General features: G+C 59.3%; 62 protein-coding genes (2 of these 62 running past the window's edge). 39 read left to right on the plus strand and 23 right to left on the minus strand.

Going from position 1 to position 55,193, the window contains the following annotated elements:
• The 3 genes from I5192_RS12235 to I5192_RS12245 form a co-directional block, all read right to left on the minus strand.
• A protein-coding gene (locus I5192_RS12235) for a chromosome segregation SMC family protein (protein ID WP_170402353.1) crosses the window boundary here: on the minus strand, positions 1-2,262 show its 5' portion. Its footprint begins 1,194 nt before the window's first position; only the first 2,262 of its 3,456 coding nucleotides appear in the window; its start codon is at positions 2,260-2,262; the stop codon falls past the left edge of the window.
• Positions 2,263-2,403: 141 nt separating this feature from the next.
• Positions 2,404-2,799, minus strand: a complete 396-nt coding sequence (locus I5192_RS12240; RefSeq protein WP_170392642.1) for a hypothetical protein — start codon at positions 2,797-2,799, stop codon at positions 2,404-2,406.
• 45 nt (positions 2,800-2,844) lie between these two features.
• Entirely contained in the window at positions 2,845-4,038 is a 1,194-nt protein-coding gene (locus tag I5192_RS12245) for a PLP-dependent aminotransferase family protein (protein WP_223116943.1), read from the minus strand.
• A 151-nt stretch (positions 4,039-4,189) separates the two neighbouring features.
• Here I5192_RS12245 and I5192_RS12250 point away from each other — a divergent pair, with 151 nt between their 5' ends.
• Positions 4,190-4,960 carry a FadR/GntR family transcriptional regulator gene (locus I5192_RS12250; protein WP_170392644.1) on the plus strand — a complete coding sequence of 257 codons (771 nt, stop codon included), beginning with the start codon at positions 4,190-4,192 and terminating at the stop codon, positions 4,958-4,960.
• Positions 4,961-5,041: 81 nt separating this feature from the next.
• Here the strand turns inward: I5192_RS12250 and I5192_RS12255 are convergent, their stop codons facing one another.
• From I5192_RS12255 to I5192_RS12275, 5 genes are all read right to left on the minus strand, one after another.
• Positions 5,042-5,602: a F0F1 ATP synthase subunit B gene (locus I5192_RS12255; protein WP_170597442.1), complete on the minus strand. Its 561-nt coding sequence runs from the start codon at positions 5,600-5,602 to the stop codon at positions 5,042-5,044.
• 5 nt (positions 5,603-5,607) lie between these two features.
• Positions 5,608-6,159, minus strand: coding sequence for a F0F1 ATP synthase subunit B' (locus I5192_RS12260; protein ID WP_170513389.1), 552 nt, complete (start codon positions 6,157-6,159; stop codon positions 5,608-5,610).
• Between the two features lie 86 nt (positions 6,160-6,245).
• A complete protein-coding gene (locus I5192_RS12265; protein WP_005981269.1) occupies positions 6,246-6,470 on the minus strand; it encodes a F0F1 ATP synthase subunit C in 225 nt (74 codons plus the stop codon).
• Positions 6,471-6,518: 48 nt separating this feature from the next.
• Positions 6,519-7,277: a F0F1 ATP synthase subunit A gene (locus I5192_RS12270; RefSeq protein WP_170392647.1), complete on the minus strand. Its 759-nt coding sequence runs from the start codon at positions 7,275-7,277 to the stop codon at positions 6,519-6,521.
• A 2-nt stretch (positions 7,278-7,279) separates the two neighbouring features.
• Positions 7,280-7,612, minus strand: a complete 333-nt coding sequence (locus I5192_RS12275) for an AtpZ/AtpI family protein (protein WP_170392648.1) — start codon at positions 7,610-7,612, stop codon at positions 7,280-7,282.
• 231 nt (positions 7,613-7,843) lie between these two features.
• Here I5192_RS12275 and I5192_RS12280 point away from each other — a divergent pair, with 231 nt between their 5' ends.
• Entirely contained in the window at positions 7,844-8,176 is a 333-nt protein-coding gene (locus I5192_RS12280) for a helix-turn-helix transcriptional regulator (RefSeq protein ID WP_170392649.1), read from the plus strand.
• Here the strand turns inward: I5192_RS12280 and I5192_RS12285 are convergent.
• The 4 genes from I5192_RS12285 to I5192_RS12300 all read right to left on the minus strand — a co-directional run bounded on the left by I5192_RS12285 (position 8,173) and on the right by I5192_RS12300 (position 10,790).
• Positions 8,173-8,586 (minus strand): universal stress protein, encoded by a 414-nt coding sequence (locus I5192_RS12285; RefSeq protein WP_223116944.1) that lies wholly within the window; start codon positions 8,584-8,586, stop codon positions 8,173-8,175. The genes I5192_RS12280 and I5192_RS12285 overlap by 4 nt on opposite strands.
• A gap of 81 nt (positions 8,587-8,667) precedes the next feature.
• Positions 8,668-8,946 carry a hypothetical protein gene (locus I5192_RS12290; protein WP_170425150.1) on the minus strand — a complete coding sequence of 93 codons (279 nt, stop codon included), beginning with the start codon at positions 8,944-8,946 and terminating at the stop codon, positions 8,668-8,670.
• 57 nt (positions 8,947-9,003) lie between these two features.
• Positions 9,004-9,915: a DMT family transporter gene (locus I5192_RS12295; RefSeq protein WP_170392652.1), complete on the minus strand. Its 912-nt coding sequence runs from the start codon at positions 9,913-9,915 to the stop codon at positions 9,004-9,006.
• Positions 9,912-10,790, minus strand: a complete 879-nt coding sequence (locus I5192_RS12300) for a LysR family transcriptional regulator (protein ID WP_170609772.1) — start codon at positions 10,788-10,790, stop codon at positions 9,912-9,914. The genes I5192_RS12295 and I5192_RS12300 overlap by 4 nt, the downstream gene beginning before the upstream one ends.
• 120 nt (positions 10,791-10,910) lie before the next feature.
• On the opposite strand from I5192_RS12300, the gene I5192_RS12305 reads away from it, so the two are divergent.
• A complete protein-coding gene (locus tag I5192_RS12305) occupies positions 10,911-11,492 on the plus strand; it encodes an FMN-dependent NADH-azoreductase (protein WP_170392654.1) in 582 nt (193 codons plus the stop codon).
• Positions 11,493-11,556: 64 nt separating this feature from the next.
• On the plus strand, positions 11,557-12,297 hold the full coding sequence (locus I5192_RS12310) for an aspartate/glutamate racemase family protein (protein ID WP_223116945.1): 741 nt from the start codon (positions 11,557-11,559) through the stop codon (positions 12,295-12,297).
• Here I5192_RS12310 and I5192_RS12315 read toward each other — a convergent pair whose 3' ends face one another.
• Positions 12,298-12,828 (minus strand): prolyl-tRNA synthetase associated domain-containing protein, encoded by a 531-nt coding sequence (locus tag I5192_RS12315; RefSeq protein ID WP_223116946.1) that lies wholly within the window; start codon positions 12,826-12,828, stop codon positions 12,298-12,300.
• 89 nt (positions 12,829-12,917) lie between these two features.
• On the opposite strand from I5192_RS12315, the gene I5192_RS12320 reads away from it, so the two are divergent.
• The 12 genes from I5192_RS12320 to trmD all read left to right on the plus strand — a co-directional run bounded on the left by I5192_RS12320 (position 12,918) and on the right by trmD (position 20,380).
• Positions 12,918-13,436 (plus strand): hypothetical protein, encoded by a 519-nt coding sequence (locus I5192_RS12320; protein ID WP_170818880.1) that lies wholly within the window; start codon positions 12,918-12,920, stop codon positions 13,434-13,436.
• 160 nt (positions 13,437-13,596) lie between these two features.
• Positions 13,597-15,105: a signal recognition particle protein gene (gene ffh / locus I5192_RS12325; RefSeq protein ID WP_170402391.1), complete on the plus strand. Its 1,509-nt coding sequence runs from the start codon at positions 13,597-13,599 to the stop codon at positions 15,103-15,105.
• 41 nt (positions 15,106-15,146) lie between these two features.
• Positions 15,147-15,662 carry a GNAT family N-acetyltransferase gene (locus tag I5192_RS12330; protein WP_170625088.1) on the plus strand — a complete coding sequence of 172 codons (516 nt, stop codon included), beginning with the start codon at positions 15,147-15,149 and terminating at the stop codon, positions 15,660-15,662.
• Positions 15,659-16,210: a GNAT family N-acetyltransferase gene (locus I5192_RS12335; protein ID WP_170392660.1), complete on the plus strand. Its 552-nt coding sequence runs from the start codon at positions 15,659-15,661 to the stop codon at positions 16,208-16,210. The genes I5192_RS12330 and I5192_RS12335 overlap by 4 nt, the downstream gene beginning before the upstream one ends.
• Positions 16,207-16,746 carry a GNAT family N-acetyltransferase gene (locus I5192_RS12340; protein ID WP_170392661.1) on the plus strand — a complete coding sequence of 180 codons (540 nt, stop codon included), beginning with the start codon at positions 16,207-16,209 and terminating at the stop codon, positions 16,744-16,746. The genes I5192_RS12335 and I5192_RS12340 overlap by 4 nt, the downstream gene beginning before the upstream one ends.
• Positions 16,743-17,039: a chorismate mutase gene (locus I5192_RS12345; RefSeq protein WP_170392662.1), complete on the plus strand. Its 297-nt coding sequence runs from the start codon at positions 16,743-16,745 to the stop codon at positions 17,037-17,039. The genes I5192_RS12340 and I5192_RS12345 overlap by 4 nt, the downstream gene beginning before the upstream one ends.
• Before the next feature lie 43 nt (positions 17,040-17,082).
• Positions 17,083-17,472, plus strand: a complete 390-nt coding sequence (gene rpsP / locus I5192_RS12350; RefSeq protein ID WP_010437590.1) for a 30S ribosomal protein S16 — start codon at positions 17,083-17,085, stop codon at positions 17,470-17,472.
• A gap of 12 nt (positions 17,473-17,484) precedes the next feature.
• Entirely contained in the window at positions 17,485-18,120 is a 636-nt protein-coding gene (gene bluB, locus I5192_RS12355; RefSeq protein ID WP_170392663.1) for a 5,6-dimethylbenzimidazole synthase, read from the plus strand.
• A 2-nt stretch (positions 18,121-18,122) separates the two neighbouring features.
• The gene (locus I5192_RS12360; protein WP_170392664.1) at positions 18,123-18,269 is read left to right on the plus strand and encodes a hypothetical protein; all 147 of its coding nucleotides are present in this window, start codon (positions 18,123-18,125) and stop codon (positions 18,267-18,269) included.
• Positions 18,262-18,765 carry a ribosome maturation factor RimM gene (rimM, locus tag I5192_RS12365; protein WP_170392665.1) on the plus strand — a complete coding sequence of 168 codons (504 nt, stop codon included), beginning with the start codon at positions 18,262-18,264 and terminating at the stop codon, positions 18,763-18,765. The genes I5192_RS12360 and rimM overlap by 8 nt, the downstream gene beginning before the upstream one ends.
• Positions 18,765-19,580, plus strand: a complete 816-nt coding sequence (locus I5192_RS12370; protein WP_170425117.1) for a hypothetical protein — start codon at positions 18,765-18,767, stop codon at positions 19,578-19,580. The genes rimM and I5192_RS12370 overlap by 1 nt, the downstream gene beginning before the upstream one ends.
• Positions 19,577-20,380, plus strand: coding sequence for a tRNA (guanosine(37)-N1)-methyltransferase TrmD (gene trmD, locus I5192_RS12375; RefSeq protein ID WP_170392667.1), 804 nt, complete (start codon positions 19,577-19,579; stop codon positions 20,378-20,380). The genes I5192_RS12370 and trmD overlap by 4 nt, the downstream gene beginning before the upstream one ends.
• A gap of 2 nt (positions 20,381-20,382) precedes the next feature.
• Here the strand turns inward: trmD and I5192_RS12380 are convergent, their stop codons facing one another.
• On the minus strand, positions 20,383-21,183 hold the full coding sequence (locus I5192_RS12380) for a GH25 family lysozyme (protein WP_170648527.1): 801 nt from the start codon (positions 21,181-21,183) through the stop codon (positions 20,383-20,385).
• 370 nt (positions 21,184-21,553) lie between these two features.
• Between I5192_RS12380 and rplS the strand changes: the two genes are divergently transcribed.
• Complete coding sequence (rplS, locus tag I5192_RS12385) at positions 21,554-21,937, plus strand: 50S ribosomal protein L19 (protein WP_170328369.1); 384 nt, start codon at positions 21,554-21,556, stop codon at positions 21,935-21,937.
• A gap of 11 nt (positions 21,938-21,948) precedes the next feature.
• A complete protein-coding gene (gene rpmE / locus I5192_RS12390) occupies positions 21,949-22,170 on the plus strand; it encodes a 50S ribosomal protein L31 (RefSeq protein ID WP_170392669.1) in 222 nt (73 codons plus the stop codon).
• An 86-nt stretch (positions 22,171-22,256) separates the two neighbouring features.
• On the opposite strand, the gene I5192_RS12395 is transcribed toward rpmE, so the two are convergent.
• The 3 genes from I5192_RS12395 to I5192_RS12405 form a co-directional block, all read right to left on the minus strand.
• On the minus strand, positions 22,257-22,934 hold the full coding sequence (locus tag I5192_RS12395) for an SOS response-associated peptidase (protein ID WP_223116947.1): 678 nt from the start codon (positions 22,932-22,934) through the stop codon (positions 22,257-22,259).
• Between the two features lie 51 nt (positions 22,935-22,985).
• Positions 22,986-24,575, minus strand: a complete 1,590-nt coding sequence (locus tag I5192_RS12400; RefSeq protein ID WP_170392671.1) for an MFS transporter — start codon at positions 24,573-24,575, stop codon at positions 22,986-22,988.
• Positions 24,576-24,693: 118 nt separating this feature from the next.
• The gene (locus I5192_RS12405) at positions 24,694-25,581 is read right to left on the minus strand and encodes an AEC family transporter (RefSeq protein ID WP_223116948.1); all 888 of its coding nucleotides are present in this window, start codon (positions 25,579-25,581) and stop codon (positions 24,694-24,696) included.
• Between the two features lie 218 nt (positions 25,582-25,799).
• Here I5192_RS12405 and I5192_RS12410 point away from each other — a divergent pair, with 218 nt between their 5' ends.
• The gene (locus tag I5192_RS12410; protein ID WP_170402416.1) at positions 25,800-26,609 is read left to right on the plus strand and encodes a division plane positioning ATPase MipZ; all 810 of its coding nucleotides are present in this window, start codon (positions 25,800-25,802) and stop codon (positions 26,607-26,609) included.
• Between the two features lie 46 nt (positions 26,610-26,655).
• On the opposite strand, the gene I5192_RS12415 is transcribed toward I5192_RS12410, so the two are convergent.
• Positions 26,656-27,342 carry a GNAT family N-acetyltransferase gene (locus tag I5192_RS12415; protein ID WP_223116949.1) on the minus strand — a complete coding sequence of 229 codons (687 nt, stop codon included), beginning with the start codon at positions 27,340-27,342 and terminating at the stop codon, positions 26,656-26,658.
• Between the two features lie 122 nt (positions 27,343-27,464).
• Here I5192_RS12415 and I5192_RS12420 point away from each other — a divergent pair, with 122 nt between their 5' ends.
• A complete protein-coding gene (locus I5192_RS12420; protein WP_255611813.1) occupies positions 27,465-28,403 on the plus strand; it encodes a hydrogen peroxide-inducible genes activator in 939 nt (312 codons plus the stop codon).
• A 56-nt stretch (positions 28,404-28,459) separates the two neighbouring features.
• Here the strand turns inward: I5192_RS12420 and I5192_RS12425 are convergent, their stop codons facing one another.
• Positions 28,460-29,695, minus strand: coding sequence for an adenylate/guanylate cyclase domain-containing protein (locus I5192_RS12425; RefSeq protein ID WP_223116950.1), 1,236 nt, complete (start codon positions 29,693-29,695; stop codon positions 28,460-28,462).
• A 62-nt stretch (positions 29,696-29,757) separates the two neighbouring features.
• Complete coding sequence (locus tag I5192_RS12430; RefSeq protein ID WP_170392676.1) at positions 29,758-30,210, minus strand: MarR family winged helix-turn-helix transcriptional regulator; 453 nt, start codon at positions 30,208-30,210, stop codon at positions 29,758-29,760.
• Between the two features lie 65 nt (positions 30,211-30,275).
• Between I5192_RS12430 and I5192_RS12435 the strand changes: the two genes are divergently transcribed.
• Both I5192_RS12435 and fahA read left to right on the plus strand, forming a co-directional pair.
• Positions 30,276-30,899, plus strand: coding sequence for a LysE family translocator (locus tag I5192_RS12435; RefSeq protein WP_223116951.1), 624 nt, complete (start codon positions 30,276-30,278; stop codon positions 30,897-30,899).
• 22 nt (positions 30,900-30,921) lie between these two features.
• Positions 30,922-32,181 carry a fumarylacetoacetase gene (gene fahA, locus I5192_RS12440; protein WP_223116952.1) on the plus strand — a complete coding sequence of 420 codons (1,260 nt, stop codon included), beginning with the start codon at positions 30,922-30,924 and terminating at the stop codon, positions 32,179-32,181.
• Positions 32,182-32,201: 20 nt separating this feature from the next.
• Here the strand turns inward: fahA and I5192_RS12445 are convergent, their stop codons facing one another.
• The gene (locus tag I5192_RS12445; protein WP_223116953.1) at positions 32,202-32,576 is read right to left on the minus strand and encodes a DUF2585 family protein; all 375 of its coding nucleotides are present in this window, start codon (positions 32,574-32,576) and stop codon (positions 32,202-32,204) included.
• A gap of 52 nt (positions 32,577-32,628) precedes the next feature.
• Here I5192_RS12445 and I5192_RS12450 point away from each other — a divergent pair, with 52 nt between their 5' ends.
• The 6 genes from I5192_RS12450 to I5192_RS12475 all read left to right on the plus strand — a co-directional run bounded on the left by I5192_RS12450 (position 32,629) and on the right by I5192_RS12475 (position 37,141).
• A complete protein-coding gene (locus tag I5192_RS12450) occupies positions 32,629-33,579 on the plus strand; it encodes an MBL fold metallo-hydrolase (RefSeq protein ID WP_039541551.1) in 951 nt (316 codons plus the stop codon).
• Positions 33,580-33,713: 134 nt separating this feature from the next.
• The gene (locus I5192_RS12455; RefSeq protein WP_223116954.1) at positions 33,714-35,324 is read left to right on the plus strand and encodes an FAD-dependent oxidoreductase; all 1,611 of its coding nucleotides are present in this window, start codon (positions 33,714-33,716) and stop codon (positions 35,322-35,324) included.
• A gap of 5 nt (positions 35,325-35,329) precedes the next feature.
• Positions 35,330-35,527 carry a DUF2783 domain-containing protein gene (locus I5192_RS12460; RefSeq protein ID WP_170392682.1) on the plus strand — a complete coding sequence of 66 codons (198 nt, stop codon included), beginning with the start codon at positions 35,330-35,332 and terminating at the stop codon, positions 35,525-35,527.
• A 4-nt stretch (positions 35,528-35,531) separates the two neighbouring features.
• Complete coding sequence (locus I5192_RS12465; protein ID WP_170392683.1) at positions 35,532-36,074, plus strand: VOC family protein; 543 nt, start codon at positions 35,532-35,534, stop codon at positions 36,072-36,074.
• A 7-nt stretch (positions 36,075-36,081) separates the two neighbouring features.
• Positions 36,082-36,720, plus strand: coding sequence for a maleylacetoacetate isomerase (maiA, locus tag I5192_RS12470; RefSeq protein ID WP_223116955.1), 639 nt, complete (start codon positions 36,082-36,084; stop codon positions 36,718-36,720).
• 88 nt (positions 36,721-36,808) lie between these two features.
• Positions 36,809-37,141 (plus strand): DOPA 4,5-dioxygenase family protein, encoded by a 333-nt coding sequence (locus I5192_RS12475; protein ID WP_223116956.1) that lies wholly within the window; start codon positions 36,809-36,811, stop codon positions 37,139-37,141.
• Here the strand turns inward: I5192_RS12475 and I5192_RS12480 are convergent.
• A complete protein-coding gene (locus I5192_RS12480; RefSeq protein WP_223116957.1) occupies positions 37,138-38,766 on the minus strand; it encodes an acyl-CoA synthetase in 1,629 nt (542 codons plus the stop codon). The two genes, I5192_RS12475 and I5192_RS12480, sit on opposite strands and share 4 nt — an antisense overlap.
• Before the next feature lie 221 nt (positions 38,767-38,987).
• On the opposite strand from I5192_RS12480, the gene I5192_RS12485 reads away from it, so the two are divergent.
• Both I5192_RS12485 and I5192_RS12490 read left to right on the plus strand, forming a co-directional pair.
• Positions 38,988-40,379: an aspartate aminotransferase family protein gene (locus I5192_RS12485; protein WP_223116958.1), complete on the plus strand. Its 1,392-nt coding sequence runs from the start codon at positions 38,988-38,990 to the stop codon at positions 40,377-40,379.
• A gap of 241 nt (positions 40,380-40,620) precedes the next feature.
• Positions 40,621-41,046 carry a GFA family protein gene (locus I5192_RS12490; RefSeq protein WP_223116959.1) on the plus strand — a complete coding sequence of 142 codons (426 nt, stop codon included), beginning with the start codon at positions 40,621-40,623 and terminating at the stop codon, positions 41,044-41,046.
• Between the two features lie 170 nt (positions 41,047-41,216).
• Here I5192_RS12490 and I5192_RS12495 read toward each other — a convergent pair whose 3' ends face one another.
• Positions 41,217-41,777 carry a CHAP domain-containing protein gene (locus I5192_RS12495; RefSeq protein ID WP_170392689.1) on the minus strand — a complete coding sequence of 187 codons (561 nt, stop codon included), beginning with the start codon at positions 41,775-41,777 and terminating at the stop codon, positions 41,217-41,219.
• A gap of 322 nt (positions 41,778-42,099) precedes the next feature.
• On the opposite strand from I5192_RS12495, the gene I5192_RS12500 reads away from it, so the two are divergent.
• The 9 genes from I5192_RS12500 to I5192_RS12540 form a co-directional block, all read left to right on the plus strand.
• Positions 42,100-42,915: an ABC transporter substrate-binding protein gene (locus tag I5192_RS12500; RefSeq protein WP_170402438.1), complete on the plus strand. Its 816-nt coding sequence runs from the start codon at positions 42,100-42,102 to the stop codon at positions 42,913-42,915.
• A 1-nt stretch (position 42,916) separates the two neighbouring features.
• Complete coding sequence (locus tag I5192_RS12505) at positions 42,917-43,750, plus strand: amino acid ABC transporter permease (RefSeq protein WP_010437538.1); 834 nt, start codon at positions 42,917-42,919, stop codon at positions 43,748-43,750.
• On the plus strand, positions 43,750-44,481 hold the full coding sequence (locus I5192_RS12510; RefSeq protein ID WP_170662949.1) for an amino acid ABC transporter ATP-binding protein: 732 nt from the start codon (positions 43,750-43,752) through the stop codon (positions 44,479-44,481). Before I5192_RS12505 ends, I5192_RS12510 begins: the two co-directional genes overlap by 1 nt.
• A 101-nt stretch (positions 44,482-44,582) precedes the next feature.
• Positions 44,583-46,058 carry a DNA polymerase Y family protein gene (locus I5192_RS12515; RefSeq protein ID WP_223116960.1) on the plus strand — a complete coding sequence of 492 codons (1,476 nt, stop codon included), beginning with the start codon at positions 44,583-44,585 and terminating at the stop codon, positions 46,056-46,058.
• Entirely contained in the window at positions 46,055-49,402 is a 3,348-nt protein-coding gene (locus tag I5192_RS12520) for an error-prone DNA polymerase (RefSeq protein ID WP_223116961.1), read from the plus strand. Before I5192_RS12515 ends, I5192_RS12520 begins: the two co-directional genes overlap by 4 nt.
• Positions 49,403-49,547: 145 nt before the next feature.
• On the plus strand, positions 49,548-50,534 hold the full coding sequence (gene cobS, locus I5192_RS12525; RefSeq protein ID WP_010437533.1) for a cobaltochelatase subunit CobS: 987 nt from the start codon (positions 49,548-49,550) through the stop codon (positions 50,532-50,534).
• A gap of 121 nt (positions 50,535-50,655) precedes the next feature.
• A complete protein-coding gene (cobT, locus tag I5192_RS12530) occupies positions 50,656-52,533 on the plus strand; it encodes a cobaltochelatase subunit CobT (RefSeq protein ID WP_170513326.1) in 1,878 nt (625 codons plus the stop codon).
• 265 nt (positions 52,534-52,798) lie between these two features.
• A complete protein-coding gene (locus I5192_RS12535) occupies positions 52,799-53,965 on the plus strand; it encodes a winged helix-turn-helix domain-containing protein (RefSeq protein ID WP_170392696.1) in 1,167 nt (388 codons plus the stop codon).
• 77 nt (positions 53,966-54,042) lie between these two features.
• Positions 54,043-55,193: the 5' portion of an aminopeptidase P family protein gene (locus tag I5192_RS12540; protein ID WP_223116962.1), read on the plus strand. 640 nt of this gene lie beyond the right edge of the window; 1,151 of the gene's 1,791 nt are visible here — the first part of the coding sequence; its start codon is at positions 54,043-54,045; its stop codon lies beyond the right edge, outside the window.

The following is a 55,193-nucleotide window of genomic DNA, read 5'->3' on the forward strand; positions in this document are numbered from 1 at the left end:
CTTGATGTCCTCGACCTGCGCGCGGGCGCTGTCGAGATCGCCCAGGCCAGTCAACGCGCCTTCAGCCTCACGCAGTTGTGCGCGGGCGGACATGGCGTCTTCCTTGTGACGGTCGACCGCGAGGGTCAGTGTTTCCAGCTTGCCCTGCGCCAGATTTCGATCCGCCTCAGCCCGGCTGAGCATCCGCGCGGTTTCCGCCATGCGCTGATCCGCGGCACGGCGGGCCTCGCGGGCGCGGCGGTCGGCTTCGGTGACGTCGGCCAGTTGCTGCGACAGCGCTTCATGCGCGGCGCGCGCGCCGTCGGCCTGCGCCTCGGTGCGTGTCAGTTCCTGTTTCAGCGCCTCAAGCTTGTTGAGCTGTTCCAAACGCAGGGCGGCAGCGCTTGGTGCATCCTCGGCCCAGGCGCGGAATCCGTCCCAGCGCCACAAATCTCCCGAGCGTGAGACCAAGCGTTGACCCGGTTTCAACGACGCCTGCAGGCGCGCGCCCTGATCCGCATCGACCAGACCGATCTGCGCAATACGGCGACTTAGGCGGTCGGGGCCGGACACATGCAACGCCAGCGGCTCGGCCCCGTCGGGCAAGGGCTGGTCGCTGTCATAGCCCGCTACCTGCACCCAACCTGAAGGTCCGTCGCCCTCGACCAATGGTGCACGCAGGTCATCCGCCAGCGCAGCCCCCAATGCCTTTTCAAAGCCCGTTGCCACCCGCAGCATGTCGAGCACTTGCCCACCCTCAGCCGTGTCGCGTTCGACCAGCTTGGCCAGCGCGGTGGTCTCGGCCCTTATCGCGCCCAGTTCACCCTCGGCCTCGGAGCGTTTGGCGCGGGCCTCGGCCTCACGCGCCTGTGTATCGTTGCGCAACTCGTCGGCGGCGGCCAGTGCTTCTTCCGCTGCCTCAGCAGCTTCGCGGGCTTCTTCCTCACCCTCCTGCGCGGTCTCGAACGCCTCGCTGGCGCGGGAAAGGGCATTGCGCGCCTCGTCCACGGCGGCGCGGGCCTTTTCTTCCTCGCCCTCGGAACGAGCCAGTGTCTTGCGGCTGTCTTCAACCAGTCGTTGCGCCGATTGGTGGCGGGCCACCAGACGGGCCATGTCTTCGGTTTCCTGCGACAGGTGATCTTCGCGATCCTGCAGCACTGACGCGGCCTCGCGCGCAACTTCTGCAGCTTCAGCGACCTTTTCGTCATAGCCATCGGCGGCTTTGGCAAGCTCGCGGGCCTCCCATTCGAGCCGTTCGATCATCTCACCCGCGTCCCGGTTCAGACCGGATTCGCGTTCGATGTCGTTGCCCAATTGCTGGATACGGTTGGTCAGAGTCTCAATCGTCTGGCGTGCGCGGGTTTCCTGATCCGACAGCTGATCGCGCTGCACCTGCTGGCGCTGCAGGACGGCGGCAGCGATGGCCTCTTCCTCACGCAAGGGCGGCAGGGTTTCCTCGATCTCGGCGCGTTTGGCGGCGGATTCACGGGCGGATGCCTCGGCGCGAGAGGCCTCGGTGATCCGGTCGCGTAGCTTTTCCTCGGCCGCCTGACGGGCCATGTCGGCCTCTTTCCAACGGCGATAGAGCAGCATCCCTTCGGCCTGACGCAACAGCTCGCCGATCTCACGATAACGCGCTGCCTGACGGGCCTGACGGGCGAGTTGCGCCAACTGCCCGCCCAACTGTTCCAAAACGTCATCCACGCGGGTCAGGTTGGCCTCGGTGCCTTTCAGTTTCAGTTCTGCCTCGTGGCGGCGTTGATAAAGCCCGGAGATGCCGGCGGCCTCTTCCAGAATGCGACGTCGTGCGCGGGGTTTGGCGTTGATCAGTTCGGCAATGCGGTTTTGCCCCACCAGCGCAGGCGAATGCGCACCGGTCGATGCGTCCGCGAACAGCATTTGAACGTCGCGGGCGCGCACGTCCTTGCCGTTTGTCTTGTAGGCACTGCCCACATCGCGGGTGATGCGGCGGACAATTTCCAACTGGTCGCTGTCGTTGAAGCCGGATGGCGCCAAACGTTCCGAGTTGTCCATCGTCAGGACCACCTCGGCAAAGTTGCGCGCAGGCCGAGTGGCAGCGCCCGCAAAGATCACATCCTCCATCGCGCCACCGCGCATGGATTTGGGACGGTTTTCACCCATCACCCAGCGCAACGCTTCCAGCAGATTGGACTTGCCGCAGCCATTCGGACCAACCACTCCGGTCAGCCCGTCCGCGATGATCAGATCGGTCGGGTCCACGAAGCTTTTGAAGCCGGTCAGTTTGAGTTTGCTAAAGCGCAATGGCTGCTCTTGGTATGATTCCTATGGGTAAGAAGTCTGCGCAACGGATGGGGGAGGTGTCAACGTGATTGCGCAGGATATGGGAGATTGGACCAAGTTATCCACAACATCTTGGCAAAACTACGCGGAGTCCCGCGTATCTCAGTAAGGCGAGCATTCAAAGACCTGATATCCGTAGTCTTCGTAATATCCGTAATCAACGCATTCATAGGGACGGCGAAGGAGTGCGCCGAAAATCAGTTTTTCCCCCAGTTCCTGGTCGCAGCCCAGCACGCCCACAGTGACGGCCGCATCGCCAAGAACGTCCAGAAGCGGGCAACCCGAGACCTGAGCCATGGCCAGCGCGGCCCGGTCACGGATCGGACCCAGACGCGGCGCGTATTGCGGGTTCACGCGGACGGCCTCGGCCAGTTCATTGCGGACGCGGACGTCGAAGATACTGCCATTCACCGCGACGCGCGTTGCGGGCAAGTCGCGAAAATAGGGTGTACCACCCGAGCAGGCGGCGAGGCACAGGAAAGCGAGCACGCGGATCATGCTGCTTTATTAGCGACAATATGGTTAATGAAACCTTTCCCCGGTTCAGGCGCGCAACACTTCTCCTAACCGGCGTATACCCTCGCGGATCGTGTTCTCATCCGAGTTGGAAAAACTCAGTCGAATGGTATTGGACCCGGTGTCGTCGGGATAGAAAGCCTGACCAGGGACAAAGGCCAGCTTGACCGTTTCCAGCGCCCTCGCCAGCAGGTCGGCGCCGTTCATTCCCTTGGGCAGAATGACCCAAATGAACATGCCGCCCTCGGGTCGGGTCCAGTCGACGCCATTGGGCATGTGCTCTTTGAGCGCCTCAAGCATCGCATCGCGGCGCGCGGCATAGGTCTGGCGCAGCATGGGGACATGAGTGTCGAAGCGATCCCGTGCCACCTGGTACACCGCCATCTGGTTGATCGTAGAAGAATGCAGATCAGCCGCCTGTTTCAGCAGCACCAGTTGCGAGATCACCGGTTTTGCTGCAACCACCCAACCCAGCCGCAACCCCGGTGAAAGAGTTTTCGAGAAGCTGCCGCAATAGATCGTCCGGCAGTTCTCGATCGATCCCTTGCGCGCCTGTTCTAACGCGAGGATCGGAGGGATCGGATCGCCGTCATAGCGCAGCGCCTGATAGGCTCCGTCCTCGATCACTGCGCAATCCAATTCATCTGCCAGATCGAGCAGCGCCTCCCTGCCCCGCAGATCGACCGTCTCACCAGTCGGATTTGCAAAATCGGCGGAGAGATAAGCGAATTTGATCGGGCTGTTGCCGGCGGCGGCCTGGTATTCGGCAGCCCCACGATTGCCATTGATGCTAAGCTGGTCAAAGCGCGGCTCATAAGCGTCAAACGCATTGAGCGCGCCCAGATATGTGGGCCACCCAACCAACGCAGTATCACCCGGTGACAAGAACAACTTACCCAAGTAATCCAGCGCTTGCTGCGAGCCTGAGGTGATCAGGATGTTGTCGATGCCGCACGTAACGCCGATCCCACGCATATGGTCGGCCAGCCATTCACGCAGCGGGGCATAGCCCTCGCTGACCGAGTATTGCAGCGCCTGCGCCTGTTGATCTGGGCTAAGCGCATTTTGAAACGCTTCGGCGAAAGCCTCTGCTGGAAACAAAGCGGGGTCGGGAATACCGCCTGCGAAGGAAATGATACCGGGCTCGCCCAGCAGTTTCAGCAATTCGCGGATTTCGGAAGCCTTCATCCGAGCGGTTCGGGTGGCGTAGAGCTGATCCATCGTAGGGGGCCTCCTCCGCCCTTGGGTCGCAGATTAGGCAATGCGCCTCTTATGTCAATAATTCTGACCTAATGTTTCAACCTCTGTGAGCGACTTGAACGCCCCTTACAAACGTGGTCAAGTGACTTGACCAATTCCAAGTGGTAGCCAGATGCCTTTTCAAAAAGTTCAAACCGAAAAACTGTCACTGGCTGTTGTGCGCCAGATCGAACTGCTGATCCTGCGCGGCATTCTGCGCCCCGGAGAACGCCTGCCCTCAGAACGGGAGCTGGCCGAGCGGATGGGCGTGTCGCGCCCGTCGCTGCGCGAGGCAATCTCGGACCTCCAGGAGCAGGGATTGCTGACTGCCAAGGCCGGATCGGGCATCTATGTGGCCGAGGTTCTGGGCTCGGCCTTCGCGCCAGCTTTGATCCGGTTGTTCGGCAATCACGACGAGGCAGTGTTCGACTATCTCTCATTCCGGCGTGACATGGAGGGTCTAGCGGCTGAGCGTGCCGCCCGCATGGGCTCGGGCAGCGATCTGAAGGTGGTGCAGACCATACTGGACAAGATGGAAGACGCCCACGCCCGCAATGCAGCCGAAGAAGAGGCGCATCTGGACGCCCAGTTCCATATGGCGATCATCGAGGCCAGTCATAACGTGGTGATGCTGCATATGATGCGGTCGATGTTCGATCTGCTGCGGCAGGGCGTATTCTACAACCGACAGATCATGTTCCAGCAACGCACCACCCGCGACGCAATTCTGGACCAGCACCGAGCCATCAACACAGCCCTGCAGGACCGCGACCCGAAAGGGGCACGGAAGGCGGTCGAAGATCATCTGAACTTTGTCAAAAGCTGCATGGCCGATCAGCAGAAGGCCCTGCGCAATGAAGAGATCGCGCAACAGCGTTTGAAGCACGAGACTGGAGAGGTCTGATCCTTCAAACTGGAAGCCACGAAAAGAAAAAACCCGAGAGCCTGAAGCCCTCGGGTTTTTCAAATCATATGATCCAGGCGATCAGTGTAGCTTTTCACCCACATCCGCGATGGATGCATCGATCAGCTTGTTCGCCTGCGTTGCGGTCATCTGTTTGGCCAGCACGGCGTTGGCTGCCGAAACCGCTACGGTGATGGCCTGATCGCGGACTTCCTTGACGGCAGATGCCTCGGCGGATGCGATTTGATCCTGCGCTGCCGCGAGACGGCGCGCGATGGATTTTTCCAGATCGACCTTAGCCTGTTCAGCTGCCAGAACCGCGTCTTCCTTGGCCGCGGCAACGATAGCTTCGGCCTGACCCTGAACTTCGCGCTGCTTGCGCTCGTACGAGGCCAACAGGCTGCGTGCTTCTTCATGCAGGGCGCGGGCTTCGTCCAGCTCGGCTTGAATACCTTCGGCGCGATTGTCCAGCGCACCACCGATCATACCGGGGACCTTGAAGTAGAACAGGACCGCGATAAAGACGATGAAGCCCAGAGTGACGACAAAGTCAGTGTTGGCAAGCGAGAAGAACGGGCCGCTTGCGGCCAGCGCGGGGCTGGCGGCACCAACGGTCAGGGTAAGGGCAAGAGTGTTCCGCATGTCACTTATCCTTTCGTCTGCGCATCTACTGCACTGTTGATGGCTTTGGCATCCGCCTCGCCGCCCAGTGCTGTGACCAGTTCAGCCGCCGTATCCTTGGCAACCACTTGAATGCTTTCCAGCGCACCTGCACGGATTTCGGCAATTGCCTTTTCCGATTCAGTCGCCTTTGCAGCGATTTCCGCATCCGCCTTGGCAATCGCGTCATCCAGACCGGCCTGGATTTCGGCGCGGGCTTCCGCTGCGATACGCTGAGCCTCAGAACGGGCATCGGCCAGCGCTTTGTTATAGGCCTCTTCGGCCTCGACCGCTTTGGCCTTCAGATCTTCGGCCGCAGCCAGGTCATTTGTAATGGTCCCCTGGCGTTCAGCCAGGATTGCCGCGATGCGGGGCAGAGCCACGCGGGACAGGACCAGAAAGATGACGACCAGCGTGATGACCAGCCAGAAAATCTGGTTGGGGAACCAATCGAAGCAGAGCTGCGGCATCCCGACGGCGTAGCCGCTGGAATCAACGCATGTGCCTACTACTTCTTCAGCAATGGGTTCAGTCGCCATGATGTCCTCCGTCGGAACGTTGTCTTTACAACAGATGGGCCGCTATGGCTTGGGCCCACCTGCGCGTAAGGATCAGGTTCCGCAGATTATACGGCGAACATCAGCAGCAGCGAGACCAGGAATGCGAAGATGCCCAGCGCTTCTGCGAACGCGATACCGATGAACAGGGTTGCGGTCTGCGAAGCAGCCGCCGAAGGGTTGCGCAGGGCGCCGGCCAGGAAGTTGCCTGCAACGTTGCCCACCCCGATTGCGGCTGCGCCGGAACCGATTGCTGCCAGGCCTGCGCCGATGTGTGCGAGATCGCCTTCCATGAGAATTCTCCTTACGATTTGGAAGTTTCGATGTTGGGGGTTCGGACCTTAGTGCGACGGATGCAGCGCATCTTTCAGATACACACAGGTCAGAATGGTGAAGACGTAGGCCTGAATGAAGGACACGAGGACCTCAAGGCCATACATTGCGGTGATCGCCAGAACCGACACGGGCGAGATCACGGCAATCGCGGCAAAGCCTGCGAACACCTTGATAACCGCGTGGCCTGCCATGACGTTACCGGCAAGACGAATGGAGTGGCTGACCGGGCGTACGAAGTACGAGATCAGCTCGATAATCGCCAGAACAGGGCGCAGCGCCAGCGGCGCGCTGGAGACCCAGAACAAGCCCAGGAACGCAGCGCCGTTCTTGACGAAACCCAAAACGGTCACGGTCAGGAACACGGCCAGCGCCAGCGGGATGGTCACGGCGAAATGCGATGTGGTGGTGAAGGACATGGGCAACATGCCCAGGAAGTTCGCGCAGACGATGAACATGAACAGGGTCATGACATAGGGGAAGTACTTGACGCCTTCCTTGCCGCAGATGTCTTCCAGCATCTTGTAGATGAAACCATAGGCCAGCTCGGCCACCGACTGCATCCGCGTCGGAACAATGGCGCGCTTGGACGTGCTGAGAACCAGCAGGGCAAAGATCGCCGCAATCGCCAGGAACAACCACAGGGTCACGTTTGTGGGCGTGTACCAGGCAATCGCACCGTCGCCGAACAACGGCTTGACGATAAACTGGTCCATTGGATGGAAAGCCAGGCTGCTGCCTTTTTCTGCGGTGGTCTCGGTTGCCACGTTCAGTCCCTCTCGTCCTTCTCGGTCGCGCTTGCGGCCGCTTGTTTCTCTTGAACCTCTTTCGCGCTGCGGAGCATAACCTTCACGCCCGCGACAAGGCCCAGCAATGTGAACAGCACCAGAAAGATCGGGATCGTCCCGAGCAGGCTGTCCAGCCCGTATCCGATGCCAAATCCGATCCCCAGACCGGAAACCATTTCGATGACCATCCTCCAGGCAAGCTCGCCTCCGGATACGTCAGCATCCGCACGAGGTTTCGGCGCTTTGGCCTTTTTCGCCGCTTCGATCTTGGCCTCCAGCTGCGCCATACGCTGCTTTTGGTCATCTTCGGTCACGGGCGTTTCCCTCGCACAGTCTTGGGTAGGGTGCTAAGGGGCTGAAGGCGCAGAGTCAACGGCAATGAAGCCGCAGCATGAACGTCGCTAAGTATAAGATTTTCATAATAAAATCACAGACCGCGTGAAACCTGCCGATGGCGTATAGTTCGCTGACCGGGCGGATAAGCCTGAATCCGCATATTCAACCAAATGGTTGACCAAACTCACAGGCTATGGTTCAGCGGAACCATGTCCAACGACCTCGACACTGTCTTCGCAGCCCTCGCCGATCCCACCCGCCGTGCCATCTTAGCGATGCTGCTGGAAGATGACATGGCCGTCACCGACGTGGCCGAACCGTTCGAAATGTCGCTGGCCGCGATTTCAAAGCATCTGGTGATCCTGACCAAAGCAGGTCTGATTTCTCAGGAAAAACGCGGACGGGTGAAGTGGTGCAAACTTGAACCCGACGCGCTTCGTGCGGCCTCGGTTTGGATGCAGGGGTTCGGACAGTTCGAACCGGTCAATCTGGATGCGTTCGAGCGGTTTCTTGAAGTTGAACTGCCCCCGGATGAGGCCTAACGCACAACTAAGACCGACATGCTGGCGTGTTTGGCCAGATATCCCGCGTGGCTGGACAGGATATAGTCTGTGATCCGGGGTGCGTGGGTTCCCACAACAATCAGATCGGCCCCCATTTCCTCTGCTGCGTGGGTCAGGTCCTTGTCGATCTCGACCGCGACATCAACCGAGTGAATGTTGCGTGTGTCCACACTTGTGCCGCATTGCATCACAATTTCACTGGCACAGGTCAGCAATTCTTGTTTGATCGCGTCTGTTGTCAGGTGGCTATCCCCAGGCTGCGGGCCGGTGACGCTGACGATGGTCACTTTGGCGCCCTGCCATTTGGCCAATTGCGCCGCAACCTCGGTGGCTTTCTTGACCTCGGGCGGCAAGTGTAGGTCGACCGGGACCATGATGTGTTTGAACATATTGGCGTCCTCCTGATCCTGAGATATGTCGACCCGGGCGGTTCGCCAGTCTGACCCGTCGGGACGATCCAAACGGCAGGCTCAGCCCTCGCGGCTATATTCCACCCCGGTCACAACCCCCGTTGGGTCGGCACGACAGAGCCACGGAGCCTCGGCCCCTGCCACGAATACACTGGTGACTGAGCCTGTCGGGCTGGACTGGGTCGACATCGCTTTGACACCATCAGGCCCTGTGCCGGTTTCGGCGCCCACCAGAGCTTCGCAGCTGGCTTGCAGGTCCGCCTCTGCAGCGTCTTTCGCGCCACCGGGGGCACAGGCGGACAGCGCCAGCAATGCGGGAATAAGTGACATTGTTTTCATGGCCCAGCTCCTTGGTGGTGACAGGCAGGCTGCCACATCAGGTAGAAATCACAAGCTTCAATTCGAGCGCACCGGAGTGTTTGCAGGCGCGTCTTCTCCTTTCAGCAGCAACAACAGCGCAACAGCGGTGAGCCCGGCACCAACCAACACCAATGCCGTCGGCGCAGGACGTCCCAGGGCGATTTCCCACAGGATCACCCAGCTGGGCGTCAGGTAAGTGTAGGCCATGACCTTTGCCGCGGGCAAACGCAGGGCTGCAAACTGAACCAGTACAAAACTGGCGGCGGTCGCAAACAACGAGATATAAAGCAGCGTCACCCAGACAATCCCGGGAAGGTTGCCCCAATCTACTGCACGGATATCGGACCAGCCCCAGACCGTCAGGATCAAACACCCCGCAACCAACGTACCGAAGGTGAACACCACCGCAGGCTCTCCCCGGTTCAATCGCCGTATCATCGGCGTATAGACGGCGTGCGCGGCGCAACCCCAGAAATAGATGATCTCGCCGCCTCCGATCTCGAAGACCTGAAAGGCTTGCCAATCCGCTCTGAAGATCACCCACAGCGCACCGACCGCACCGACCGTCAGGGCCAGCGCCATGCGTGGAGTGGTGATCTGGCGCAGCAGCACCCACCCGGCCAGCGCCGACATGACCGGGGTCAGCGTAAAGACCGCCGCCGCGCTGACCGGGGGAGCGGTTTTCAATCCGTAGAACATCAGGACAAAGTAGGCTCCGAACAATCCGCCAAGCACCAGATAGCGCCATGGTGCCCGAGCCGCGCTGCGCGGAATGCCCGTTGTGGCAATCGCAGCGATGCCGATCACAACCGCCGCAATCGCAAAGCGCGCTGCCGTGATCGCCGACGGTGCGATCTCATTTGCCGCCATTGAGCCAAGCGAGAAACTGCCCGCCACCAAAGCCGAGAATGTCAGCATGGCCAGATGGCCGCGCGCCTGCGGTGTCACGGCAGCCAGCCCTTGGATTGATCTTTCAGGAAGGATAGGAAAGCCTGCACCTTAGTGGTCCGGTGCAGATCCACATGAGTCACCAACCAAAGCTTGCCAGACCACTCGGGTAACGGTGCCATCACCTCGACCAGATCGGGATCGCGCGCGGCCTCCCAACGGGCCATAAAGCCGATGCCTGCACCGGCCAGAACAGCCTCTCGCATACAGAAATTATTGGTGCAGCGGAAAGTGATCGCCTGCTCCGGCGCGTTGGCACGCAGCCAGCGGGAAAACGGCGCGCGGCTGTTTTCATCATCATTGCCCACGAAGTAGTGATTGGCGAAATCTGCAACGTTTGCGGGTTTGCCGTGGCGCGCGAGATAGGCCTTGCTGGCGAATAGTCCGACCTCTTGTGGAATGAACGGCTGCACCACATTGTCCGGTTGATCCGGCGCGGCCCCGGCGCGGATCGCCACATGCGCCTCGCCATATTCCAACCGGAACAGGCGGTCGCCGGTCAGATAGCGCACGATCAATCCCGGGTGGGTCTGCTGGAACTCGGTCAGCGTCGGTACGATGAGCGGGGCCAATGAGGCCAGTGAGGTGACCACGATCTCGCCCGAGACATCGTCTCCGCGCCCCTTCATGCGACCGACCAACTGGTTGAATTGATCTTCGGTTGCCTGCGCGACCCGCAACAGGTCCTCACCCGCTTCGGTTGGTGTGTACCCACGCGCGTGACGCTGGAACAGTTTAACGCCCAGCCGCGCCTCGATCGCGTCGATATGGCGGATCACGGTGGCATGGTGCACACCCAGCACGTCCGCCGCGCCGCTGACCGTTCCCATACGCGCCACCTGATAGGCGGTTCTCACTTCATCCCAATTGTCCATTGCATCTGATCCAATGTGCAAATTCTAACAATGCTTGTTGATATATCCGAGTTTTGTTCATGCACGCAACAGCCATATTGGGGCAACAGAAGCTAATTCCGCAACAAAGGACGCCCCGAAATGACCAAAACCATCCTGCATATCGACGCCTCGGCCCGCCGCACTGGATCTGCCACCCGCGATCTGTCCGACCGCGTGGTTCGCCACTTGAACGCCGGGCGTATCATCCGCCGCGATCTGGCCACCCCCCTGCCCCTGCTGACCGAGGACTGGATCGGCGCCAATTTCACCCCCGCCGACCAGCGTGACGCGGTACAGAAAGACCTGCTGGCCCTGTCGGACGAATTGGTGTCCGAGTTGCAAAAGGCCGACACGATCGTCATCGGCCTGCCGATCTACAACTTCTCAGTTCCCGCCGCGTTCAAGGCCTGGATTGATCTGGTCGCCCGTGCCGGTCTGACATTCTCCTATTCCGAAGAAGGACCGAAAGGTCTGCTGGAAGGCAAACGCGCCATCCTTGCTGTTGCATCAGGCGGTACGGCGGTGGGCTCCGAAATCGACTTTGCCACCACCTATGCGCGCCATGTTCTGGGCTTCATCGGCATCCACGATGTCGAGGTCATCGCCGCAGATCGCATGGCACTGGACCCCGAAACAACCCTGTCCAATGCGCAGAAAGCTGTAACCAAACTGGCAGCCTGATTGACCTGACCCCCTTGAACCGTCCAGTCTGCGCCGAGGCAAATCGGCAGACTGGACGGTTCACATGAAAAAGATTGGAATATTGGGTGGTGTTGGCTGGGCCTCAACTGTCGACTACTACCGGGCGATCGCTGAAGGCGCGGGTCGGTATTTTGCTGAACGCGGCCACGGATCGCCGCTGCCCATCCCACCCATGACCATCGAATCCGTCACCCAAGCCAAAACCCGTGCCTTGCGCGGCGTGGCCGGTGACGAAGACAGCTGGGCCGCTTTCGACGCAGTGTTCCGCGAAGCGCTGCTGACTTTGGAACACGCAGGCTGCGATTTCGGCATCATCGCCTCCAATACGCCACACGCGCGGCTTCACGCGATCCGCGAAGGCGTCTCCATGCCTATTCTCAGCATTTTTGACGCAACCGCCGACGCGACCGTCTTGACCGGTGCCACCAATGCTTTGGTCCTTGGAACCGCAGTCACTATGCAGGCCACAAACTATGCCGACCGGCTGGCCGCCGAGGGTATCACGGCAAACACACGCCTGCCCGAGCCTGAGATCGCCGAGATGCAGGCGATGATCGACAGTGATTTCTACGGCGGCGCATCCGACACCGCACATGCGCGCCTGCTGGCCTTCTGCAACAAACTCGCCGCACCCGGAACGGCGATCTTGCTAGCCTGTACCGAGTTGCCTCTGGCCTTCCCCGATCATCTGGACGATCCGGTGTTCGAGGCGGATGGTCACCTGTTCGTCAACCCCTCTGCCGCCCATGTCGCTGCCGCATTGAACGAAGCGCTTGAGGGGTGATCACGGCAGCCAGTTTATCTCGCACCCGATCTTATCAAAGAACACCATCAGTTCTTCGCGCGACAAAACGACGGTTCGGTCGTTGACCAAAGGGTGCATGTTGATGACATCGGCCTGTTGCGCGGCGGCGTCCATGAAGAACTTAACGTTGTTCTCAACGCCGTTGATCATCGCCAGCGGACTGACCGCGCCAGGGCGGATGCCGAGGTTCTGGAACAGCCTATCCGCCGAGCCGAAGGACAGGTTGCCAACCCCCAACTCCGCGCCCAGCGCCTTGAGGTCGATCTCGCGGCTCTGTTCCAGCGTCACTAGATAATTCCGCTTTTTCTTGTCGCGCAGATACAGGTTCTTAAGCCGCAATGTGTTTTCACCCGGCACCATGAACTGGCCTTCCACCCCCTTTGCATCCTCAATCGTGCGCAGCGGGATATGTGTATGCAACCGATAGGGCAGCCCCCATTCATCCAACTGCGCCAAAAGCGCATCCGAGCTGAGCGGCAACGTATCCTGAAATGCGGATGATGCGTCCATGGGAACCTCCTCGTATGGCGCGCTCATCGCCCAACCGACAGGTAAATTCAAGCCACGACAGGCGCGGCATTCGGTGCTAGCGTGCCGCCATGAAAGTCACGCGTAACACTCCGAGCCAACTGATCCTGTCCAATACGCCATGGTTCATCGGCATCACGCTGGTTTTCTTCATTCTGGCATTTGTCGGCGCGGGCGTCTTCTTGGCCAGTGAAGGTGGCGAGGGTATCTTGTTCGGCATTTTCTTCGCACTATTCGGCGGAGGCATGGGTTTTGGTGCATTTTGCGCCTTTGTCCGGCGCGTGCAGGTCATACTGGATCGCAATAATAACAGCATCCTGATCCGCAGACAGTCAGTCTTTGGATATGATGCCGTGGAACATGAGCTCTCGCACCTCTCGCACGCGGAAACCGAAAGCACGACCTCACGTAGCGACAATGGCACATCGACCCTCTATCGCCCTGTCCTAATACTGGATGAGGGCATGAGCGCCGGACGGCATCCCATTGTCGAGGCTTATTCCAGCGGGCGCGGCGCGCATCGGCTGGTTGATGCGATCAATGACTGGCTTCCGGCGCGCAAGGTTGACTCTGCCAGCCAATCGGCCTAAGTCGCCACCAACATCCGGAAGCGCTTGATCTTCCGGTCCCTTGAGTCGTTCAGGGATCGCCCCCCACCAGCGAGTTTCGCCCGTGGGGGCGTTTGTGCATTTAACCGACGCGTCCTATCTAGGGCACGCCACCAGATAACCGGCTAAGGAGGCCGAAGGCATGTTTGAAAATCTATCCGAACGCCTTTCCGGCGTCTTTGACCGGCTGACCAAACAGGGTGCCCTGTCTGAAGAAGACGTGAAAACCGCCCTGCGCGAAGTCCGCGTTGCCCTGCTTGAGGCCGACGTCTCGCTGCCGGTGGCGCGCGAGTTTGTCAAGAAAGTACAGGAACAGGCGACCGGTCAAGCTGTCACCAAATCGATCACGCCCGGCCAGCAGGTCGTTAAGATCGTGCACGACGCGTTGGTCGATACACTGCGCGGCGAAGAAGACCCCGGTGCGCTGAAGATCGACAACCCGCCTGCCCCGATCCTGATGGTCGGCCTGCAGGGTTCCGGTAAGACAACCACCACCGGTAAGCTGGCGAAACGCCTGAAAGAGAAAGAGGGCAAGAAGGTCCTGATGGCCTCGCTGGACGTCTATCGCCCAGCGGCGATGGATCAGCTTGCGGTTCTGGGCACGCAGGTTGGTGTAGATACGCTGCCGATCGTACCCGGGCAGACGCCGGTTGATATCGCCAAGCGCGCCAAGCAACAGGCAACGCTCGGCGGCTATGACGTCTATATGCTCGACACCGCGGGCCGTCTGCATATCGACGAAGTCCTGATGGACGAGGTCGAGCAGGTTCGTAACGTGGTCGACCCGCGCGAGACGCTGCTAGTGGTCGACGGCCTGACCGGTCAGGTCGCTGTTGAAGTGGCCGAAGAGTTTGATGCCAAGGTCGGCATCTCGGGCGTGGTCCTGACCCGTATGGACGGTGACGGGCGCGGCGGTGCGGCGCTGTCGATGCGCGCGGTCACCGGCAAGCCGATCCGCTTTGTTGGTCTGGGCGAGAAGATGGACGCGCTCGAAACCTTCGAGCCGGACCGGATCGCCGGTCGTATTCTGGGCATGGGCGACATCGTTGCTCTGGTCGAAAAAGCCCAGGAAACGATGGAGATGGAACAGACCGAGCGCATGATGAAGCGCATGGTCAAAGGTCAGTTCAATATGAACGACCTGAAAATGCAGCTGGAGCAGATGATCCAGATGGGCGGCATGCAGGGCATGATGGGCATGATGCCGGGCATGAACAAGATGGCCAAGCAGATGGATCAGGCCGGTCTGGACGATAAAATCCTGCGCCAGCAAATCGCGCTGATCCAGTCGATGACCAAACGCGAACGCGCCAACCCGCAACTGCTGCAAGCCAGCCGCAAGAAACGCATCGCCGCCGGTTCGGGTATGGAGGTCAGCGACCTCAACAAGCTGCTCAAGATGCACCGGCAGATGTCCGACATGATGAAAAAGATGGGCAAGATGGGCAAAGGCAAGATGCTGAAACAGGCCATGAAAGGCATGTTCGGCAAAGGCGGCCCCTCGCCTGAGGAAATGGCTGCGGGCATGGACCCCAAGGCGCTGGAACAAGCCGCCAAAGCGATGGGCGGTAAGATGCCCGGCGGTCTGCCCGGACTGGGTGGCGGCATGGGTCTGCCCCCGGGGCTGAGCGGGTTCGGAAAGAAAAAGTGACGTCAGCACGCTGCACCCAGCCCCCGTCCGGAAAGGCGGCGATGGCAGCAGCGCAGTATCGCGCGGCCCTGCCGGTCATTGAAACCCGGCGGCTGGTTCTGCGTGCGCCCACTCTGGACGACCTGCCGGTTTGGACGTCGATCTGCAAGGACAGCTTTGGCGATACCGAGCAGGACGCCTGGACTGAGTTTTCCTACTACACATCAGGCTGGCTTTTGCATGGTCACGGCTTGTTCACCGTCACGTTTAAAGACGATGATGATCAGGTCATTGGCTTCGTCATTCTGGGCCTCGAATGGGACGATCACGAGCCCGAGCTTGGCTATATGTTCGATAGCAAGTTCCGCATGCAAGGTTACGCGACCGAAGCGTGCAGCGCCGTTCGCGATTTTGGCTTCGATCTGCTCGGGTCCGGTCAGTTCGTAAGTTACGTTTCGCAATCCAACACGCGTTCGAACGCATTGGCACAGCGTCTGGGTGCAACGCGCGACGCCGTTGCCGAAAGCGCCTTTGGTCCAACCCAGCATGTCTGGCGATACGGCGAGGTGCAGGCATGACACTTGCCATGGCCATACCAACGCTGGAAACCGAACGCCTGATCATGCGGGCCCCCTGCGAGGCCGATTTTGAGGCTGAGGCAGAGTTTTTTGCCAGCGACGCCTCGAAATTCGTCGGCGGCCCGAAACGCCCGGATGAGACATGGCGCGCTGTTGCGATGCTGTTAGGCCACTGGGCGATGCGGGGATATGGCTTCTGGGGTGTCGAGGAAAAAGACACGGGCACCTATGTAGGCCATGTTGGCTTGTGGAACCCGCATAGCTGGCCCGAGCCCGAAATTGGCTGGACCCTGATGAACCACGCCACCGGCAAGGGTTATGCGACCGAAGCGGCACTGGCTGCACGTGCACATGCCTATGACGTGCTGGGCTGGGAAACCGCAATCTCGCTGATCGATCCGGATAATCTGGGCAGCAAGGCTGTCGCGGAACGGCTGGGCGCGCAGTTCGAATATATGTTCGAACACCCGGCTTTCGGGGCGATGCAGGTCTGGCGTCATTCGGCGCCTGCCGATCTGGTAAACGGTGGCGTGGAGGCATACGCATGACCTCGTTCACTATACCCACCGTCGAAACCGATCGCCTGATCCTTCGCGCGCCGCATCTGGACGATCTTCCTGCGATGACCGCGTTCTACGCGACCGAGCGCAGCCATATGGTTGGTGGTCCCAAGGACGCGCTTGGAAGCTGGAGCTCTCTTTCGAACAGATTGGGTCATTGGGCGCTGCGCGGTTATGGTCTGTGGCATTTGACTGAAAAGACCAGCGGCGCATTCGTGGGATGGGCAGGCATGATCTACGTACCCGGCTGGGCGGAGCCCGAGCTGGGCTGGACGCTGATGGCCGAGGCCGAAGGCAAAGGTCTGGGCTTTGAGGCCGCCGCGGCTGCACGCGACTATGCAGCGCGGCATCAGGGGCTTAACGGTGTAATTTCTTACATCGCCCATGCCAATGATCGCTCGCGCGCGCTGGCCGAACGGCTGGGCGCAACGCTGGAGATTGAGAGAGCCGAGCTTTTGGGCAAGCACGCTCAGATCTGGCGTCATCCGCAGATTGATTTGACCACCGAAAGGACCGGCCAATGAACAACCCCGTGACACAGGCTGCTGCGCTGTTGAAAGACCATCGAGAAAGCATCGACCGGCTGGATGCGATCCTGGTCTATACGCTGGGCGAGCGGTTCAAGCACACGCAGGCCGTTGGCAAGCTCAAGGCCGCACACGACCTTCCCCCGTCCGATCCGTCGCGCGAGGCTGCGCAGATCGCACGGTTAGAAGACCTGGCGAAAGAGGCCGATCTGGACCCCGATTTCGCCAAGGCTTTTCTGAATTTCATCATTCAGGAAGTCATCCGACACCACAAGAAACATCAGAATTAACCGGAAACGATCCCGGTAAACGCCATCTAAAGGAGATACCACCATGGCAATGAAAATTCGTCTCGCCCGCGGCGGCTCGAAAAAGCGTCCCTTCTATCGCATTGTTGCGGCTGACAGCCGTATGCCGCGCGATGGTCGTTTCATCGAAAAACTGGGCACCTACAACCCGCTGCTGCCGAAAGACAGCGAAGAGCGCGTGAAAATGAACATGGAGCGCATCCAGTACTGGCTGGATCAGGGCGCACAGCCCACCGACCGGATCGCACGTATGCTGGAAGCTGCCGGCGCCCGTGACAAGGCCGAGCGCAACAATCCCAACAAGGGTACTCCGGGCAAGAAAGCTCAGGAACGCGCGGAAGAGAAAGCTGCCAAGGCTGCTGAAGCTGCCGAAGCGGCTGCTGCACCGGCTGAAGAAGCTGCTGCAGAAGAATAAGCAGTCAGGCGCGTGCAGGATCAGGCCTTTTCCGACGATTTTCGCACGCAGTTCGATCTGTTGATGCGGCTCCGGCGTGATGTGCGCCGGTTTCGCACCGATGCAATTGACGAGGCAGTGCTTACGCGCTGCCTCGACGCGTTTCGACTGGCCCCTTCTGTTGGGCTCAGCGAACCCTGGCGCGTGATCCGCATCGAAAGTCAGGCCGCGCGCGACGCGGCGCTGAAGAATTTCCAAGCGGCCAACGAGCGGGCGCTGAGCGGGTATTCCGGCGAAAAGGCGCAGCTGTACAGCCAGTTGAAACTGTCCGGGATGAAAGAGGCTCCGGTGCAGCTGGCTGTGTTTTGCGACGATGCCACCGACAAAGGTCAAGGTCTCGGCGCAGGCACTATGCCCGAAATGCGGCGTTATTCCGTCGTCTCAGCCATCACGCTCTTCTGGCTTGCCTTGCGGGCAGAAGGCTTGGGCCTGGGCTGGGTCTCGATCCTCGACCCGGACCAGATGGTGCGCGATCTGGATGTCCCCGAGGACTGGCGGTTGATCGGATATTTCTGCTTGGGCTGGCCCGAGGCCCAATCCGATACGCCGGAGCTGGAGCAGGTCGGCTGGGAATGCCGCGACGCCTCTCTGCCCATCGAGGTGCGCTAGACATGTTCGGATTGTTACGTCTTCCCATCCTGCTGGCGATCGCATTTATTGTGGGCGTATTCTTCGAACGCTCGAACCAGCGCGAGGCGTGCGAGGTGATCGGACAATGGCGGGACGGGCTATGTGTGACGGATGGTCGAAATGAGTGATCTGATCTGCGTAGGCAGCATCGCGGGCTCGTATGGGGTGCGCGGCGAGGTGCGGCTGAAAAGTTTCTGTGCCGTCCCCGAGGATATCGAAGGCTATTCGCCGCTGACAGACGAAGAAGGTAAAGAGCGCTATCCCGTAGTCCTGACCCGCGCGATCAAGAACGGCTTTGCCGCCCGGCTGGGTGGCATTGAGACGAAGGAAGCGGCGGATGCGCTGAATGGCCTGCGCCTTTACGCGCGGCGCGATCAATTGCCGTCGCTGCCGGATGATGAGTTTTACCACACCGACCTTATCGGGCTTGAGGTTTATGACACCGGCGGCACCCTGCTGGGTCGGGTGAAATCGGTTCAAAATCACGGCGCGGCGGATCTGTTGGAACTGCACGGTCCGGGCTTAAAGGCCACCGTGCTGCTGCCGTTTACACTCGAATCCGTTCCGACCGTTGATCTGGACAAGGGCCGCATCATCGCTGATCCGCCCGAGGGCCTGCTGTAATGCGCCGCGTGTTGCTGCATCTGGGTCTGCACAAGACCGGGACGACGGCGGCACAGTCCTTTCTGTTCGAAAACCGCTCACTGATCTGGCCGCACCATGCGTTGGTCCTGCCCTATCGGACCCGCAAAACCGGCTTGTCCGAAGCAGCCACACGCTATTCCGTCTACGGCACCCCCGGCGCGATGAGCGATTTCAAGGATCAGATGCGGCACTTTCTGAATTCACTGGAATTCGGCCAGAAGCGCGGGCTGGTTCTGAGCGAAGAGAATTTCTCGGGCCTGCGCCCCAGCCGCAATGTCGCGGTGGGATATGAGGCCGCGCCCGAGCTCGCCTCGTGCCTTGTCGGCCTGATCCGCGACCGATTTGCCGGGGAAGAGGTGCATATAACGATCTACTACTCGCTGCGCCAACGGGGAAGCTGGCTGCGCAGCCTGTGGGCGCATGATCTGCAACGATCGCGCCTGATTCAGGATTTTGAGACCTTTCGCGCCCGGCTTGAACCGGTGCCGTCGCCTCAGATTGCTGCTGCGGCTGTGCGCGACCGTTTGCCCTCGGTCTCGGTCCGCACCGAATGGCTGGAAGACCTGCAGGGCCAGCGACATGGGCTTGGAAGCACTTTTGCTGAATTCCTTGACCTGCCTGCGGACAAAGCCGCCGAATTGGTAGGCCCGACCCGATCAAACCCACGCCTGCCCGAGGATGTCTTGCAGCAGATGCTGGAAATGAACCGATCCGATCTGGACGATGCTGCGCTGATCGATCAAAAGACGGCTTTGGTTCAAAGCACCCAGAATGATCTGATCGGCTCGAGATGACAGATAAACCCGGAAAGTCCCATGGCCGCAAAGCCATCCGTCCAACGTTGAAGCCGCGCGAGTTGATGACGCCGACGCCCGATCTGCACGGGGTGTGGAAGGCCAAGATCATCACGTTGTTCCCATCTGCCTTCCCTGGTGTTCTGGGCGAAAGCCTGACCGGCAAGGCCCTGCAAGAAGGGCTATGGCAGTTGGAAACTGTGGATTTGCGCCAATTCGGGATCGGCAAGCACCGCAATGTGGATGACACCCCGGCGGGCGGCGGTGCAGGCATGGTCCTGCGTGCCGATGTGCTGGGTGAGGCCATTGAGCATACGATGGCGGGCATCCGGGGCAACTGGCCGTTGATCTACCTCAGCCCGCGTGGGCGTCGGATGGATCAGAAAATGATGCAAAACCTGGCTCGCTGCGATGGCATGACCCTGTTATGTGGTCGTTTCGAAGGCGTCGATGAGCGCGTGCTGGAACATTACGGCGTGCAAGAGATCAGCTTGGGTGATTTTGTCATGACCGGGGGTGAAATCGCCGCGCAGGCCCTGATCGACGCCACCGTGCGGCTGATCCCGGGCGTTCTGGGCAATCAGGCCTCAGCCGAGGAGGAGAGCTTTTCCTCTGGCTTATTGGAGCATCCGCAATACACCCGCCCCGCCGACTGGAAAGGCCGCCCGATCCCCGAGATCCTGATGTCAGGCCACCATGGACGCATTGCGGATTGGCGTCATGAAATGTCGGAACAGATCACCCGCGAACGGCGGCCGGATCTGTGGGACGCCTATCGAAAATCAGAAGATAAGGGCTAAGACTAACGGGTTGCCTTCCACAACGCCCAGGTTTCCGGCGTGCCGTTGAAGGTGTTGATGTCCACCTTACCCTGAACCCCCGGCACCAGCCCGGTGCCGGTGTATTGCCAGAACCGCCAGACCGAGCCTGGATAAACGTTGCGCGGGTGGCCCGCGACCGAGCGCAGCCAGAACTCAGTTTTGGGAAGTCGTCCGATATCGGTGTCGCCGTAGAAATCCACCGTCGTGTAGACAATCGGGCGTCGGCCATAGTGGCGCTCGAGAATATCAAGGAACCGCTGCGCCTCGGCCCGAACGGTTCGGCCATCAGGGCGCAGGGTGCAGGTTTTGGAATGGGGCGTCCATTCCATATCCAGCACATGCGGCAGGTCGGCCCCTTTGGGCACGTTCTGGATGAACCAACGCGCCTGTTCATGGGCCGGACGGCAGAAATAATAATAGTGATAGGCCCCCCACGGCACTCCGGCAGCTTGTGCGCCGCGTCGGTGCTCGTCGAACATCGGGTCGGTAAAATCTCCGCCCTCGGTGGCTTTGATGAAGGCAAAGCTGACACCGTTCTTCTGCGCGGTGCGCCAATCAATCGGCCCCTGCCAACGCGAGACATCCAGCCCATGCACCGGGTAATGGCCGGGATGACGTCCCTCCCACGGGTGCGGGTCAGCGTCACCAAAGGCGGGGTAGATGATCGAAGGCGGGGTCGTGTCCGCGAAGGCCTGCGGCTCAACCACCTGAGGTTGCGGGCCGCGGCGACCACATGAGACAAGTGCAAGCGCCATAACGGCCAGCAGAAGTGCTTTGCGCATCTTATGATCCTGTATCAAATATCTGCTCTTATAATTAATCCCAGAATGCCTGATCTGGTGAACAAGGCAACGGTGGATTTGACGGGTGGCAAAAACTCACCTGTTTCACCAAGAATAAGGCTTGATCCCCGCCCGCAAAGCCCGTAAAGCAGCGCAATCCGGTGTGGCGTTATGCGACTCCGGTGTTTTGGTTTGCATCCTGACGTGACGCCCAGCTTTCTTCGGCACCGGCGCGACAGGGCGGACCGGACCAAAAGGAACATTCGATCTGACCTCTGGCGGGCTGTGCGCAGGACCCGGTGAAGACCAAGAGCTCTCAGGCCGTGCCCAAACTTCGTGGACCAACCACGAGCAGATAGGAGTAACTGCGATGGACCTGATCGCACAGCTTGAGGCGGAACAGATTGCCGCCCTGGGGAAAGACATCCCCGATTTCAAAGCCGGTGACACCATCCGTGTCGGCTTTAAAGTGACCGAAGGGTCGCGTACCCGTGTGCAGAACTATGAAGGCGTCTGCATCGCGCGCAAAGGTGGCAGCGGCATCGCCGGTTCGTTCACCGTTCGCAAGATTTCGTTTGGCGAAGGCGTGGAGCGTGTGTTCCCGCTGCATTCGACCAATATCGACAGCATCACCGTTGTCCGCCGTGGCCGCGTTCGTCGCGCCAAACTTTACTACCTGCGCTCGCGCCGTGGTAAATCCGCGCGTATCGCAGAAGTCACCAACTACAAGCCCAAGGCTGGCGCCGAGGCGTAAGGAGCGGAAAGATGAAAAAAGACATCCATCCCGATTATCACGTCATCAACGTCAAAATGACCGATGGCTCTGTGGTTCAGATGAAATCCACCTGGGGCAGCGAAGGCGACCAGTTGGCTCTGGAAATCGACCCTTCCGTGCACCCCGCATGGACCGGTGGTTCGTCGCGCCTGATGGACGCAGGCGGCCGCGTGTCGAAGTTCAAGAAGAAATACGAAGGTCTGGGCTTCTAATCCCGACCTGGTTGAAATGCGAAAGGCCGTCCAATTGGGCGGCCTTTTTTTGTTTTGGAATTACCCCACTGCACTTTGCGGCTGTTTCAGAAATCAAACCCGGTCTGGACCGGGGGCGTGTAAGGCTCAATCATATCTTCGCCCTCAGCTCCGCGCTTGATGGGTTTGACGGTGTGATATTCAAACCGGCCTTCGTACTGCGCACCCAACGACTGCTGCGCCTCTTGCGCGGTCGTGACGCCTGATAGCCAGTTTTCGATCTCATCCGGGGTCAGGATCAACGGCATTCGGCTGTGAATATGCGCGATCTGCGGGCTGGGTGTCCGGGTCAGGATCGTACAGCTATGGCTGCCATCATCCGTTCGGTAAAACCCCGCAAAGAACATCACCGGGGCATTGCGCTGAACCGTAATGTAGACCGGGCAATTATGGCCCTGATCCTTGGGCCATTCGTAATAGCCCAGCGCCGGAATAAGACAGCGCCCCTTGTTCCAGTACTCCTGCCAGAAGCTGACATTTTCGATCTTCGAGTTGATCATCGGCTTCTTGCTGCGCGGGTCCTTGATCTGCCAGCGCGCCGTCGCCAGCTCGGCCCGGTCTCCGTCCCAACGGACCATGCCAACCCGATTGGTCGGAGACACATTGTACCCGCCCGAAGGCAGCTGTTCGGGCAGATCAGGCGAGACCTTGCCGTAGAGAAAATACTCGGTAATCGCCAGCATTTCCCGCTGCGTCAGGTGACCGGCTGCAAATTTTCCACACATGGCGAAAACCTAGGCCGATTGGGTGCCGGTCACAAGTGGCCCCACCGACGATCAGTCCCTTGTCAGATCAACCGCGCTGTGCGGTGGAGGCACGGGGCCTCGCAGCATTACGGCAGCCAGGATCATCCCCAAAAGCGCAGCGATAGCGGCGACAAGCATGGCACTGTTAAATGCATCATCCTGCAGATCTCGCAAGGCGCGCGCCAACGCTTCGCCCGTGGTCGGATCAAGCGCCGCTATAAGCTGCTGCACCTGACTTGCAGTGCCATGTGTCAACGCATGGGCCAGATCAGCCCGTTGCTCGGACCCGGTGGGCAAGGCGTTGATCACTTCGGTCAGGCCGCGCCGGGTGGTGATCGCTTCAGCCAACCCGCCGACAACCGCACCAAGCGTGGCCCCAAAATAAAGGAACGCATTCACTACGCCCGAGCCCTGCCCCATATGTTCTTCCGGCAACAAGCGCAGCCCGAGACGCGGCAATAACGAAAAACCGATGCCAAGCCCGATCCCGATAATCACCAGCTTCCACCAAATCGCACCCATGCCGGTTGTGTTCGTCGTTGTCGTCAACAGCATGAACCCACAGGTCATGAACCCCATGCCCAGGATCACCGGCCATCGAAAACTGTAAGGTGCAAGAAAACGCGGAGCCACCACGGACACGACGAACATACTGAGGCTCAACGGCAGGATCGCCACCCCCGCCCCAACAGCGGACAGGCCAAACGCATCTGGCGATTGCACGAAGACGTTGAAATAGACGAAAAAGCTGAACAGCGCGAAGCCGGTAATGAACATCCCTGCCGCCGCCATGAAATAACGGGGGTGGCGGAAGTAGCGCAGCTCGATCAGAGGGTCCGCGCTGCGGCGCGAGGTGATGATCAGTGCAATCACCGCTACAGCCGACACGGCAAGCGGGATCAGGGTCGATCTTGTGGCCCATCCGTGGCTTTCCCCGTTGCTGAGCGCGAAGGATAGCGGGCCAAGCAGCAGGACCAATGCGACTGCACCCGCAAGATCGAACTTTGCGCCTGCAAGACGGGTGTCGGGGACGTAATGCTCTTTGCTGACCCGCAACCCGACCGCAAAGGCCACGATCAGCAGCGCCAGATCGGTGGCAAACACGCCCCGCCAGCTGAGGTAATGCGCAAACGCGCCGCCAACGATCGGACCAACACCAATTGCCAGCCCGACGATCGCGCCCCAGGCACCGGTGACGCTGGCCCGTTGTTCCTCGGGCGTGGCGGCAGTCAGCAGCGAAAGCGAGGTGCCAAACAGCGCTGCCGCCCCGGCACCTTGGGCCCCGCGGCCTGCCAGCAACATGGCTGCATCCTGCGAAAACAATACAAGGGCCGAGCCAAGACCGAACACGATCATTCCGGCAAAGAAGACGCCCATCTTGCCGGTGATATCGCCAAGTCGGCTGACGATGGTGACGAGGGTCGCGCTAACCACTGTATAGATCGCCATCACCCATTGCAGGCTGGAAGGCGACAGATCGAACTCGGCCTTCAGATTTGGCAGGATCGTCGCAACGGCGGTTGTGTTGAAGCCAACAACCATCATGCACAGCGCGGTCATCACCAGAACCAGACGTGCCCCTCCCGCGCCGGATATGTCCTCAGTGACGTCTTTTGGCATCTGCCTGTCCCCCGTTCAGGAATAGCGCGCTGGCCCTTCGGGCACCGTGTTGTGCCTATTATTAAACGGTTTTTTGCTGATAGATACTGTTTTTAGCGCGCTGCGCGCCCAGCGCCTATTAGATCCAGTAGGACAGCGCCAATGGCAGCACCAGGATCGTGGACAGAGTCGAAACCAGAATGAACCCGGCCACATCGGGTCCGTATTCCGGCACATGCTGATCGATAAACAAATAGGTCGCGACAGAGGATGGCATCAAACAGCACAGGATCACCGCGCCCCGCTCAGCCCCGGTGAAGCCGAAGCTCCAGACCAACGCGCTGGCAATCACCGCAGCCATCAGCAGGTGCAGCGCTGTCAGCGAAACGGCTCGGCCAAGGCTTTTGATCCGCAGGGTCGCCAGCGTGTGGCCCAGCGTCAGCAACATCAGCGGGATCGAGAGCCCACCCAGAATATCAAAGGATTTGGCCACCGGTTGCGGCAGGCTGGTGCCCGTCGCCATCAACACCAGCGACAGTGCGACCGCGTAAATAATCGGCGAAGTCGCCAGTTTCTTGGGTGAGAACTCTCCGGCCGGAATCCACATGCCGATCGTGAAGATACTGATCAGCACAACCACCACAAATGCCATCGTATAGGCCATACCCGCATCGCCCAGCGCCAAAAGGGTAATGGGCAGGCCGATATTGCCGACATTGCCATGCATCAGTGGCGTCAGAAATGCCCGCACCGGCAGCCGCATCAGTTTGAGCGCGACAAGCCCCAACAGCCCAAAACCTGCAATCGCCAAAGCGGCGGCCATCATGACATCAAGGAAGGTGCCGACCGCAATCTGGGTGGTTGAAAGGTGCGAGATAATCAGCGTCGGATACCCGACCCGCGAGACGATCCCGCCAATAACTTTGTTGTCATAGGGGGCCTTGATCACAGCCAGAGCGTAACCGATTCCAGCGCAAATCAGGACAGGCAGAACCACGTTCAAAACGTTCAGAAACAGATGATCCAATGGCTGCCCTCGATCACAAATCCATAGGATGGACAGTGAAACAGGGGTGTGTGTTTGGCAAGGATTTACCCTAACCCCCAAGTACCAAGCACTTTTCCAATTTGAGGCTTGATAATAGCGCTCAAGACGGCCCGAGGTTCTTCCCTTCTCAGCTCACACAACATATAGTGGCCGCCAACAACGTGTAGGCAAACACGGCGGGACTTGGGAATACAGGCATGGCACATATCATTGTGGTCGGGAACGAAAAGGGCGGCGCAGGCAAATCAACCGTGTCGATGCATGTGGCCACCGCATTGGCACGGCTGGGGCACAAGGTCAGCACACTCGATCTTGACCTGCGTCAGCGCAGTCTGGGTCGTTATTTCGAGAACCGCTTGAACTTCCTGAACGGCTCGGACCTGTCTCTGCCCAGCCCACGCCACCACGACCTGCCCGAGATTGACGCCAGCGCTCTGCAACCCGGTGAAAACATCTATGACCACCGCCTTTCAGCCGCCGTGGCCGAACTGGAAAGCGATAGCGATTTCATCCTGATCGACTGCCCCGGTTCGCACACTCGACTCAGCCAGGTTGCACATTCGCTGGCCGATACGCTGATTACACCGCTGAACGACAGTTTCATCGATTTTGACCTGCTAGCGCGGATCGATTCCAAAGGTGAGAGAATCCTTGGCCCCTCAGTCTATTCCGAGATGGTCTGGAATGCCCGCCAACTGCGCGCCCAAGCTGGGCTGAAACCGATCGACTGGGTCGTCGTCCGCAACCGGGTCGGCACCCAGCGCATGGTCAACAAGGAAAAGATGCAACGCGCGATCGAGATGCTGTCACAGCGCATCGGCTTCCGCGTCGCCTCGGGCTTTTCCGAGCGGGTGATTTTCCGCGAGTTGTTCCCGCGCGGACTGACTTTGCTGGACCTCAAGGATATCGGGGTCAAGCAATTAAACATCTCAAACATCGCCGCACGTCAGGAATTGCGCGACATGATGAAGGAACTGAGCTTGCCGGGTGTTGAGATCGACTTCTAGCCGCGTGGCAGCGCCTGCACAGCTAACCAAAGTAAATCCAAGTGCCTTAAGATGCTCTACGTAGCCGCTCAAGTGTAAGCCACTCTCCGTCGCGCGCAGAGTCAGTAAACGCACATTTCCGGAGAACAGCTTGAGATGCCAAGTTGTCTGTGTGCACAACCGCGATCACCCGGTAAACCTTGGGGCGTTGGCGCAAATATTCGTCACAGTACTGTGCGACGATCGAACTGGCGTACCTCTTGCCCCAATGCTTCTCACCCAACCAATAGCTGACTTCGGCGGTGCCCGACCCCTTTTCCAGCATACGAACCTGTCCGATTGCGTGCCCGTCTTTCTCGATGGCCAACACCTGATGATGATCTTCGTAACCCAGTTCGATCAATTGGGCGGCATCGTCCGCACTGATTGGGCCTGGATAGACCTCCGGCAGATAGCGCCACAGGCGCTCAGAGGAAAGCATCGCCGCATACTCTGCCGAGTCCTTCAGATCCCATGCACGGAAGTGGAATGGCCGGGGATTCGGACGCCCAAATGTGCCCAGGATGTCATCCTCACATTCCAGTGGGACCCAGCCTATTTGAATCGGGTCGTAAGCGACCTCGACACCGTTCGACTGACACCATTTGACTTCACGTTCGGAAAGAACGCCCTGCGACCTCAATCTGCGCAGATCAACTGATCTCGAATGCCCGCAGGAGTGTTCAGATCGAATAGATTTGTTTTGAATGTTCATGACGTCCTCCGAGCGAACACACCAACACCAAGTGCTCTGAAACAAGAGACTGCGCCAATTGTTGGATATTCCAACAAAATAGGATAGCCTATTATTCAACAATATTTGATTGGAAAAACCTATTGATCGACATCCAGCTGACATTGAAACAACTGTCCTATTTCCGTACGCTGGCCGACACTGGCCACTACAGGAAAGCCGCCGAGCGTATCGGCATTAGCCAGCCTTCCCTTAGCCTGCAGATTGCCAATTTGGAATCTGTGCTTTGTCTGAACCTCGTCGAACGAGGCCGCGCCGGAGCGATGCTGACGCCTGAAGGACGAGAAATTCTTGAGCAAACCCGAAGCATACTATCTGATGTGATGGCCCTACAAGAAACACACAATCGGATGAAATCCGAACTTTCAGGAAGTTTTCGCCTTGGCTCATCCCCAACGCTGGGGCCCTATCTGTTGCCGCGCGTTTTTCTGCATTTGCATCAGAACCATCCGGATCTGAGATTGATCGTGCGTGACGGCCCCCCCTCAGAACTGCTGCAAGAACTGCTGAGCGGAATGCACGACGTTATTCTGACGCAACTGCCGGTGAAATCGGCCGATGTTTTTGTTCAGCGATTACTGCGAGAGCCTCTTCATCTGGCTGTGGCCCTCAGCCATCCGCTGGCAAAAAAGGAATACGTAGAAGACGAAGATCTAAAGGGGGAAAACGTTTTGGTCCTGTCGCGGCGCTTCACCCTCCACAGCCAGATCGAAAACCTGACCAAGGAGGTCGGCGCAAATCTGCTGTATGACTATGAAGGCACCAGTTTGGATGCCATTCGTCAGATGACCGCTATGAATATCGGAATCTCATTCCTTCCATCACTTTATGTGGCGTCCGAAGTGCCCAAATTTGGCGGGGACGTGGCACTTGTGCCCTATAGGCCCGGCCGCCTGAATAGGTCGATTGGCCTTGTCTGGCGCGCCTCCAGTGGCCACCATCGCGCATTCAGCTTTATCTCAGACGCCATTCGCAGCGTTGCCAAGACAGATTATTCTGGATTGGTCAGCGTTGAAAAATAGTGGTGTTGACCTCTGGCCTTAAGCTACCGCATTAAGCAGCTGTACAATGGCCAGACCTAGCCAGCCGTTCTGTAGATGGTAAACAACTCTTTTGGCTCTGCCACGCCCCGCAACATATAGCGACCGACCGAGATCAGATCCTGATCGCAGGGATGGGCAGCGCGGGCTACATCGTCGGAAATCAGGATGCGCTGCCCCAGCGACCGATGCATCCCCGCAATTCTGGACGTCTGGTTGACCGCCGGACCAATTACCGTGAAATCCAGCCGACTTTCGGAGCCGATGTTTCCATAGAGGATCTCACCAGAGTGCAATGCCAGCGTATAGTTCGAAACCGGTTGCCCCCGTGAACTCCGCTGAGTGTTCAATTCGGCCATGCGCTCTTGCAGCATGGTCGCCGCGGCCAGCGCGGCGCGGGCATCGGCATCGATCTCGCCGACATCAAACATCGCCATGACACCGTCGCCCATGAACTTCAGGATGTTGCCTTCGCATTGATGAACAACATCGACCACCACACCCAGGTAGTCATTCAGCATATCTATGACTTCGATCCCTGGCATCTCTTCCGACAGGCTGGTGAACCCTTCCAGATCGAAGTTCCAGATCACCGCATCAATCTGCTGCAGTGACCCGCGACGGATTTCACCGGACAAGACCCGACGACCGGCATCGCGCCCCAGATAAACCCGCATCAAATCTTTCGACACCCGCGCGTTCGAGGCTGATTTAAGAGCCAGCCCCAGATGCGGTAGCGCCGTATTGATTACGTCCAGATCATCGTCGCAGAATCCTTCCGGCGCATTGCTGGACCAGGACATCAAGACGCCGTCGATTGCCTCTTTCGCATCATAGGGGTTGCGTTGAGCCGGCATATCAAAGCTGATGCCAGTCGCGTAATAGTCCGTGGCCCCGTTTTCCCGCAACTCGTTTAGCAGGGGAAAACGGCTGGGTTCGTTCTGATCGACCAGCCGTTCACGGATAGCATCGATATCTTCGTGCAATACGGCATACAGCGGACTTTGTGTCCAAACTTCACTGGGCTCTTCGGAATACTCGAAGGTTTCCAGATTACTTCCTTTGCTGCGGTACCAGCTATAGCCCGTTCCGCCATAGACGGGATGCAAGGCCGGTTGCGCCGCATGAAAGCGCATCAAGGGCACACCAAGATCAACTAAACGGGTGCAATACCCGTCCAGAAGTTCTTGTTTGTCGGCCCCTTCCAGGCCGCGGGTCACCAACCAATCTATCAGATCATGGGATTTTGCCGTTGGGGAATCCGGCGCTGTCATGTGTCGTTCCTGTGTCCGTTATGACGTTGATCTGGGGGCAGCTGTACCGGATTACCAGTACCCTAATCCATTCCGGCCAGACGTCGCAGCATCATGCGCAGCAAAGCGGCCTCACCCGTGGTGAAACGCGATGCCAGTTTCTGATCATAATCCTGCGCGATACCGCTTAGCTCACGATAAACCTTCTGGCCAGCCGAGGTCAGCGATAGCCGCTCAACCCGCCGGTCATTTTCATCCCGCAACCTTTGCAAATATCGGCGCTGTTGCAATCGGCTGACCGCACGGCTGACCTTGGTTTTGTGGATTTTGGCACGCTCAACAATGTCGCGTGCGGTCATCTCACCATGATTGCCCAGATGAAACAGCACCCGCCATTCAGTTCGCAGCATTCCGTAGCGATCCTTGTAAACGCGCTGAAACTCAAGCGAACTTTCCTCGGCCGCCTGATTCAACAGGAACGGCAGGAAATTTCGCAAATCAAACTCATCTTTTTGGTCATTTTTAGGCTGGGTCATCCTTGTTAGTTACAAAATCAACTATTATTCGACAAGTGACAAGTTGAAGGATCACCGGAGACGAGATGAGTTTTGATATCTGGATCACCTATGTGGCGACGGTGTTGCTGCTGATGAGCACACCGGGGCCAAGCCAGTTGCTGATGCTGTCGAACTCGGCAACCAATGGGCTGCGGCGAGGTTTTTTTACCGCTGCGGGTGATTTGACGGCCAATTTCTTTCAAATGTTGGCCGCCGGTCTGGGTCTGGCTGCCCTGATCGCCACGTCCGGGACCGCCTTTACCGTGATCAAGTGGTTGGGCGTGGCCTATCTGGTCTATCTCGGCGTCAAGCAAATCGTGAAGGCACGCGTTGCCGAAACCAGCGATGCGCCACGTGCCAGCCGCAAGGCGCTCTGGATGCAGGGCTTCATCACCTCTGCCGCGAATCCCAAGGCGGTGGTGTTCTTCGCCGCTCTGTTTCCGCTGTTCATCGATGGCGCGCTGCCATTCTGGCCGCAATTCGCCATCCTCTCGGCCACATATCTGATCATAGACGGGTTGTTTCTGATGGCCTATGGCTCCACTGCCAGTTGGCTGGCCCGGCGCCTGCAGGGGCCGGCAAGGCTTTGGCTCGACCGGATCGGTGGCAGCTTCATGATATTGGCGGCAGTCCTGCTGGGCTTCAAATCCCTGCGCGCCGCCTCGTAACCGAAAGACATAAGGACGCAATATGCCTTTGAAGAAATCCTGGGTCGCATCGGCCAATTCCGCCGACCACCCCTTCCCGCTGAACAACCTGCCTTATGGCGTGTTCTCGACCGAAACCACCGAGCCCCGCTGCGGCGTTGCCATCGGCGACATGATCTTCGACGTGACTGCTGCCGAAGCTGATGGATTAATCGCGCTGTCGGATGAGCCGCTGTTCGATCTGCCCTTCTGGAATCCGCTAATGGAAGAAGGCCCTGCCGTATGGGCTGCATTGCGCGACCGCCTTTCTACGCTATTGGCTGAAGATTCGGACGAACAGCACAAGATCGAAGGACTGCTGATCCCGCAGGACGAGGCCGAGATGCACATGCCCTTTGCCGTCAGCGAATACACCGATTTCTACGCGGGCCGCCACCATGCCCAGAACGTGGGCACCATGTTCCGCGGCCCGGAAAACGCGTTGCCGCCGAACTGGCTGCACATCCCCATCGGCTATAACGGCCGCGCTTCGTCTGTTGTCGTTTCAGGCACGGATATCCGTCGCCCCTGGGGTCAGTTGAAATCGCCCGATCAGGACCTGCCTGCTTTCCTGCCCAGCCGTCGATTTGATATCGAACTAGAGATGGGTGCAATCGTGGGCACACCGTCTGACGGCCCAATTTCAGTGCAGGAAGCCGATGACAACATCTTTGGCTATGTCCTGCTAAACGACTGGTCCGCGCGCGATATTCAGGCCTGGGAATACCAGCCGCTGGGGCCATTTCAGGCCAAGGCGACCGCGACCTCGATCAGCCCCTGGATCGTGACCAAAGCGGCGCTGGAACCGTTCCGCTGCGATACGCCCGACCGTGAGTTTGCCCTGCTGGACCACCTGAAGGATTGCGGCCCGATGCTCTATGACATCGATTTGGCCGTGACGATGGCGCCCGAGAATAAAGACGCCACGACCATCGCACGGACCAATTATCGCGAGATGTACTACTCGGCGGCGCAGCAGTTGGCGCATCACTCGACGTCTGGGTGTCCGATGAACACGGGCGACCTGTTGGGGTCCGGCACCATTTCGGGGCCGAACAAGCCAGAGCGCGGATCACTTCTGGAACTCAGCTGGGGCGGGAAAGAGCCGCTGACGCTGGACACAGGCGAGACCCGCACCTTCATCGAGAACGGCGACACGCTGACCCTGACCGGCGCAGCCAAGGGCGACGGCTATTCCATCGGGTTCGGCGATTGCACCGGCACTGTGCTGCCCGCACTCGAAAATCCATTCGCCAGAGATTGATGCAGGTCCAGTCCGCATATTCAGAGCGCGCTCTGCCAGTCCTTAACGGCCTCGATGGGATAAAGCAGCATCAGCACGTTCAGCGTCAGACCATCGCGGATCAGCGTGGTGGTCAGGATCTCGAATCCCAGCGCAATGGTGACCGTCATCCAGATCGGCAGGCGACGCGCCACCAGCCACAGAAGACCGTAAAACAGAAAGCCATGAATGATGTGGCTGGGCGTGTACCAATCGGTCAGATGCTGCGAGCTTTCGGAACTGAAGGTTTCACCATGCCACAGCTTGACATAACCGCATTTGCAAATCGGTTCGCGGCCCATCCACAGCAGGATGATGGCGCAGGCAATGACAACACAAGCGGTTGCCCAATAAGGCAAAAATCGACGTTCAAACATATGGCGACAACATCATCAAAGCCAGTCGCTGTCCAGAAGGGAAATCACTGATATGGCCAAGGCATTTGCGTCCCAGGGGGACATGTCGGAAAAGAAAATCAGCTTCACTGAGGTGGGCGAAGGGCTGTATGCCTTCACTGCCGAAGGCGACCCGAACTCGGGCGTGATCATCGGCGATGACAGCGTGATGATTGTCGAGGCGCAGGCGACGCCGCGTCTGGCCAACAAGGTGATCGAATGCGTGCGGTCGGTGACTGACAAGCCGATCACCCATGTGGCGCTGACCCATTACCACGCAGTACGCGTGCTGGGCGCGAGCGCCTTTGGTGCGCAACAGATACTGATGTCGGATATGGCGCGCGCAATGGTGGTTGAACGTGGTCAGGAAGACTGGGACAGCGAATTCCAACGCTTCCCGCGTCTCTTTGAAGGACACGAAAGCATCCCCGGCCTCACATGGCCCACCACCACCTTCAGCGACACAATGACGGTTTATCTGGGCAACCGCCGGATCGACCTGATGCATCTGGGCCGTGCGCATACCGCTGGCGATATCGTCATCCACGTGCCCGATCAGAATGTCATGTTCACCGGTGACATCGTCGAATACCATTCGGCCTGCTACTGCGGCGATGGGCATTTCAGCGACTGGGGAGATACGCTGGATGAGATCAAGTGGTTCGACGTAGACGCTATCGCGCCGGGGCGCGGCGACGCTCTGGTCGGTAAAGACATGGTCAACGCGGCCATCGAAAACACCCGCGATTTCGTAGAAAGCACCTACCGACCGGCCGCCAAGGTTGCGGCGCGTGGCGGTTCGCTGAAAGAAGCCTGGGACGCCGTGCGCGCAGAATGCGACCCAAAATTCGCCGACTATGCGATCTACGAACACTGCCTGCCCTTCAATGTTGCCCGCGCCTATGACGAGGCCCGCGGCATCGACACGCCCCGTATCTGGACCGCCCAGCGCGATCTGGAGATGTGGGAGGCCCTGCAGGGCTAAGAATTCCGGGCCGGATTTGATCCAGATCGTGGCGGCCCGGATTTGACGGTGAAACTCTAACGCAAGACCTCCGGCGCAACTGCGCCGGGGAACAGATGAGGTGCGCCCGATGCGCCAGAAATGGGAGAGAGAGAGTGAACAAGATTTTTGAAGTTCCACTTTATGCCTACGAGGCCAGCCCGGATCAATCCGCGCCAGCGCCCGTGCGCCACAAGGTCATCGTTGTTGGGGCCGGTCCGGTGGGTCTGGCCGCCGCCATCGATCTGGCCCAGCAAGGGGTCGAGGTGCTGGTGCTGGACGACAACGACAAGGTCAGCTTCGGCAGCCGCGCCATTTGTTTTGCCAAGCGCCCGCTGGAAATCCTCGACCGTCTGGGTTGCGGGCAGCCGATGGTGGACAAAGGCGTTCTTTGGAACAAGGGCAAAGTGTTCTTCGACGAACGTCAGGTCTACGAGTTCGACCTGCAGCCCGACAGCGGCGATCAGCGCCCGGCCTTCATCAACCTGCAGCAATACTATTTCGAGCAGTTTCTGGTCGACCGCGTCCGCGAATTGCAAGCGCAGGGTGCACCGATCGAAATCCGCGGCCGCAACAAGGTCGAAGCCGTTGGAACCCACCCCGATCACGTCAAGCTTGAGGTCGAAACGCCTGAGGGTTCGTACACCATCGAAGCGGATTGGGTCATCGCCTGCGACGGCGCGGGCTCACCCATGCGCGCCATGATGGGTAAGGATTTTGTGGGCCGCGTGTTCGAAGACAACTTCCTGATCGCTGATGTGATCATGGAGGCCGATTTCCCTTCGGAACGCTGGTTCTGGTTCGATCCGCCCTTCAACAAAGGCCAATCTGCGTTGCTACATAAACAACCCGATGGCGTCTGGCGCATCGATCTGCAACTGGGATGGGATATCGACAAGGAACGCGAAAAGCGCCCGGAAAACGTGATCCCACGCCTCAAGGCCATGCTGGGCGAGGAGGTAAATTTCGAGCTGGAATGGGTCAGCATCTACACCTTCCAGTGCCGCCGGATGGAGCAATTCCGCCATGGCCGCGTGATCTTTGCCGGTGACAGTGCCCATCAGGTCAGCCCGTTTGGCGCACGGGGCGCAAACTCGGGCGTACAGGATACCGACAACCTGTGCTGGAAACTGAAACTGGTGATTGAGGGCAGCGCACCTGAATCTTTGCTGGACAGCTACGATCAGGAACGCATTCACGGCGCGGACGAGAATATCCTGAACTCGACCCGCTCGACCGATTTCATCACCCCGAAATCGCAGATGTCACGCATCCTGCGCGATGCGGTGCTGGACTTGAGCGAGCACTATGACTTCGCCCGCCCGATGGTGAATTCTGGCCGCCTGAGCGTACCTTGCGTCTATGACGGTTCGTCGTTGAATTCGGCGGATGCGTTGAACGGGCCGACGCAGACGCGTCCCGGAGCGTCCTGTCCCGATGCGCCTTTGGGTGACGGCTTTCTACTGCCTAAACTGGCTGGACAGTTCACACTGCTGACCATCGACGCCGATGCACCAGATGAGATCGAGGTCGATGGCATCATCGTCAAACGCCTGGCACTCTCGGTCAAAGACGACCCGACCCAAACGCTGAAGCGCCGCTATTTAGGCGATGCCAGCGGAGCGGTTTATCTGATCCGTCCCGATCAGCACGTGGCCGCCCGCCGCGACACCTACGAAGAAAATGCATTCCGGCACGCGGTGCGCCGCGCCACAGGCAAGGAGTAAGCGACATGGCTGATCTGATCCTCTCATCCAATCTGACCCAGGCAGACGATTTCTATGCCGATCTGGTGGCCGCCCATGAAGGGCTTGAGAAAGCCGAAAGCGATGCGTTCAACGCGCGCCTTGTGCTGGTTCTGGCAAACCACATCGGCGACAACGCGGTGCTGAAGCAGGCGTTGGATGCCGCAGCCCTGAAACAGGAGTAAGCCCATGAAAATCGAACAGATTCACCACGTCGCCTATCGCTGCAAGGACGCGAAAGAGACCGTTGAATGGTACGGCAAGATGCTGAACATGGATTTCATTCTGGCGATTGCCGAAGACCATGTGCCCTCCACCCATGAACCTGATCCCTACATGCACCTGTTTCTGGATGCCGGAAATGGCAATGTGCTGGCGTTTTTTGAGCTGCCTACCAAGCCGGAAATGGGGCGCGATCCCAATACGCCGATTTGGGTGCAGCACATCGCATTCAAGGTGAAGGACCGTGATGAGCTGATCGCATTCAAGGACCATCTCGAAGCCAACGGCGTCGAGGTTCTGGGTGTCACGGATCATTCGATCTTTCATTCGATCTATTTCTTCGATCCGAACGGTCACCGGGTGGAACTGGCTTGCCCCGACCCCGAGGAAGAGGCCATGCTGGCCCGGCTGGATTCGGTCAAATGGGATATGCTCGAAGAATGGTCGCGCACCAAACGAGCCCCTCAGCATGCCGACTGGCTGCATGCCAAGGAACTAAGCAAAGGCTAACCATCGTATGTCCGAAGTGGTTCTGTTTGATTACTGGCGTTCGTCCGCCAGTTACCGGGTGCGGATTGCACTGAATCTGGCTGGGATCACCTACCGCCCGGTCGTCGTGGATCTGGTGAATGGGGCGCATCGCGCCCCGGATCATTTGGACCGCAACCCACAGGGTCTGGTCCCGGTGCTGGATATCGATGGGGTTCGGTTGACCCAATCGCTGGCGATCATCGATTATCTGGATGAGACCCGCGAACTGGGTCTGCTGCCCACCGATCCGGCCAAGCGAGCCGCGGCGCGGGCATTGGCGCACAGTATCGCGGTGGATATCCATCCGGTCTGCAACCTGTCGGTTGCCAAACATGCCACCGCGCTTAGTAATGGTGCAGGCGACATGCCCGGCGACTGGATGCGTCACTTCATCCGGCCGGGTCTGCTGGCGTTTGAATCGCTGCTGGGCGGCTTTGATCAATCCCCGTTCTGCACCGGTGAAACGCCGGGTCTGGCCGATATCTGCCTGATCCCACAGCTTTATAATGCGCGCCGGTGGGAAGTTGATCTATCCGATATGCCACGCCTGACAGCAGTCGAGGCCGTCTGCGCCGAGCATTCGGCCTTTGCCGCAGCCCATCCTGACCTGCACGCTCCGCTCTGAACCGGCGCACAGAGTCTGTGTGGCGGTGCGGGTGCACAAATCCTCGCGCCGTCCTTAGGTTTCTGTGCAACGACAGATGGAGACCCCCATGCCCAAGATCACCGGCTACCACGCCCATGTCTATTTCGACGCCGACTCTCAGGACACGGCACGGCAGGTCTGTGAAGAGGCCGCGCGTCTGTTTCCCACTGTGCAGATGGGCCGCATGCATGCGCGCAATGTTGGCCCGCATCCGCGATGGAGTTGCCAGCTGGGCTTTCCCGCCGAAGCCTTTGATCAGGTCTTTCCCTGGCTGATCCTGAACCGGCAAGGGCTGACCATTTTCACCCATCCAGAAACCGGCGATCACTTGGCCGATCACCGGGATCGCGCTATCTGGATGGGCGAGATGCTGCCGCTTGATTTGTCGATCTTCGATTAACCCAATTCACGCGCCCGGTCGCGCAGGATGAACTTCTGAATCTTCCCCGTCGACGTCTTGGGCAACGCCCCAAACACAACCGTCTTGGGTGCTTTGAAATGGGCCATATGATCCCGGCAGAAGGCAATAATTTCAGCTTCATTCGCCTCTGCCTGCGGTTTCAATTCAACAAATGCACACGGCGTTTCACCCCATTTCTCATCCGGGCGGGCCACCACGGCCGCCTCCATCACGGCCGGGTGTTTATAAAGCGTGTCTTCGACCTCAACGGATGAGATATTCTCGCCGCCCGAGATGATGATGTCCTTGGACCGATCCTTCAGCGCGATATAGCCATCCGGATGCATCACCCCCAGATCGCCCGAGGCAAACCACCCGCCTTTGAAGGCTTTGTCTGTCGCCTCAGCGTTCTTGAGATAGCCCTTCATGACAATGTTGCCCTGCATGAAAATCTCACCCATGGTTTCGCCATCCGAAGGCACGGGTTCCATCGTCTCGGGGTCAGCCACCATCAACCCGGACAGGGCGACGTATTTCACCCCCTGACGCACCTTCAGCGCGGCGCGATCTTCCGCGCTTTTCTCGTTCCATTCGTCCTTCCATGCACAGACAACGGACGGACCATAGGTCTCGGTCAGGCCATAGACATGGGTAACCTCAACACCCATCCCTTCCATCGCTTCGATCACCTTGGCCGGCGGTGGAGCGCCAGCGGTCATCGCCTTGATCTGCTGCGTGAAATCCTTGAGATGATCGGGCGCGTTGGCCAGCATATTCAACACGATCGGTGCGCCACAGAAATGGGTCACACCCTCTTCTCGGAAGGCGCGATAGATCGGTTCGTCCCGCACGGCGCGCAGGCAGACGGAGGTGCCCGCATTGGCCGCCATCGTCCACGGGAAGCACCAGCCATTGCAGTGAAACATCGGCAGCGTCCACAGATAGACCGAATGCTGCGGCATCCCCCATGTCAGGATATTCGACGTTGCGTTCAGCGCCGCGCCGCGGTGGTGATAGACCACACCCTTGGGGTTGCCGGTGGTGCCCGAGGTATAGTTCAGCGTGATCGCATCCCATTCATCTGCGGGCAAAGACCAGTCGAACTCTGGATCACCCTCGGCCAACAGAGCCTCATAGGTCAGATCTCCCAATCGCTCGCCACCGTCAATACTGGCGTCTTCGATGTCGATCACCAGAATGTTGTGATCCACCTGTCCTAACGCCTGTTTCACGACGCCTGAAAACTCGGGATCGACCAGCAGAACCTTGGCTTCGGCATGGTTCAGAATGAAGGCGATGATCGGCGCATCCAACCGCGTGTTGATCGCGTTCAGCACCGCCCCTGCCATGGGCACGCCAAAATGCGCCTCATACAGCTCGGGGATATTGGCCGCGATGATCGAGACTGTATCGCCCACGCCTACGCCACGCGTAGTCAGCGCGCTGGCCAGACGTCGGCTCCGCGCATAGGTTTCTGCCCAGCTATACCGGCGCTCGCCATACACAACGGATGGGTAATCCGGATACACTGCCGCCGTCCGCTCAAGATAGCTCAGCGGAGACAACGGCGTGAAATTCGCCGGGGTTTTATCCAGATGTTGCTGGTAGATAGGTGTGGCTGTCATCCGGCGATCCTCCCAAACTCGTCAGATTGTCGTATTGAGCACAAAGTTTACGTCATAACAAACCCGTATTAATACGCGTTTGAGCTACACTGGAGATATCCTATGGGCTAATCTGGCCCTACTTCACGCGCACCATTCGCGTTGATCTGCAGTATCACGTCACTTTGCGCCCGCCGGGACCTACTGATTCCCCGCGCGCCCCACTTTTGAAAGGACATGTCATGGACGGCACGTTCAACGAAAACGATCTTTCCCGCGTCGTCGAAGCCGACCGCGCCCACCTCTGGCATCACCTGATCCAGCACAAGCCGTTTGAGACCAACGATCCCCGTATCATTGTCGAAGGCAAAGGCATGCGCGTGTGGGACCAAAAGGGCAAAGAGCACCTGGATGCCGTATCAGGCGGTGTCTGGACCGTGAACGTGGGCTATGGCCGCGAATCTATCTGTAAGGCGGTTTATGACCAGCTGATGAAGCTGTGCTACTTCGCCAACACCGCAGGCTCGATCCCCGGTTCGAATTTCGCGGAAATGCTGATCGACAAGATGCCGGGCATGAGCCGCGTGTACTACACCAATTCAGGTTCTGAGGCGAACGAGAAGGCGTTCAAGATGATCCGCCAGATCGCGCACAAGAAATATGGCGGCAAGAAAACCAAAATCCTGTATCGCGACCGCGACTATCACGGCTCCACCCTGGCGACCATGTCGGCAGGTGGTCAGGACGAGCGCACCGCGCAGTACGGTCCCTTTGCACCCGATTTCGTGCGCGTGCCTCACTGCATGGAGTACCGCAAGCACGAGCTGGACGGCGCACCTGAAGAGAACTTTGGCGAATGGGCTGCAGATCAGATCGAAGAGGTCATCCTGCGCGAAGGCCCCGACACCGTTGGCGCCCTGTGCCTTGAGCCCGTGACCGCAGGCGGTGGCGTCATCGAAGCGCCTGAAGGCTATTGGCCCTGCGTGCAGGAGATCTGCAAGAAATACGACATCCTGCTGCACATTGACGAGGTTGTCTGCGGCGTAGGTCGGACCGGCACGTGGTTCGGCTATCAGCAGTACGGCATCAAGCCGGACTTCGTGACCATGGCCAAGGGCGTTGCCTCGGGTTATGCCGCGATCGCCTGCATGGTCACCACCGAGGAAGTCTTTGACATGTTCAAAGACGACGCGGCAGACCCGATGAACTATTTCCGTGATATCTCGACCTTTGGCGGCTGCACTGCCGGTCCGGCGGCAGCGGTTGAAAACATGCGCATCATTCAGGATGAAAACCTGCTGCAGAACTGCGTCGACATGGGTGATCGCATGATGGGCAACCTGCAGGCGCTGATGGAAAAGCACAAAGTCATCGGCGACGTGCGCGGCAAGGGTCTGTTCCTTGGCGCCGAGCTAGTAACCGATCGGACCACCAAGGATCCGATGGACGAAAAGCGCGTTCAGGCCGTTGTCGCAGATTGTATGGCGCAGGGCGTCATCATCGGTGCCACCAACCGCTCGATCCCCAGCCGCAACAACACGCTGTGCTTCTCGCCAGCGCTGATCGCGACAGCGGACGACATCGATCAGATCACCGACGCCGTAGACGGCGCGCTGGGGCGTGTGTTCGGCTGATCTAGGCAACGAACTACCATTGAACCACATGAAACCCGCCAAATTTCGGCGGGTTTCTTTTCATGAGGACATCAGCCAAGCGTATGAGCTGATGCCAAAGATACTCAATTTTCATTCAAATGGCGGGAAAGAGTCCAAATTGGCCCTGAGCGCCGACGTTTTCTGCTGATGAAACGTCCCAAAATATCCATCTCAAAACTTACCTGCGTCCTATGTTTCAGGAGGTTGGGAGGGAAATCGAATGGCGACGCACGGGTATTGTCTGTGTAAAAGAACGAGCTGGGCCTACCAGGGCAGTCAAACATGGGCATGCTATTGCCACTGCGATGATTGCCGTCGGAATTGTGCCGCGCCGGTGGTTGCCTGGTTAGGCGTGCCGATAGAGAACTTTGAGTGGACCGGCGATAAACCCGGCACTTATGAAAGTTCCAAAGGCGTTTTCAGGCACTTTTGCGGGACGTGCGGATCACCTATTGGATTTGAAGCCGATCATTATCCGGGTGGTATGCACCTTTACGCAGCGTCGCTCGAAAACCCGGAAGATTTCAAACCGACTTTTCACGTCAACAAGCAAAGCAAATTGCCTTGGCTGCAAATGACTGATGATCTCGACGCGTTTGAAGGCACATTGCTACACACCCCTAACGACCCAGACGGATATCGTTAGATGAGGAAGCCACCTGGTTTTCAAGTGGCTGCTTTGCGCTGCCCTGCAGTCATTGATCATGTGTCAATGTAAACATACCCGCCACCGAACACACGCGCCCGGATGACAGCGGCACGTCGGACGCTCGGCTTCACCGTACCAGCTATCGGCGGGGGCGCGGAGAGCTTAGATTACTCACCAAAATTCGGATAGATAAACCCGTTCACCGGGTACGAACTGCCGTAACTGCCCGGCCGGCTTTCAACCCGAACAAGCGTCCAATCATTGTTTTTGGACACGTCCCTCACGCCCATCTGCAACGACACCTTATTCCGGAGCCAGTTTGCGTGGTTCACAATGACTTCCCGCTCGGTGACAATATCGGATACGACAGCCACATGTCCCAGGGGCATCCCTCTGGTGGCCCGAAACGACATCACCGCACCGACCTCCGGTTCATTACCCCGGTCAAACCCATTGCGGGCCTTGCCCCACCAATCCTTGGCGTTGCCACGAATTTCGATGCCGCTGAGGTTGCGTGCGTAGGGCACGCACCACACCCTTTGTCCCAGCGCATGTTTTCTTGAGACCTCTTGCAACGCCATGGCCTGACGTTCGGGATCCAAGTCCACCTCATTCGGATTCTTGGCACAGGCCGAGATCAGACTGAAAAGTCCCAAAACAACGGCAATTCGCGCGACGCCGGGCAGGCGCGACCAGATCGTATCGGTATTGCGTGCGTTGTACTGCAAGAAGGTTCTTTGCCGGTTTGAGTGGTGAAGCAGTTTTAATAATATCTTTAGGAAAAAGAAAAGAGCCCAACTGTTCCCCGGCAGAATATTGCCAGTTCCTGCGCCGCATTCCGGCCGTTGGCCGAGCGTGCGGTCACTTATGCAACAGGTTTCCTCCCTGTGCCGTCCCTGGGATTCATGGCAGGCGAAGAGACCGGCACAATGTCATCGGACACATGAACGCCAACCCGTCCCGCAGGTCGACGATCAAGCATCCGCTGGACAGTCGGGTTAGGCAGAATTACTTTGACCGCAACCCAATCCAACAGGAGGTTTGTATCGGATGTCCAAGACACTCTCGATCGCGGCAACTTCAATTCTGTTTTTGTCAACAGCGGCCTATGCGCAAGAACAATGCGCTGCTGGCAAAACGCTGACAGACGGCAAATTCACCATCGCAACAGGCAACCCGGCCTACTATCCGTGGGTGATCGACGACGCGCCAGAAAGCGGCGAAGGGTTCGAGGCAGCCGTTGCTTATGCCGTGGCTGAAGAAATGGGGTTCGCAGCTGATGATGTCGTTTGGGTCCGCTCGTCCTTCGACGAGGCGATCCAGCCCGGCGCCAAGGAATTTGACGTCAACATGCAGCAATATTCGATCACGCCTGAACGGGATCAGGTGGTCGATTTCTCTACCCCTTACTACACCGCCCCGATGGCAGTTCTGGTCAGCCCCAATTCGACCGACACTGCCCCGACGCTTGAAGCGCTGAAAGGCCTGCAATGGGGGGCCGTCGGCTCGACCACGGCGGTGCCGAAACTGGCCAGCATCATCCAACCCGACAGCGACCCGTTGCTGTATGGCGACAATGCTGACGTTAACGCCGCCATGTCGGCCAACCAGATTGATGCGGCCCTGTTCGATCTGCCCACCGCCCTGTTCCTCAGCGCGGTGATGATCGAAGGCTCAAAGGTCATCGGTCAGTTCCCGGCGGATGAAAATGATAATCCGGATCATTTCGGCATGTTGATGGAAGAAGGCAACCCGCTGAAAGCCTGCGTGGACGAGGCGCTGGCGGCACTGGCAGCTAACGGCAAACTGGCCGAGATCGAGGCCGTATGGCTGCAGGACACCACTGGTGTCCCTCTGATCAAGTAACATGGCAGATCATAAGGCGGCGGGGATGACCCGCCGCGAACGGTACGAGGCGCACCAACGACGCAGGTCGTTGGTGATCGCCACGATTAGCACGGTCACTGTTGTGGCCGCGATCTACTTTCTGGTTCCGCTGGCTCCGGGCTGGTCGAAGGTTCAGCAGAGCTTTTTTAACGGCGAGACGCTTGTCAAAACCTTCCCGAAACTGCTTGAAGCGTTTCGGATCAACGTGATGATCTTTTTGTGGTCCGCACCGGCGATCGCCGTGCTTGGCCTGTTGATTGCCTTGGCGCGGGATGCCAAATCGCCCGCCCTGTTTCCGCTGCGCATCTTTGGCGCGGCGTTCACTGACATTTTTCGCGGCGTGCCTGTGATCCTGACGGTCTATCTGATCGGCTTCGGCATACCGGGGCTGGGCCTGCCGCGCCCGTGGAATTCGCCTTACATATGGGGCTCGCTGGCGCTGATCCTGACCTATTCGGCCTATGTGGCCGAGATTTTCCGCTCAGGCATCGACAGCGTCCACCACAGCCAGCGCGCCGCCGCATTGTCGCTGGGTCTGTCGGAACGGCAAGTGATGCGCGACGTGGTGTTGCCGCAGGCGATCCGCAACGTGGTGCCCTCACAGATGAACATGCTGATTGCGCTGCAAAAGGATGTCTCGCTGCTCAGCTTCATCGGCCCGGTCGAAATCTTCCGTCAGGCCGGAGTGTTCAAGTCGCTGCTGGCGAATTTCACCCCCTATGTGGGCGCGGCGATCATCTTCCTGATCGTCACCATCCCCGCCACACGCTACGCCGATCACCTGATGGCCCGCCAAATGCGAGAGAGGCGCTGATGCCCAAACTGGAACTTCAGGGAGTGGTGAAACGCTTTGGCGACCGCACGGTCTGTGACGGGATTAATCTCACCGTTGATGAGGGCCAAATGGTTTGCTTAATCGGCGCATCCGGGTCGGGCAAGTCGACTCTGCTGCGTTGTATCAACCTTCTGGAACCCATCGAAGACGGCGCGATCTTTCTGGATGGCGAGGATATCTCGATCCCCGGTCTGAACCCGCAATCGGTGCGTGCCCGGATCGGGATCGTGTTCCAAAGCTTCAACTTGTTTCCGCATATGACCGCGCTTGAGAATGTCATGCTCGCGCCTCGCCGGGTGCGTGGACTGACACGCGCTGAATTGCAGCCCGAGGTCGAAGCGCTGTTTGCCCGGTTCGGGTTGGCTGACCGGATGCACAACTATCCTGACCAATTGTCGGGCGGGCAGCAGCAGCGCGTCGCCATCGTGCGCGCCTTGGCCATGCAGCCCGAGGTCATGCTGTTTGATGAGATCACCTCGGCCCTCGACCCTCAACTTGTGGGCGAGGTGCTGGATGTTCTGCTGATGCTTAAGAAACAGGGCATGACGATGATGATGGCCACGCATGAAATGGGCTTTGCCCGCGAGGCCGCCGACAAGATCTGCTTCCTAGACAGCGGTCGGATCATTGAAGAAGGCCCGCCCGAAGCGGTGTTTGACCACCCGACACACCAGACCACACAAGCCTTTTTGGCGCGGGCGTTGAAGTAAGCGCCTGGGCTCTGAATCCCTGACAATCTGGCCCTCAAGGACTCGACTCTTTGAGGGTCAAGAACATATAAGAACAAATATAGAACATTTGGGGGTTTTACATGTTCGGCGGGATGCAGCGCCGCATCGTTTCACTCTGGTTTCCCCGGCTGGCAAGTGACCGGGCTTTGCGTGTGCGCCCGGTCGATGGGCCGTTTGTTCTGACGCTGAAACAGAACAATGCAAACCGGGTGTATTGCCTGAATGTACAGGCCCAGCGGCAGGGCCTGCACAGCGGCATGCCCTATTCTGATGCCCGCGCCTTTTGCCCCGATCTGCAAAGCCATCCTGCCGACCCGCAAGGGGATCAGCGGTTTCTGCACGCCCTGCGCCGCTGGGCCACGCGCTATTGCCCCTGGGTCGGGCTGGAAGGTGAGGACGGGCTGGTTCTGGACATCACCGGATCGGCTCATCTGGCGGGCGGGGAAGAGATGATGCTGACCGACATGCGCAGGCGTCTGGCCCGCGCCGGGCTGGCGGTGCAGATCGGTCTGGCCCCGACACGCGGCGCGGCCTGGGCTTTGGCCCATTATGGCGAAGGGGTTGCGACCCAGGATACGCTGAAGGCCATCCGCGCCCTGCCGGTGGCAGCGCTGCGGCTGGATGAGGATACCTCGGTCGCGCTGCAACGGCTGGGCCTGCGCCGGATTGGCGAGCTGGCGCAAACCCCGCGCGCGCCGCTGACACGCCGCTTTGGCCCCGAGGTGCTGATGCGGCTGGATCAGGCGCTGGGGGATCAACCTGAACAGATTACCCCGCTGGCCGACCCGCCCCATTACGGCGTGCGCATGACCCTGCCCGAGCCCATTGGGCTACTGTCCGACATGATGGCCGGGGCGGAACGGCTGCTGGAACGGCTCTGCGACAAGCTGAAAGCGCAGGAAATGGGCGCGCGCAAGCTGTGCATCACCTTACGCCGGGTGGATCAGGACCATCAGCAGGTCGAACTGCGGCTGGCCCGCCCCTTGCGTGATCCATATCGCATCCTGCCCCTGTTCGAGCGTGGATTGACCGAGGTGGATGCAGGCTTTGGCGTCGATCAGCTGCGGCTGGAGGCCACGCTGGTGGAACCCCTGCCGGTGCGCCAGATCAGCCGCGCCGCAAGCCGGGGCAAAGATCAACTGGATGACCTGATCACCCGCATCGGCACCCGGATCGGGTTGGATCAGATCCACCGCCTGCTGCCCGCGCAAAGCCATATCCCCGAACGCAGCTTCATCATCTCGCCCGCCGCCTATTCCGACCCTGCAGGCGGGTGGGCCGCCCTGCGCCCGCGCCCCCTGCAGCTGTTTCCGCCGGAACCCATCGCCGGATCAGGCCCACACCCGCCGCGCCGCTTTCGCTGGCGACGCATGTCGCTGACCACAGGCCGCTCAACCGGCCCCGAACGCATCTGCCCCGAATGGTGGCTGGAAGATGAGAACTGGCGCACGGGCTTGCGTGATTACTGGCAGGTTGAAACCCGGCAGGGGCGGCGGTTGTGGCTGTATTACACGCCGCAAAATCCGGGATGGTTCGTGCATGGGGAATTCGCATGAGCAAACCGAACCCGCCCAGTTCCCACGCGCAGGACCCCGGCTATGCCGAGCTGGGCGTGACCACCAACTTTACCTTCCTGACCGGAGCCTCACACCCAGAAGAGCTGGTGACCCGCGCGGCAGAGCTGGGCCTGAAGGCCATCGCGATCACCGACCGGAACTCACTGGCCGGGGTGGTCCGGGGCTGGAGCGCGTTGAAAGAACTGCGGCGCGAGGAGGAAGGCGCAGTTCAAATCCGCTCGCAGCACCGCCTCGATTCTTCGTCCCGACAAGAGGTCGGGCATGTGCAGCCAATCGACAAACCGGACGTACCCGCCCTGCCCAAGCTGATCGTTGGCTGCCGTCTGATTCTGCGCGACAGCGCGGTGCACTGGCTGGCCCTGCCCCGCGACCGCGTCGCCTATCAGCGACTGACCCGCCTGCTGACCCTGGGCAAGCGACGGGCCGAGAAAGGGGAGTGCCATTTGGGCTTGCAGGACATGCTGGCGGCCTGTCAGGGGATGATACTGATCGCGCTGCCTCAGGCGGGGTTGAAACAGGCCATCCCCGATATTCAGACCGTCCGGCGGCAATTCCCCAATGCGGTCTTTCTGGGGGCGGTGCCGCGTTATGACGGTAGCGACCGGGCCTATCTGGCGGCCTGTGCGCAGGCGGCGCTGCGGGCCTCGGCCCCCATGGTGGCGGTAGGCGATGTGCTGATGCACCGTGGCAACCGCCGCCAACTGGCCGATGTGCTGACCTGCATGCGCGAACACATCACGATTGACCAGATCGGCACCCGCGCCCTGCCCAATGCCGAGCGGCGGCTGAAAGGCTACGCGGATATGGCCCGGCTGTTTCAGGACCACCCCGGCGCGCTGCGCCGCACGCTGGAAATCGCCGACCGCTGCAGCTTTGACTTAAGTGAGTTGTCTTATGAATACCCCGACGAGATCGCCAGCACTGAAACCCCGCTGGCGCGGCTAGAACGTCTGGCGCGCGAGGGGTTGAAACGGCGCTATCCCGATGGCCCGACCGAGAAGGCCATCAGTCTGATGAAAAAGGAACTGGCGCTGGTCGCCGATCTGGATTTCCCGGCCTATTTCCTGACCGTGCATGACATTGTGCAATTCGCCCGCTCGCAAGGCATTCTGTGTCAGGGGCGCGGCTCGGCCGCCAATTCGATCCTGTGTTATCTGCTGGGCATCACCGATGTCAGCCCCGACATGATCGCCATGGTGTTCGAGCGTTTTGTCTCGAAATACCGGGGTGAGCCGCCGGATATCGATGTGGATTTCGAACACGAGCGGCGCGAAGAGGTGATCCAATGGATTTACGAGAAATATGGCCGCCACCGCGCGGGCCTCTGTGCCACGGTCATCCATTTCCGATCCCGCGCGGCAATCCGTGAGGTGGGCAAGGTGATGGGCCTGTCTCAGGACGTGACCGCGGGCCTGTCCGGCCAGATCTGGGGGATGAGCAATGGCGGCGTTGATGCCGAGAGGCTGCAGGAACTGGGCCTCGACCTCAAGGACCGACGCCTGATGCAGACGGTTCGCCTGATTGGCGAGATCATCGGCTTCCCGCGCCACCTGTCGCAGCATGTGGGCGGGTTTGTCATCACCAAGCAGCGGCTGGATGAGCTCTGCCCGATCGAAAACGCCGCGATGGAAGACCGCACCGTGATCGAATGGGACAAGGATGACATCGACGCGCTTGGCATTCTGAAGGTGGATATATTGGGGCTGGGGATGCTCAGCTGTATCCGCAAGGCGTTTGACCTGATGCGGCAGCATGACGGCGAAACCCTCAGCATCGCGACCGTCCCGCAAGAGGACGTGGCGACCTATGACATGCTGTGTGCCGCTGATGCGGTGGGCGTGTTTCAGGTCGAAAGCCGGGCACAAATGAATTTCCTGCCCCGGATGAGGCCGCGCGAATTCTACGATCTGGTGATCGAGGTTGCCATCGTCCGCCCCGGCCCTATCCAGGGCGATATGGTGCAGCCCTATATCCGGCGGCGCAACGGGCTGGAAAAGTCCGAACCCTTCGGCCCTGCCTTGGAAGAGGTGACGCGGCGCACGCTGGGCGTGCCGCTGTTTCAGGAACAGGCCCTGCAAATCGCCGTGGTTGGTGCAGGGTTTTCGGCGGAAGAGGCGGATCACCTGCGCCGCTCGCTGGCCTCATTCCGGCGCATGGGGACCATTGGCACTTATCGCGACAAGTTCATCGCAGGGATGCTGAACAATGGCTATACGCCCGAAGTCGCCGACCGCTGCTTTGGCCAGATCGAAGGCTTTGCCGATTACGGCTTTCCCGAAAGCCATGCCGCGGCATTTGCGATGCTGGCCTATGTCTCGGCCTGGATGAAATGCCACCACCCGGCGATCTTTGCCTGCGCGCTGCTGAACTCGCAGCCCATGGGGTTTTACGCGCCTGCCCAGATCGTGCGCGACGCGCGCGAGCATGGGGTCGAGATTCGTCCGGTCTGCGTTAACGCCTCGGAATGGGACAATCTGCTGGAACGCCGCGCCGATGGGGCGCTGTCCCTGCGGCTGGGTTTTCGCCAGATCAAGGGGTTCAAGCAGGAGGATGCGGATTGGATCGTGGCCGCGCGCGGCAATGGGTATCCGGACCCCGAAACGCTGTGGCTGCGGGCCGGGCTGCGCCCGGATGTGCTGACCCGTCTGGCCGAAGCGGATGCGTTTTCCGGCATGGACCTGACCCGGCGCGACGCCCTGTGGCATGTCAAAGCCATCCGCAGCCGGACCGCCCTGCCGCTGTTCAATGACCCTATCGATGGCGAAAGCATCAATGAGCCGCAGGTCAACCTGCCGGTGATGCATCTGGGCGAGGAGGTTGTCGAAGACTACGTCTCGACCCGTCTGACCCTACGCTCGCACCCGATGGAGCTGTTGCGCCCCTCCATCCCCGGCCTTGTGCCGCATGCCACGCTGCAGGACATCCCGCTGGGCCGTTACAGCGTCTGCGGGTTGGTGATTACGCGCCAGCGGCCGGGAACCGCCTCGGGCGTGATCTTTCTGACGCTCGAGGATGAAACCGGTGTCAGCAATGTGGTTGTCTGGCCCAAGGTCTATGAACGGTTTCGTCGGATCGTGATGGGCGGACGGTTGCTGCAGGTCCGTGGATATCTGCAACGCGAGGGAATCGTCGTGCATCTGATCGCGCAGGAAATCACCGATATGTCGCACAAACTGTCCGAGCTTGGGCATCCGCTGGACGAAGCTATCGGGATCACCCAACCCCAAGCGGATGACACCCCGCGCCCCCGCCAGAACGGCCCAAGCGCCCGCCATCCGCGCGAACAGGCCAAACGGCTGTTTCCAAGCCGGGATTTTCACTAGAACACGCATCATCATAAGGCCAGTTTCAAAGAAACATCCGGCTAACGTGATCCGGTCACCTCTTTCCCTTGCCCTTGCCCGCAATATGTTGCACCACACACGGGTTCAAACCCGGTGAACGGGCCAAAGGATAAGGACAAGGCGCATGGCTGACGGATCGATCGACATCAACGCAAAACCCACCGAGGACATTTCGGTTCGTGAGGTGTTTGGCATTGACAGCGATATGGCAGTCAAAGGCTTTGCCGAACGCAGCGACCGCGTGCCGGTGATCGACCCGACCTACAAGTTCGATCCCGAAACCACGTTGGCGATTCTTGCGGGCTTTACCCATAACCGCCGGGTGATGATTCAGGGCTATCACGGCACCGGGAAATCGACCCATATCGAACAGGTTGCCGCCCGTCTGAACTGGCCTGCCGTGCGCGTGAACCTCGACAGCCATATCAGCCGGATCGACCTGATTGGTAAGGACGCGATCAAACTGCGCGACGGCAAGCAGGTCACTGAATTCCACGAAGGCATCCTGCCCTGGGCGCTGCGCAACCCCGTTGCCATCGTCTTCGACGAATACGACGCGGGCCGTGCGGATGTGATGTTCGTGATCCAGCGCGTGCTGGAGCATGACGGCAAGCTGACCTTGCTGGACCAGAACGAGATCATCACACCGAACCCGAACTTCCGCCTGTTTGCGACGGCCAACACTGTGGGTCTGGGCGACACCACCGGCCTCTATCACGGTACTCAGCAGATCAACCAGGCGCAGATGGACCGCTGGTCTCTGGTTTCGACGCTGAACTATCTCAGCCACGATGCCGAGACTATGATCGTTCTGTCGAAAGCGCCGCATTACAACACCGCCGAGGGCCGCAAGACCGTCAGCCAGATGGTCACCGTCGCCGACCTGACCCGGACCGCCTTCATGAACGGCGATCTGTCCACCGTGATGAGCCCCCGGACCGTGATCAACTGGGCCCAAAACGCAGAAATCTTCCGCAACATCGGCTATGCCTTCCGCCTGTCGTTCCTGAACAAATGTGACGAGCTAGAGCGCCAGACGGTTGCTGAGTTCTATCAGCGCTGCTTTGATGAGGAACTGCCGGAAAGCGCGGCGAGCGCGAGCTTGGGCTAAGCAATATGAATTGCGCCCTGCGGGGCGCAATGCCTCCGGCGGAGGTATTTTTGGCCAGATGAAGGGGGATCCGGTTTCGCATTGATGCGGCGGGTCACTGCAACACAAAGGGCGATTGAACATGGTGCAGAAGAACGACAATCCTGCTGATCCGTTCAAGAAGGCTCTGGCCGAGGCTACTAAAGTTATGGCCGACGATCCCGAATTGTCGGTGAGCTACACTGTTGATCCATCGGGCCTGTCGGGCGAGTCGATGCGTTTGCCGCAGGTCTCACGCCGGATGACGCGCGAAGAGGTTCTGTTGGCGCGCGGGACGGCAGACGCATTAGCTTTACAACGCAAATATCATGATGACGCGACCCATGCGCGATATGCCCCTCCGGGTGATATGGCACGGGATCTTTATGAGGCGATGGAGACCGCCCGGTGCGAGGCGATGGGTGCGCGGGATATGCCCGGCACCGCGTCGAATATCGACGTCAAGATCGGGCATGAGGCGATCCGGCGCGGCTATGATCAGTGCAAACAGCCTGCGGATGCGCCATTGGCTGTGGCGGCGGGCTATCTGATCCGGCATCTGGCCACGGGCCGCGACATGCCGCCTGCCGCCGAGAATGTCATGAACCTGTGGCGCGGATTTATCGAGGAACAGGCCGGCGGGACGCTGGAAAATCTTGACGAAATCCTTTCGGACCAGGCCGAATTTGCCAAATTCGCCCGACAGATGATCAAAGATCTGGGTTACGGCGATCAGCTGGGTGATGACCCGGATGAACTGGACGACGAGCAGGAAGATCAAGCCGAGGATGACGCTGAAGAACAGCCCGATCCCGACAGCACCGGGCAGGATGATCAGGACGAACAAGACGCCGACGCGACGCCTGAACAAACTCAGGAAGAACAGCAGGACCAGTCTCAGGCTCAGGTCTCGATGGACGAGATGGCCGAGGATGAGATGGGTGATGAGGCTGAAATGCCCGAGGGCGAGGCTCCGCTAGAACCGCCAGCCCCGCCACCTGCGTCCGAGGCGGACCCGGATTACAAGGTCTATCTGAACACCCACGACGAAGAGATCGCAGCTGAAGATCTGGCCGAACCGGCCGAGCTGGAACGCCTTCGCGCCTATCTGGACCAGCAGTTGGAGCCCTTGAAGGGCGCGGTCAGCCGCCTGGCTAACAAGTTGCAACGCCGCCTGCAGGCGCAGCAGAACCGGTCTTGGGAGTTCGACCGCGAGGAAGGCATTCTGGATGCCGGACGTCTGGCGCGCGTCGTGGCCAACCCGACCACGCCACTAAGCTTCAAGGTCGAAAAAGATACCGAATTCCGCGATACGGTGGTGACGCTGCTTCTGGACAATTCCGGCTCGATGCGGGGCCGTCCGATCTCGATTGCCGCGATCTGTGCAGATGTCCTGGCGCGGACGCTGGAACGTTGCAACGTCAAGGTCGAGATCCTGGGCTTTACCACCCGGGCCTGGAAAGGCGGTCAGGCGCGCGAGGCGTGGCTGAACGATGGCCGCCCGCAGCAACCGGGGCGTCTGAACGATCTGCGCCACATCATCTACAAGGGCGCCGATGCCCCATGGCGTCGCGCGCGACCCAATCTGGGGCTGATGATGAAAGAGGGCCTGCTGAAGGAAAACATCGACGGTGAGGCGTTGGAATGGGCGCATCGCCGGATGCTCGCGCGGCGTGAGGCCCGCAAGATCCTGATGGTGATCTCGGATGGCGCGCCGGTCGATGATTCAACGCTCAGCGTGAACCCGGCGAACTATCTGGAAAAACACCTGCGCGACGTGATTGCTATGGTGGAAAAACGCAAGATGGTGGAATTGCTGGCCATCGGGATCGGCCATGACGTGACCCGCTATTATGATCGCGCCGTCACGATCACCGATGTCGAGCAGCTTGCGGGTGCTATGACCGAGCAGTTGGCCGCACTGTTCGACAGCGACCCGCGCGCCCGCGCGCGCGTGATGGGGATGAAGCGGGCCAGTTGACGGCCCTGCTTCGACAGTGCAGACTTAGTGCCATCCAAGCCAGTTTTTGCACCGCTGAAGGCGACTTTGCTTATGGTGGCGTAACGGATAGCGCATAAGCGCTATATCGAAGGGCAGGAACATCATTCGTTCTCCTGTTTATCTGCTTGAATAGTGTCCCAACCCTGCCCGGCCTGCTTGTAGCTGGTCCTGAGATACGCCCTAGAAACCCTTGAGATTGTTGTTGAACCTTGTCGTTCCGCGAGAAACGGAGTGTATTTGCCCCATGCGCTATGAGTTTGCAGACTGTATTCTGGATGTGGATCGACACGTCCTGACCCGCCGGGGTGAGCCCGTCGCAATCGAACCTCAGGTATTCGATCTGTTGGTCCTCTTGGCCCAGCACCCAGGTAAGCTGGTGCCCCGGGACGAGATCATCGCGCGTGTTTGGAGTGGCCGCTTTGTCTCGGATTCTACCATCAGCGCACGAATTGCAGCGGCGCGTAAAGCAGTCGGCGACGATGGCAAAGCGCAGCGGATCATTCGGACAGTCGTACGGCGCGGGTTGCAAATGGCGGCGGATGTGACCTGTGACGCCGACACCGATTCAGGCGTAGACAACCATACGCAACGGCTGCGTTACGCGCGCGGTGCGAAGGGTCGCGCTGTTCCATACACGCTTTCCGGTGATGGGTTGCCGGTGCTGCGCATCGGTTCGGTCGTGCACGATCTGGAGGCGGAATGGCGCATCCCGTCCGAGCGTACCCGGTTACAGGACATGGCAAACCGTTTCCGCCTGTTACGCTACAACAAGGACAATGACGTCAGCTCAAACATCGACCATCAGGCGGTGTATGACCGCAGAATAGAAGAAATCCTGACCGTCGTGAATGCAGCGGGGTTTGACCGCTTTTCAATTCTCGGTGAAATGGGCGGCACCTTCCCTGCCCTACACTTCGCCGCAAGACACCCCGAGCGGATTGACAAGCTGATTATCTCCGGCGGATGGGCAGAAGGGCGAGATTACCGGGAAGATACCAAACAACCCGACTCGATCCGGTCACTGATCGCGGAAGGGTGGAACACGCCGGGCAGCGGCTATGCTATGGGCGCTGAATTCAGCTATTTTCCAGAAGGTCCGCTGGATAGCGTTCGGCACATGGTCAATGAATTGCAGACACTTTATTCAAGCGAGGAGAGACTTCACTACCGTGACATCGCCAATAGCACCTCGGTGCTGCAACTTCTTCCGATGGTGCAATGCCCCACGCTGGTTCTGCACGGGCGGCACACAGCCGTTCACCCCCTGTCCGAGGCGCGCAAACTGGCGGCTGGAATCCCCAATGCCTCGCTCGTGATCCTTGAGACCGGCAACCAGATACCATTACCTGGAAATGAGGCCTACAACCCGTATATCCAGGCCATTCAACGCTTTCTTGAGACAGAAGAATAGTGTGCGCCGGGGCGCTGGACATTTCCTACCGCAGGCCGCAGGTTTGCGCGCAGCAAGACTGACGAATGAGGCCGCCCATGTTCCAGAGTTTCGAAGTGACCGCACGCCCCGAGCAAGGCCCACCACGACTGGCCGCTTTGCGGGACGAGCTGGCGCGCGAAGGCCTGCAGGGCTTCCTGATCCCGCGTGCGGATGCGCATCAGGGTGAATATGTGGCCCCTCGGGATGAAAGGCTGGCCTGGCTTACCGGATTCACCGGTTCTGCGGGGTTTTGCGCGGCGCTCACGGACATTGCCGGGGTTTTCATCGACGGGCGCTATCGCACTCAGGTAAAGGCCCAGGTCGCACAGGATTACACGCCGGTCCCATGGCCAGATGTCAGCCTGAGCGCCTGGTTGAAAGAGCAATTGCCAAATGGCGGCAAAGTCGGGTTTGATCCGTGGCTCCACGCTGCAGGACAGATTTCGTCTGCACAGAAAGAGCTTGAAGGCAGCGGCGTCGAACTGGTGCGCTGTGATAACCTTGTAGACCGAATTTGGGCGGATCAACCCGACCCTCCGATGAATCCTGTCAGGGCACATCCGATTGAATTTGCAGGTGAAAGCGCCGAGAGCAAAATCAAGCGCCTCGCGAGTGACCTGCAGAGCGGAGATCGCGCGGCAGCGGTGATCACCTTGCCGGATTCGATCATGTGGTTGTTGAATATCCGTGGCGCGGACATCGCATACAACCCTGTGGCCCATGGCTTTGCCATCCTGCGCGGTGATGGGCGGGTGGATCTGTTCATGGCCGCTGCCAAACTGACCGGGATCGGGGATCATCTGGGCCCGCAGGTCACCCAACACCAACCCGACGCGTTCCTGACAGCGGTTGAGGCACTTGAAGGCAAGGTGCAGGTCGATCCGGGAACGGTTCCGCAGATCGTAGCGGATGCGTTGGGGGACCGTATGGTCGATGGCGGCGATCCCTGCGCCCTGCCCAAAGCCCGCAAGAACCCGGCCGAAATCGCAGGCACGGCCGAGGCACATCTGCGAGATGCCGCAGCGGTGATCGAACTGCTGTGTTGGCTGGACGCGCAGAAGCCCAGCACCCTGACCGAGACACAGGTAGTAACGCGGCTGGAAGAAAGCCGCCGCCGGGACAACGCGCTGCAGGATATCTCATTCGACACCATCGCGGGCACCGGGCCGAACGGGGCCATCATGCATTATCGCGTGACCGAGGAAAC

The sequence above is a fragment of the Ruegeria sp. SCSIO 43209 genome (assembly GCF_019904295.1).
Classification (GTDB): Bacteria; Pseudomonadota; Alphaproteobacteria; order Rhodobacterales; family Rhodobacteraceae; genus Ruegeria.

What these genes read in the sequence shown, in the direction of transcription:
- I5192_RS12430 (WP_170392676.1), bottom strand. Translation starts at nt 30,210, where the DNA reads ATGACCCAGCCTAAAAATGACCAAAAAGATGAGTTTGATTTGCGAAAT.
- I5192_RS12510 (WP_170662949.1), top strand. Translation starts at nt 43,750, where the DNA reads ATGCCCAAACTGGAACTTCAGGGAGTGGTGAAACGCTTTGGCGACCGC.
- trmD (WP_170392667.1), top strand. Translation starts at nt 19,577, where the DNA reads ATGACAGATAAACCCGGAAAGTCCCATGGCCGCAAAGCCATCCGTCCA.
- I5192_RS12345 (WP_170392662.1), top strand. Translation starts at nt 16,743, where the DNA reads ATGAACAACCCCGTGACACAGGCTGCTGCGCTGTTGAAAGACCATCGA.
- rpsP (WP_010437590.1), top strand. Translation starts at nt 17,083, where the DNA reads ATGGCAATGAAAATTCGTCTCGCCCGCGGCGGCTCGAAAAAGCGTCCC.
- I5192_RS12265 (WP_005981269.1), bottom strand. Translation starts at nt 6,470, where the DNA reads ATGGAAGGCGATCTCGCACACATCGGCGCAGGCCTGGCAGCAATCGGT.
- I5192_RS12500 (WP_170402438.1), top strand. Translation starts at nt 42,100, where the DNA reads ATGTCCAAGACACTCTCGATCGCGGCAACTTCAATTCTGTTTTTGTCA.
- I5192_RS12460 (WP_170392682.1), top strand. Translation starts at nt 35,330, where the DNA reads ATGGCTGATCTGATCCTCTCATCCAATCTGACCCAGGCAGACGATTTC.
- I5192_RS12400 (WP_170392671.1), bottom strand. Translation starts at nt 24,575, where the DNA reads ATGCCAAAAGACGTCACTGAGGACATATCCGGCGCGGGAGGGGCACGT.
- I5192_RS12305 (WP_170392654.1), top strand. Translation starts at nt 10,911, where the DNA reads ATGACCAAAACCATCCTGCATATCGACGCCTCGGCCCGCCGCACTGGA.
- I5192_RS12445 (WP_223116953.1), bottom strand. Translation starts at nt 32,576, where the DNA reads ATGTTTGAACGTCGATTTTTGCCTTATTGGGCAACCGCTTGTGTTGTC.
- I5192_RS12330 (WP_170625088.1), top strand. Translation starts at nt 15,147, where the DNA reads ATGGCAGCAGCGCAGTATCGCGCGGCCCTGCCGGTCATTGAAACCCGG.
- I5192_RS12475 (WP_223116956.1), top strand. Translation starts at nt 36,809, where the DNA reads ATGCCCAAGATCACCGGCTACCACGCCCATGTCTATTTCGACGCCGAC.
- rimM (WP_170392665.1), top strand. Translation starts at nt 18,262, where the DNA reads ATGAGTGATCTGATCTGCGTAGGCAGCATCGCGGGCTCGTATGGGGTG.
- maiA (WP_223116955.1), top strand. Translation starts at nt 36,082, where the DNA reads ATGTCCGAAGTGGTTCTGTTTGATTACTGGCGTTCGTCCGCCAGTTAC.
- I5192_RS12370 (WP_170425117.1), top strand. Translation starts at nt 18,765, where the DNA reads ATGCGCCGCGTGTTGCTGCATCTGGGTCTGCACAAGACCGGGACGACG.
- rpmE (WP_170392669.1), top strand. Translation starts at nt 21,949, where the DNA reads ATGAAAAAAGACATCCATCCCGATTATCACGTCATCAACGTCAAAATG.
- I5192_RS12335 (WP_170392660.1), top strand. Translation starts at nt 15,659, where the DNA reads ATGACACTTGCCATGGCCATACCAACGCTGGAAACCGAACGCCTGATC.
- I5192_RS12360 (WP_170392664.1), top strand. Translation starts at nt 18,123, where the DNA reads ATGTTCGGATTGTTACGTCTTCCCATCCTGCTGGCGATCGCATTTATT.
- I5192_RS12410 (WP_170402416.1), top strand. Translation starts at nt 25,800, where the DNA reads ATGGCACATATCATTGTGGTCGGGAACGAAAAGGGCGGCGCAGGCAAA.
- I5192_RS12380 (WP_170648527.1), bottom strand. Translation starts at nt 21,183, where the DNA reads ATGCGCAAAGCACTTCTGCTGGCCGTTATGGCGCTTGCACTTGTCTCA.
- I5192_RS12300 (WP_170609772.1), bottom strand. Translation starts at nt 10,790, where the DNA reads ATGGACAATTGGGATGAAGTGAGAACCGCCTATCAGGTGGCGCGTATG.
- rplS (WP_170328369.1), top strand. Translation starts at nt 21,554, where the DNA reads ATGGACCTGATCGCACAGCTTGAGGCGGAACAGATTGCCGCCCTGGGG.
- I5192_RS12415 (WP_223116949.1), bottom strand. Translation starts at nt 27,342, where the DNA reads ATGAACATTCAAAACAAATCTATTCGATCTGAACACTCCTGCGGGCAT.
- cobS (WP_010437533.1), top strand. Translation starts at nt 49,548, where the DNA reads ATGGCTGACGGATCGATCGACATCAACGCAAAACCCACCGAGGACATT.
- I5192_RS12245 (WP_223116943.1), bottom strand. Translation starts at nt 4,038, where the DNA reads ATGGATCAGCTCTACGCCACCCGAACCGCTCGGATGAAGGCTTCCGAA.
- I5192_RS12515 (WP_223116960.1), top strand. Translation starts at nt 44,583, where the DNA reads ATGTTCGGCGGGATGCAGCGCCGCATCGTTTCACTCTGGTTTCCCCGG.
- I5192_RS12490 (WP_223116959.1), top strand. Translation starts at nt 40,621, where the DNA reads ATGGCGACGCACGGGTATTGTCTGTGTAAAAGAACGAGCTGGGCCTAC.
- I5192_RS12255 (WP_170597442.1), bottom strand. Translation starts at nt 5,602, where the DNA reads ATGCGGAACACTCTTGCCCTTACCCTGACCGTTGGTGCCGCCAGCCCC.
- I5192_RS12450 (WP_039541551.1), top strand. Translation starts at nt 32,629, where the DNA reads ATGGCCAAGGCATTTGCGTCCCAGGGGGACATGTCGGAAAAGAAAATC.
- I5192_RS12340 (WP_170392661.1), top strand. Translation starts at nt 16,207, where the DNA reads ATGACCTCGTTCACTATACCCACCGTCGAAACCGATCGCCTGATCCTT.
- I5192_RS12280 (WP_170392649.1), top strand. Translation starts at nt 7,844, where the DNA reads ATGTCCAACGACCTCGACACTGTCTTCGCAGCCCTCGCCGATCCCACC.
- cobT (WP_170513326.1), top strand. Translation starts at nt 50,656, where the DNA reads ATGGTGCAGAAGAACGACAATCCTGCTGATCCGTTCAAGAAGGCTCTG.
- I5192_RS12260 (WP_170513389.1), bottom strand. Translation starts at nt 6,159, where the DNA reads ATGGCGACTGAACCCATTGCTGAAGAAGTAGTAGGCACATGCGTTGAT.
- I5192_RS12290 (WP_170425150.1), bottom strand. Translation starts at nt 8,946, where the DNA reads ATGAAAACAATGTCACTTATTCCCGCATTGCTGGCGCTGTCCGCCTGT.
- I5192_RS12425 (WP_223116950.1), bottom strand. Translation starts at nt 29,695, where the DNA reads ATGACAGCGCCGGATTCCCCAACGGCAAAATCCCATGATCTGATAGAT.
- I5192_RS12310 (WP_223116945.1), top strand. Translation starts at nt 11,557, where the DNA reads ATGAAAAAGATTGGAATATTGGGTGGTGTTGGCTGGGCCTCAACTGTC.
- fahA (WP_223116952.1), top strand. Translation starts at nt 30,922, where the DNA reads ATGCCTTTGAAGAAATCCTGGGTCGCATCGGCCAATTCCGCCGACCAC.
- I5192_RS12320 (WP_170818880.1), top strand. Translation starts at nt 12,918, where the DNA reads ATGAAAGTCACGCGTAACACTCCGAGCCAACTGATCCTGTCCAATACG.
- I5192_RS12485 (WP_223116958.1), top strand. Translation starts at nt 38,988, where the DNA reads ATGGACGGCACGTTCAACGAAAACGATCTTTCCCGCGTCGTCGAAGCC.
- I5192_RS12395 (WP_223116947.1), bottom strand. Translation starts at nt 22,934, where the DNA reads ATGTGTGGAAAATTTGCAGCCGGTCACCTGACGCAGCGGGAAATGCTG.
- I5192_RS12285 (WP_223116944.1), bottom strand. Translation starts at nt 8,586, where the DNA reads ATGTTCAAACACATCATGGTCCCGGTCGACCTACACTTGCCGCCCGAG.
- I5192_RS12435 (WP_223116951.1), top strand. Translation starts at nt 30,276, where the DNA reads ATGAGTTTTGATATCTGGATCACCTATGTGGCGACGGTGTTGCTGCTG.
- I5192_RS12520 (WP_223116961.1), top strand. Translation starts at nt 46,055, where the DNA reads ATGAGCAAACCGAACCCGCCCAGTTCCCACGCGCAGGACCCCGGCTAT.
- I5192_RS12465 (WP_170392683.1), top strand. Translation starts at nt 35,532, where the DNA reads ATGAAAATCGAACAGATTCACCACGTCGCCTATCGCTGCAAGGACGCG.
- I5192_RS12535 (WP_170392696.1), top strand. Translation starts at nt 52,799, where the DNA reads ATGCGCTATGAGTTTGCAGACTGTATTCTGGATGTGGATCGACACGTC.
- I5192_RS12505 (WP_010437538.1), top strand. Translation starts at nt 42,917, where the DNA reads ATGGCAGATCATAAGGCGGCGGGGATGACCCGCCGCGAACGGTACGAG.
- I5192_RS12250 (WP_170392644.1), top strand. Translation starts at nt 4,190, where the DNA reads ATGCCTTTTCAAAAAGTTCAAACCGAAAAACTGTCACTGGCTGTTGTG.
- I5192_RS12315 (WP_223116946.1), bottom strand. Translation starts at nt 12,828, where the DNA reads ATGGACGCATCATCCGCATTTCAGGATACGTTGCCGCTCAGCTCGGAT.
- ffh (WP_170402391.1), top strand. Translation starts at nt 13,597, where the DNA reads ATGTTTGAAAATCTATCCGAACGCCTTTCCGGCGTCTTTGACCGGCTG.
- I5192_RS12480 (WP_223116957.1), bottom strand. Translation starts at nt 38,766, where the DNA reads ATGACAGCCACACCTATCTACCAGCAACATCTGGATAAAACCCCGGCG.
- I5192_RS12240 (WP_170392642.1), bottom strand. Translation starts at nt 2,799, where the DNA reads ATGATCCGCGTGCTCGCTTTCCTGTGCCTCGCCGCCTGCTCGGGTGGT.